67 protein-coding genes (1 of these 67 cut by a window edge) are annotated in these 53,598 nt (G+C 71.0%); 54 read left to right on the top strand and 13 right to left on the bottom strand.

Annotation, left to right across the window (positions count from 1 at the left end):
* Positions 1-455: 455 nt before the first annotated feature.
* Positions 456-2,621 (bottom strand): RNA repair domain-containing protein, encoded by a 2,166-nt coding sequence (locus EAO73_RS06245; protein ID WP_147970453.1) that lies wholly within the window; start codon positions 2,619-2,621, stop codon positions 456-458.
* On the bottom strand, positions 2,621-4,351 hold the full coding sequence (locus EAO73_RS06250) for an RNA ligase family protein (protein ID WP_147970454.1): 1,731 nt from the start codon (positions 4,349-4,351) through the stop codon (positions 2,621-2,623). The genes EAO73_RS06245 and EAO73_RS06250 overlap by 1 nt, the downstream gene beginning before the upstream one ends.
* A gap of 510 nt (positions 4,352-4,861) precedes the next feature.
* Here EAO73_RS06250 and rpsJ point away from each other — a divergent pair.
* From rpsJ to truA, 31 genes are all read left to right on the top strand, one after another.
* Positions 4,862-5,170, top strand: coding sequence for a 30S ribosomal protein S10 (rpsJ, locus tag EAO73_RS06255; protein WP_003948644.1), 309 nt, complete (start codon positions 4,862-4,864; stop codon positions 5,168-5,170).
* A gap of 14 nt (positions 5,171-5,184) precedes the next feature.
* On the top strand, positions 5,185-5,829 hold the full coding sequence (rplC, locus tag EAO73_RS06260) for a 50S ribosomal protein L3 (RefSeq protein ID WP_147970455.1): 645 nt from the start codon (positions 5,185-5,187) through the stop codon (positions 5,827-5,829).
* Between the two features lie 4 nt (positions 5,830-5,833).
* Positions 5,834-6,484, top strand: coding sequence for a 50S ribosomal protein L4 (rplD, locus tag EAO73_RS06265; RefSeq protein ID WP_147970456.1), 651 nt, complete (start codon positions 5,834-5,836; stop codon positions 6,482-6,484).
* Positions 6,484-6,807: a 50S ribosomal protein L23 gene (rplW, locus tag EAO73_RS06270; RefSeq protein ID WP_018101226.1), complete on the top strand. Its 324-nt coding sequence runs from the start codon at positions 6,484-6,486 to the stop codon at positions 6,805-6,807. The genes rplD and rplW overlap by 1 nt, the downstream gene beginning before the upstream one ends.
* A 38-nt stretch (positions 6,808-6,845) precedes the next feature.
* On the top strand, positions 6,846-7,682 hold the full coding sequence (gene rplB, locus EAO73_RS06275; RefSeq protein ID WP_018101225.1) for a 50S ribosomal protein L2: 837 nt from the start codon (positions 6,846-6,848) through the stop codon (positions 7,680-7,682).
* A 12-nt stretch (positions 7,683-7,694) separates the two neighbouring features.
* Complete coding sequence (gene rpsS, locus EAO73_RS06280; RefSeq protein ID WP_018101224.1) at positions 7,695-7,976, top strand: 30S ribosomal protein S19; 282 nt, start codon at positions 7,695-7,697, stop codon at positions 7,974-7,976.
* Between the two features lie 40 nt (positions 7,977-8,016).
* Positions 8,017-8,364, top strand: a complete 348-nt coding sequence (gene rplV, locus EAO73_RS06285; protein ID WP_004571827.1) for a 50S ribosomal protein L22 — start codon at positions 8,017-8,019, stop codon at positions 8,362-8,364.
* A complete protein-coding gene (gene rpsC / locus EAO73_RS06290; RefSeq protein WP_018519293.1) occupies positions 8,364-9,200 on the top strand; it encodes a 30S ribosomal protein S3 in 837 nt (278 codons plus the stop codon). Before rplV ends, rpsC begins: the two co-directional genes overlap by 1 nt.
* Before the next feature lie 5 nt (positions 9,201-9,205).
* The gene (rplP, locus tag EAO73_RS06295; protein WP_018101222.1) at positions 9,206-9,625 is read left to right on the top strand and encodes a 50S ribosomal protein L16; all 420 of its coding nucleotides are present in this window, start codon (positions 9,206-9,208) and stop codon (positions 9,623-9,625) included.
* Positions 9,625-9,849, top strand: coding sequence for a 50S ribosomal protein L29 (gene rpmC / locus EAO73_RS06300; protein WP_014047786.1), 225 nt, complete (start codon positions 9,625-9,627; stop codon positions 9,847-9,849). Before rplP ends, rpmC begins: the two co-directional genes overlap by 1 nt.
* The gene (gene rpsQ / locus EAO73_RS06305; RefSeq protein WP_018519292.1) at positions 9,849-10,133 is read left to right on the top strand and encodes a 30S ribosomal protein S17; all 285 of its coding nucleotides are present in this window, start codon (positions 9,849-9,851) and stop codon (positions 10,131-10,133) included. The genes rpmC and rpsQ overlap by 1 nt, the downstream gene beginning before the upstream one ends.
* A gap of 100 nt (positions 10,134-10,233) precedes the next feature.
* Positions 10,234-10,602: a 50S ribosomal protein L14 gene (gene rplN, locus EAO73_RS06310; protein WP_003966950.1), complete on the top strand. Its 369-nt coding sequence runs from the start codon at positions 10,234-10,236 to the stop codon at positions 10,600-10,602.
* A 2-nt stretch (positions 10,603-10,604) separates the two neighbouring features.
* Complete coding sequence (gene rplX, locus EAO73_RS06315) at positions 10,605-10,928, top strand: 50S ribosomal protein L24 (protein ID WP_003966949.1); 324 nt, start codon at positions 10,605-10,607, stop codon at positions 10,926-10,928.
* Positions 10,928-11,485, top strand: a complete 558-nt coding sequence (gene rplE, locus EAO73_RS06320; protein ID WP_018101220.1) for a 50S ribosomal protein L5 — start codon at positions 10,928-10,930, stop codon at positions 11,483-11,485. The genes rplX and rplE overlap by 1 nt, the downstream gene beginning before the upstream one ends.
* A gap of 2 nt (positions 11,486-11,487) precedes the next feature.
* Entirely contained in the window at positions 11,488-11,673 is a 186-nt protein-coding gene (locus tag EAO73_RS06325) for a type Z 30S ribosomal protein S14 (protein ID WP_003948630.1), read from the top strand.
* A gap of 224 nt (positions 11,674-11,897) precedes the next feature.
* Entirely contained in the window at positions 11,898-12,296 is a 399-nt protein-coding gene (gene rpsH, locus EAO73_RS06335; protein ID WP_018519291.1) for a 30S ribosomal protein S8, read from the top strand.
* A 21-nt stretch (positions 12,297-12,317) separates the two neighbouring features.
* Positions 12,318-12,857 (top strand): 50S ribosomal protein L6, encoded by a 540-nt coding sequence (rplF, locus tag EAO73_RS06340; protein ID WP_018101218.1) that lies wholly within the window; start codon positions 12,318-12,320, stop codon positions 12,855-12,857.
* Positions 12,858-12,859: 2 nt separating this feature from the next.
* The gene (gene rplR / locus EAO73_RS06345) at positions 12,860-13,243 is read left to right on the top strand and encodes a 50S ribosomal protein L18 (protein WP_018101217.1); all 384 of its coding nucleotides are present in this window, start codon (positions 12,860-12,862) and stop codon (positions 13,241-13,243) included.
* 46 nt (positions 13,244-13,289) lie between these two features.
* Positions 13,290-13,895, top strand: a complete 606-nt coding sequence (gene rpsE / locus EAO73_RS06350; RefSeq protein WP_018101216.1) for a 30S ribosomal protein S5 — start codon at positions 13,290-13,292, stop codon at positions 13,893-13,895.
* A complete protein-coding gene (rpmD, locus tag EAO73_RS06355) occupies positions 13,895-14,077 on the top strand; it encodes a 50S ribosomal protein L30 (RefSeq protein ID WP_003966943.1) in 183 nt (60 codons plus the stop codon). The genes rpsE and rpmD overlap by 1 nt, the downstream gene beginning before the upstream one ends.
* Position 14,078: 1 nt before the next feature.
* Positions 14,079-14,534, top strand: coding sequence for a 50S ribosomal protein L15 (gene rplO, locus EAO73_RS06360; protein ID WP_018519290.1), 456 nt, complete (start codon positions 14,079-14,081; stop codon positions 14,532-14,534).
* 224 nt (positions 14,535-14,758) lie between these two features.
* Entirely contained in the window at positions 14,759-16,078 is a 1,320-nt protein-coding gene (gene secY / locus EAO73_RS06365) for a preprotein translocase subunit SecY (protein WP_147970457.1), read from the top strand.
* Positions 16,078-16,737, top strand: a complete 660-nt coding sequence (locus EAO73_RS06370; RefSeq protein ID WP_147970458.1) for an adenylate kinase — start codon at positions 16,078-16,080, stop codon at positions 16,735-16,737. Before secY ends, EAO73_RS06370 begins: the two co-directional genes overlap by 1 nt.
* A gap of 145 nt (positions 16,738-16,882) precedes the next feature.
* On the top strand, positions 16,883-17,719 hold the full coding sequence (map, locus tag EAO73_RS06375) for a type I methionyl aminopeptidase (RefSeq protein ID WP_073862637.1): 837 nt from the start codon (positions 16,883-16,885) through the stop codon (positions 17,717-17,719).
* A 164-nt stretch (positions 17,720-17,883) separates the two neighbouring features.
* Entirely contained in the window at positions 17,884-18,105 is a 222-nt protein-coding gene (infA, locus tag EAO73_RS06380; RefSeq protein ID WP_003956442.1) for a translation initiation factor IF-1, read from the top strand.
* A gap of 57 nt (positions 18,106-18,162) precedes the next feature.
* Entirely contained in the window at positions 18,163-18,276 is a 114-nt protein-coding gene (gene rpmJ / locus EAO73_RS06385; RefSeq protein WP_003956441.1) for a 50S ribosomal protein L36, read from the top strand.
* A 194-nt stretch (positions 18,277-18,470) separates the two neighbouring features.
* On the top strand, positions 18,471-18,851 hold the full coding sequence (rpsM, locus tag EAO73_RS06390; protein WP_018519286.1) for a 30S ribosomal protein S13: 381 nt from the start codon (positions 18,471-18,473) through the stop codon (positions 18,849-18,851).
* Between the two features lie 105 nt (positions 18,852-18,956).
* The gene (gene rpsK, locus EAO73_RS06395) at positions 18,957-19,361 is read left to right on the top strand and encodes a 30S ribosomal protein S11 (protein WP_003956432.1); all 405 of its coding nucleotides are present in this window, start codon (positions 18,957-18,959) and stop codon (positions 19,359-19,361) included.
* 138 nt (positions 19,362-19,499) lie between these two features.
* Positions 19,500-20,522, top strand: coding sequence for a DNA-directed RNA polymerase subunit alpha (locus EAO73_RS06400; RefSeq protein ID WP_024755423.1), 1,023 nt, complete (start codon positions 19,500-19,502; stop codon positions 20,520-20,522).
* Positions 20,523-20,750: 228 nt separating this feature from the next.
* Positions 20,751-21,227 carry a 50S ribosomal protein L17 gene (rplQ, locus tag EAO73_RS06405; RefSeq protein ID WP_018101210.1) on the top strand — a complete coding sequence of 159 codons (477 nt, stop codon included), beginning with the start codon at positions 20,751-20,753 and terminating at the stop codon, positions 21,225-21,227.
* A gap of 88 nt (positions 21,228-21,315) precedes the next feature.
* Positions 21,316-22,170, top strand: coding sequence for a tRNA pseudouridine(38-40) synthase TruA (gene truA / locus EAO73_RS06410; protein ID WP_147970459.1), 855 nt, complete (start codon positions 21,316-21,318; stop codon positions 22,168-22,170).
* Positions 22,171-22,189: 19 nt separating this feature from the next.
* Here the strand turns inward: truA and EAO73_RS06415 are convergent, their stop codons facing one another.
* Positions 22,190-23,044: a hypothetical protein gene (locus EAO73_RS06415; protein WP_147970460.1), complete on the bottom strand. Its 855-nt coding sequence runs from the start codon at positions 23,042-23,044 to the stop codon at positions 22,190-22,192.
* Between the two features lie 59 nt (positions 23,045-23,103).
* On the opposite strand from EAO73_RS06415, the gene EAO73_RS06420 reads away from it, so the two are divergent.
* From EAO73_RS06420 to glmM, 4 genes are all read left to right on the top strand, one after another.
* Complete coding sequence (locus EAO73_RS06420; RefSeq protein WP_191134010.1) at positions 23,104-24,732, top strand: ABC-F family ATP-binding cassette domain-containing protein; 1,629 nt, start codon at positions 23,104-23,106, stop codon at positions 24,730-24,732.
* A 227-nt stretch (positions 24,733-24,959) separates the two neighbouring features.
* Positions 24,960-25,403, top strand: a complete 444-nt coding sequence (rplM, locus tag EAO73_RS06425; RefSeq protein WP_073964425.1) for a 50S ribosomal protein L13 — start codon at positions 24,960-24,962, stop codon at positions 25,401-25,403.
* Positions 25,404-25,448: 45 nt separating this feature from the next.
* Positions 25,449-25,973: a 30S ribosomal protein S9 gene (gene rpsI / locus EAO73_RS06430; protein ID WP_018519279.1), complete on the top strand. Its 525-nt coding sequence runs from the start codon at positions 25,449-25,451 to the stop codon at positions 25,971-25,973.
* A 164-nt stretch (positions 25,974-26,137) separates the two neighbouring features.
* The gene (glmM, locus tag EAO73_RS06435; RefSeq protein ID WP_147970462.1) at positions 26,138-27,496 is read left to right on the top strand and encodes a phosphoglucosamine mutase; all 1,359 of its coding nucleotides are present in this window, start codon (positions 26,138-26,140) and stop codon (positions 27,494-27,496) included.
* Positions 27,497-27,625: 129 nt separating this feature from the next.
* Here glmM and EAO73_RS06440 read toward each other — a convergent pair whose 3' ends face one another.
* Together EAO73_RS06440 and coaA are read right to left on the bottom strand one after the other, a co-directional pair.
* Positions 27,626-28,588, bottom strand: a complete 963-nt coding sequence (locus tag EAO73_RS06440; RefSeq protein WP_147970463.1) for a DUF389 domain-containing protein — start codon at positions 28,586-28,588, stop codon at positions 27,626-27,628.
* A gap of 18 nt (positions 28,589-28,606) precedes the next feature.
* Positions 28,607-29,599, bottom strand: a complete 993-nt coding sequence (gene coaA / locus EAO73_RS06445; RefSeq protein WP_147970464.1) for a type I pantothenate kinase — start codon at positions 29,597-29,599, stop codon at positions 28,607-28,609.
* Positions 29,600-29,775: 176 nt separating this feature from the next.
* On the opposite strand from coaA, the gene EAO73_RS06450 reads away from it, so the two are divergent.
* Positions 29,776-30,633, top strand: coding sequence for a hypothetical protein (locus EAO73_RS06450; protein ID WP_224756189.1), 858 nt, complete (start codon positions 29,776-29,778; stop codon positions 30,631-30,633).
* Positions 30,634-30,700: 67 nt separating this feature from the next.
* On the opposite strand, the gene argG is transcribed toward EAO73_RS06450, so the two are convergent.
* Positions 30,701-32,146 carry an argininosuccinate synthase gene (gene argG / locus EAO73_RS06455; protein WP_147970465.1) on the bottom strand — a complete coding sequence of 482 codons (1,446 nt, stop codon included), beginning with the start codon at positions 32,144-32,146 and terminating at the stop codon, positions 30,701-30,703.
* A 332-nt stretch (positions 32,147-32,478) separates the two neighbouring features.
* On the opposite strand from argG, the gene EAO73_RS06460 reads away from it, so the two are divergent.
* The gene (locus tag EAO73_RS06460) at positions 32,479-32,850 is read left to right on the top strand and encodes a DUF4396 domain-containing protein (RefSeq protein ID WP_147971416.1); all 372 of its coding nucleotides are present in this window, start codon (positions 32,479-32,481) and stop codon (positions 32,848-32,850) included.
* Positions 32,851-32,911: 61 nt separating this feature from the next.
* Here the strand turns inward: EAO73_RS06460 and EAO73_RS06465 are convergent, their stop codons facing one another.
* From EAO73_RS06465 to EAO73_RS06475, 3 genes are all read right to left on the bottom strand, one after another.
* A complete protein-coding gene (locus EAO73_RS06465) occupies positions 32,912-33,556 on the bottom strand; it encodes a dihydrofolate reductase family protein (RefSeq protein WP_147970466.1) in 645 nt (214 codons plus the stop codon).
* 86 nt (positions 33,557-33,642) lie between these two features.
* The gene (locus EAO73_RS06470; RefSeq protein ID WP_147970467.1) at positions 33,643-34,575 is read right to left on the bottom strand and encodes a zinc-binding dehydrogenase; all 933 of its coding nucleotides are present in this window, start codon (positions 34,573-34,575) and stop codon (positions 33,643-33,645) included.
* A gap of 10 nt (positions 34,576-34,585) precedes the next feature.
* Positions 34,586-34,984 carry a nuclear transport factor 2 family protein gene (locus EAO73_RS06475; protein WP_147970468.1) on the bottom strand — a complete coding sequence of 133 codons (399 nt, stop codon included), beginning with the start codon at positions 34,982-34,984 and terminating at the stop codon, positions 34,586-34,588.
* A 144-nt stretch (positions 34,985-35,128) separates the two neighbouring features.
* On the opposite strand from EAO73_RS06475, the gene EAO73_RS06480 reads away from it, so the two are divergent.
* Positions 35,129-36,046 carry a LysR family transcriptional regulator gene (locus EAO73_RS06480; protein WP_224756190.1) on the top strand — a complete coding sequence of 306 codons (918 nt, stop codon included), beginning with the start codon at positions 35,129-35,131 and terminating at the stop codon, positions 36,044-36,046.
* Positions 36,047-36,091: 45 nt separating this feature from the next.
* Here EAO73_RS06480 and EAO73_RS06485 read toward each other — a convergent pair whose 3' ends face one another.
* Both EAO73_RS06485 and EAO73_RS06490 read right to left on the bottom strand, forming a co-directional pair.
* Positions 36,092-36,481: a RidA family protein gene (locus EAO73_RS06485; RefSeq protein WP_147971417.1), complete on the bottom strand. Its 390-nt coding sequence runs from the start codon at positions 36,479-36,481 to the stop codon at positions 36,092-36,094.
* A gap of 122 nt (positions 36,482-36,603) precedes the next feature.
* Positions 36,604-37,587 (bottom strand): Lrp/AsnC family transcriptional regulator, encoded by a 984-nt coding sequence (locus tag EAO73_RS06490; protein WP_147970470.1) that lies wholly within the window; start codon positions 37,585-37,587, stop codon positions 36,604-36,606.
* A 134-nt stretch (positions 37,588-37,721) separates the two neighbouring features.
* Between EAO73_RS06490 and EAO73_RS06495 the strand changes: the two genes are divergently transcribed.
* The 8 genes from EAO73_RS06495 (at position 37,722) to tsaE (ending at position 46,760) form a co-directional block, all read left to right on the top strand.
* On the top strand, positions 37,722-39,218 hold the full coding sequence (locus EAO73_RS06495; RefSeq protein WP_147970471.1) for an MFS transporter: 1,497 nt from the start codon (positions 37,722-37,724) through the stop codon (positions 39,216-39,218).
* Between the two features lie 154 nt (positions 39,219-39,372).
* Entirely contained in the window at positions 39,373-41,220 is a 1,848-nt protein-coding gene (gene glmS / locus EAO73_RS06500) for a glutamine--fructose-6-phosphate transaminase (isomerizing) (RefSeq protein ID WP_147970472.1), read from the top strand.
* Between the two features lie 22 nt (positions 41,221-41,242).
* On the top strand, positions 41,243-41,611 hold the full coding sequence (locus EAO73_RS06505; RefSeq protein ID WP_147970473.1) for a holo-ACP synthase: 369 nt from the start codon (positions 41,243-41,245) through the stop codon (positions 41,609-41,611).
* A 176-nt stretch (positions 41,612-41,787) separates the two neighbouring features.
* Positions 41,788-43,254, top strand: a complete 1,467-nt coding sequence (locus EAO73_RS06510; protein WP_147970474.1) for an NAD(P)H-hydrate dehydratase — start codon at positions 41,788-41,790, stop codon at positions 43,252-43,254.
* Positions 43,255-43,305: 51 nt separating this feature from the next.
* A complete protein-coding gene (locus tag EAO73_RS06515) occupies positions 43,306-43,692 on the top strand; it encodes a DUF488 domain-containing protein (RefSeq protein WP_147970475.1) in 387 nt (128 codons plus the stop codon).
* Positions 43,693-43,744: 52 nt separating this feature from the next.
* Positions 43,745-44,911, top strand: a complete 1,167-nt coding sequence (gene alr / locus EAO73_RS06520) for an alanine racemase (RefSeq protein ID WP_147970476.1) — start codon at positions 43,745-43,747, stop codon at positions 44,909-44,911.
* A 90-nt stretch (positions 44,912-45,001) separates the two neighbouring features.
* A complete protein-coding gene (locus EAO73_RS06525; RefSeq protein ID WP_147970477.1) occupies positions 45,002-46,240 on the top strand; it encodes an alpha/beta fold hydrolase in 1,239 nt (412 codons plus the stop codon).
* Positions 46,209-46,760, top strand: coding sequence for a tRNA (adenosine(37)-N6)-threonylcarbamoyltransferase complex ATPase subunit type 1 TsaE (tsaE, locus tag EAO73_RS06530; RefSeq protein ID WP_147970478.1), 552 nt, complete (start codon positions 46,209-46,211; stop codon positions 46,758-46,760). The genes EAO73_RS06525 and tsaE overlap by 32 nt, the downstream gene beginning before the upstream one ends.
* Positions 46,761-47,242: 482 nt before the next feature.
* Here the strand turns inward: tsaE and EAO73_RS06540 are convergent, their stop codons facing one another.
* A complete protein-coding gene (locus EAO73_RS06540) occupies positions 47,243-47,782 on the bottom strand; it encodes a hypothetical protein (RefSeq protein WP_147971418.1) in 540 nt (179 codons plus the stop codon).
* A gap of 248 nt (positions 47,783-48,030) precedes the next feature.
* Here EAO73_RS06540 and tsaB point away from each other — a divergent pair, with 248 nt between their 5' ends.
* The 8 genes from tsaB to EAO73_RS06580 all read left to right on the top strand — a co-directional run bounded on the left by tsaB (position 48,031) and on the right by EAO73_RS06580 (position 53,378).
* Positions 48,031-48,678, top strand: a complete 648-nt coding sequence (gene tsaB, locus EAO73_RS06545; protein ID WP_147971419.1) for a tRNA (adenosine(37)-N6)-threonylcarbamoyltransferase complex dimerization subunit type 1 TsaB — start codon at positions 48,031-48,033, stop codon at positions 48,676-48,678.
* On the top strand, positions 48,675-49,178 hold the full coding sequence (rimI, locus tag EAO73_RS06550; protein WP_147970480.1) for a ribosomal protein S18-alanine N-acetyltransferase: 504 nt from the start codon (positions 48,675-48,677) through the stop codon (positions 49,176-49,178). The genes tsaB and rimI overlap by 4 nt, the downstream gene beginning before the upstream one ends.
* Positions 49,178-50,278, top strand: coding sequence for a tRNA (adenosine(37)-N6)-threonylcarbamoyltransferase complex transferase subunit TsaD (tsaD, locus tag EAO73_RS06555; RefSeq protein ID WP_147970481.1), 1,101 nt, complete (start codon positions 49,178-49,180; stop codon positions 50,276-50,278). The genes rimI and tsaD overlap by 1 nt, the downstream gene beginning before the upstream one ends.
* Entirely contained in the window at positions 50,275-50,562 is a 288-nt protein-coding gene (locus tag EAO73_RS06560; protein WP_147970482.1) for a hypothetical protein, read from the top strand. The genes tsaD and EAO73_RS06560 overlap by 4 nt, the downstream gene beginning before the upstream one ends.
* 80 nt (positions 50,563-50,642) lie before the next feature.
* Complete coding sequence (locus EAO73_RS06565; RefSeq protein ID WP_147970483.1) at positions 50,643-51,113, top strand: VOC family protein; 471 nt, start codon at positions 50,643-50,645, stop codon at positions 51,111-51,113.
* Between the two features lie 47 nt (positions 51,114-51,160).
* Entirely contained in the window at positions 51,161-51,826 is a 666-nt protein-coding gene (locus EAO73_RS06570) for a hypothetical protein (RefSeq protein ID WP_147970484.1), read from the top strand.
* A gap of 69 nt (positions 51,827-51,895) precedes the next feature.
* Positions 51,896-52,261 (top strand): hypothetical protein, encoded by a 366-nt coding sequence (locus EAO73_RS06575; RefSeq protein WP_147970485.1) that lies wholly within the window; start codon positions 51,896-51,898, stop codon positions 52,259-52,261.
* A gap of 100 nt (positions 52,262-52,361) precedes the next feature.
* On the top strand, positions 52,362-53,378 hold the full coding sequence (locus EAO73_RS06580; protein ID WP_412074564.1) for a polysaccharide deacetylase family protein: 1,017 nt from the start codon (positions 52,362-52,364) through the stop codon (positions 53,376-53,378).
* On the opposite strand, the gene EAO73_RS06585 is transcribed toward EAO73_RS06580, so the two are convergent.
* On the bottom strand, positions 53,369-53,598 hold the 3' portion of the coding sequence (locus EAO73_RS06585; protein WP_224756191.1) for a DUF6234 family protein. It continues 187 nt past the right edge of the window; only the last 230 of its 417 coding nucleotides appear in the window; the start codon falls outside the window, past its right edge; its stop codon occupies positions 53,369-53,371. The genes EAO73_RS06580 and EAO73_RS06585 overlap by 10 nt on opposite strands.

Here is a 53,598-nt window from a genome sequence, read left to right on the forward strand (position 1 = left end):
CCCGTGCGCCCCGCCCGGCTCCCCCGAAGTGACGCCCGGCTCCGGCGTGATCCACGTCAACGTGCGCCACCTCTCCGGCTTCACCGTCATCGGCAACCACCTCGCCCAGCACCGGGGCCTGTCACTCACTGCGATCGGCCTGGCCGCGCACATCCAGTCGCTGCCCGCAGGGGCCAGGGTCGGCATCAAGGCCCTCGCCGGACGCTTCCCGGAGAGCGAGGCCCGCATCGCCGCCGCGCTGAACGAGCTGGAGGCCACCGGCTACCTCCTGCGCAGCCGCCTGCGCCTCACGGACGGGCGGGTGGTCACGCGCACGGTGTCGTACAACCAACCGGTCACGACGACGCCCCAGCGGTCCGCCAGCGCCTCGACGATCAGCAGGCCGCGCCCGCTCTCCGCGTCCGGGGCGGGCGTGTCGGGTAATCGGCCCCCGCATCGCGCGGGGGCCCTTTCTTTCAAGCCCGTCCGGCGTTTGAGGACGGAACCCCGTGCCCCGGACCGGGGTGCAGCGGCGCCAGGGACGCCCCCGGGATCCCCCGCAGCACCTCGGCCCCGATCTCCGCCAGCCGATGCGCCCCCGGCGCCTCCGCGCCCAGGCCGATCGCGTACCCGGTGCGACTGCCCACCGTCCGTACGCGCGGCCAGACGCGGCAGTCCGGGGCGCCCGCCTCGGTGAGGGCGGCGGTCAGGGCCAGGAGGCGGCCGCGCAGGCGGCCCTCCTCGGCCGGGGCGGCTGCGGCCAGGGCCCACGCGGTGTGCTCGGTGAGCGCGGGCGGGGCGCAGAGCGTGTCCGCCTCCGCCTCCAGGATCTCCCACGCCCGGAACAGCTCCGCCGTGAGCAGGTCGCGGCCGGCGGGGGAGACCTGTGCCGTGCAGGAACGGACCGGCGCTGTCGGGGTGTACACCGTGACCGGGTCGCCGGTCGCCGGGCCCTCGCCCACCGGGGAACGCCAGTCCCACGCGGCCCAGGTCGCGAAGAAGTCCCGGAGGCCGCCGCCCTCGTGCGCCGTACGGGCCGCGAGGACCGCCCAGGCGATCCCCGGCAGACCGCCGCACGGCGCGGAGTCCAGGCCCCGGGCAGCCGCCCACTCCTTGACGTCCCGGGCCAGCGCGGCGAACGCCTCCCGGTGCGGTGAGGCCGCCGCGAGCACCGCTTCCGCGTCGCTCACCGCGCTGAGCGCGACCGCCGCTGCCTCGCCCAACTCCGCCCGGCGGGCCACCGCTTCGGCCGGATCCAGGGCGCCCGTCGCCACGGTGACCAGGTCCACCCGCAGGCCGTCCACGTACCAGCGCAGCCCCGGCACCCGGGCGCCCGCGACCTCGCTCAGGTCCCGGGCCTCCGGGAAGGCGTCGGCGAGCCGGTCCCGCACTCCCGAGACACCGGGGAGCGCCGCCACCAGGTCGAGGTCCGCGCCGGGGCGTGCGCAGCCCATGCGCCGGGAGCCCACGATCTCGACGCGCGCACCGGGGAGCGCCGCCGCGACCCGGCCCGCGACCTCGTCGGCCTGCGCGGAGGGCGCGCCCAGCTCCACCCGTACCCCGTAGTGGTCGGAGACGTACAGGCCGTCGGGGCTCGGGGTGTCCCCCGTCAGGGTCGCCGTGCGTGCCCGGAGCCGTTCCGTGCGCAGCAGCACCCGGTCCAGGCGGGAGACGCGGCCGGAGAGGGAGGAGATCGCGGCGAGGGGGTTCGTCGACGGGTCGAAGGTCGGCGTGTCGTCGGCGGGGCCGCGCACCTCGGTCCAGGCGTCGGTCATCGCGAGCCGGGTCTGCGGGTGGTCACCGCCGTCGTTGAAGTCCCCGACGAGGACGAGTTCGCCCGCCACCGCCGCCAGTCCCGTTGCCAGGTCGGTCAGTTCGGCGTCCCGGCGGACGGCACCGTCGGGGGAGTGGTCGCTGCTGAGGTGGGTGACGGCCACCGTGACGGGGCCGTCCGCCGTCTCGACGACGACCGCCGCGACCGCCTTGTGCGGGCCCAGCGTGTGCACGGCCGCCTCGCTCACCGGCAGGCGGCTGAGCAGCAGCAGCCCGTGGTCCGGCACGTCGTGGCCGGCCGGTTCGGTGGCGAGCGTGTAGCCCTCGCGCACCCAGTCGCGGGCCAGCAGCAGCGTCAGCAGCGCGGGCTCGACCTCCTGGAGCGCGATCACGTCCGCGTCCGCCGCGCGCAGGGCGTCGGCCAGGAGGGGTCTGCGCCGGGCCGTGTCGATGCGGTCGCTGTCGTAACGGTCCCAGAGGGTGTTCCAGGTGAGGACCGTCAGCGGACCCGCCGGACCCGCCGGACCCGGCCCGGAGGCGGGCGCCGGTTCCCAGGCGCCGGTCGCGGGGGAGTACGCGTGCGGCGTGCGGGCCGTGAAGTAGGGGGACGGCAGGCGGCGCGACTCCCGTATCCGGCCGGCGGCCGTCGCGTCGATGCGGTCGGTGCCCGTCGCCCGGTCCCAGACCACCTCGCCGTCCGCCTCGAAGAAGAGGACCCGGTGCCAGGGGATGTCCCCGCCCGGCGTGAACCGGTCCAGCGGCACCCGCTTCGGCTCCCGGCCGCGCTGCGCCACGCCCAGCACGAAGCGCGCCGGGTCGAAGCGGGCGTCCCAGCGGACGCGGTGGTAGATCTCCTCGCTCGTGCGCATCAGGCCCGGTCCTCCACGGTTCCGCTGGTGCCGATGTACCAGGTGCGGTGCGCCTGGCCGGGGTAGGGCGGGACGAAGCGGTGCAGCTGCGAGGCCAGCACCTGCGGCGGCACGGGGTGCTCCCGGCGCCCGTTGCGCGCGGCCAGCTCCGCCTCGCCGATCCAGGCCACGGCGTGCGTGACCAGGGCGTCGCGGCGGCGGGCGACCGCGTGGACCAGGGAGCGCTGGTGCGCGTTGAGGGAGGTGGCGTCCCAGACCACCGTCGCGCCGGGGACGAGGGCCGCGTCCAGCCGGTCCAGGCCCTCCCGCAGCACGTCCCCGTTGGCGCTCTGGTCGGCGCGCGAGCCCCGCGCCAGGCGCAGGTCGTCCAGCGAGATGTACGTGGCGACGCCCGGCAGGCCCCGGCCGAAGGTGCTCTTGCCGCTGCCCGAGGGGCCGGCCAGCTGGACCAGGCGCGGGAAGTCCCCGGACCGCCACCGCCAGGTCGCGGCGACGGCCTCCTCGGCGGTGGTGATGCGGCCGGCCGCGTACGCCTCGCGGGCCTGCGCCAGGCAGCGCGCGGCGGCCTCCGGCTCCAGACCGGCGAACGCCTCGGTGAGCCCCTCCGGTTCTCGTACGTCCTCTGCGTGCAGGGCCGACCACTCGACCTGCTCGCGCGCCTCGGCGGTGTCCGCCAGCACGCCGGACAGCGCGTGCAGGACGGGCAGGTCGGCGGCGAGCGCCATCCGGGCCAGCCCGGCGCGCCGCTCCTCGTCGGGGTAGGGGCGGTGCAGCCCGGGGTACAGCCCGACGAGGTCCGCGACGCGGCGGGCGAGCGGCATGCCCACGCTGCCCGCGAGGGCCGGGGCGAGGGCGGTGCGGCGGGTGCCGTGCAGCAGGGCGGCGAGGACCCCGGCGATCCGGTCGTCGCCGGTGCGGCCGAGCGCGTCGAGAGCGTCGGCGGCGGCGAGGGCAGCGGTGGCGTCGGCGGTGGCGAGGGCTGCGGGGGCGTCGTGGGGCGTGGCCGAGGGGTCCTCGTGAGCTGAGGCATCCGCCGACGGGCCCACGCCCACCGCCGCCGCCAGAGCCGCCGCGTCGACCGGCGCTCCGGATCGTACGGACCACAGGGCCGCCGTCGGGGCGAGGCCGTTCTCGACGACCTCCGCGTGCATCCAGTGCGTATCGGTCACCACATGGCCCGGCCGCACCCACTTGCCGACGACGCGGCCGAACTCGGCGGCCGGGAAGGCGGCGGCCGGCCGCACGACGTACCCCTCCTGCCGCCCCGTGTCCGGCTTCAGCGCGCGCAGCGCCTTCGCGTCGAACACCCCGCGCCACAGCACCGGCGGCGCCGGGATGCCCAGGGAGCGCAGGAACTCCACGGTCCGGTCCCAGCCCAGGCAGCGGTCGCCGTCCCAGACGGAGAACCCGTAGAAGTGGCTCTCCAGCGCGCCGTACGCCAGGGAGTGCCGGGCGAACATGTTCTCGCCGCAGATCCGCCACCCCGCAGGGACGCGGGGGCCGACGCGGGCCTGGAGGGCCTTGACCCAGGTGCGGGAGGGGTGGTGCGCCGAGTCCAGCGAGCGGGCGTGCAGCCCGTCGGCGTACAGCGTGGTGTTCTCGCCGTCCAGCTTCTCGGTGACCACGACCTCGGTGCCGGCCAGCGCGGCAAGGTCCGTCATCCGTACGTCGTCCGACGTGGCGCCGGGCGACCAGGGAAGATGAGGAGTCCGCGGATAGTGCGTACGCATGTTCTGTCCCCCGTGCCGTTGCCGTACCCGGCCGGAAACTGTAGGGGCGGGGAGGCGGGGCGTACGACCGAATATCGCGTGCGGGAGCGGGGCCGAGGGGTCCGCGGAGCGCGCCCGCGTTTGACCAGCCACTCGGTAGGGGTAAGATCCCGGGCCCGATTGGCCAGGCTCATCGCCCGTATGGCACACTAGCCAGGTTGCTCGGTTGAGTGTCAATGCTGCGCGCCTCCCGCCGGGAGGACCGGAAGCGAGTCCCACAGTACTCGTCGGCCCCATGCGGGCCGGACGTACGGGAATCTTCCGGGAAGCGTAAGTGGGGCACCGGCCAGGCACCCGGTGGGGTTTCACCCCCGGCAGCGTGGTCTTCGGCCCGCACCCCCTTGGTTGGGAAATCCTTCGGGACTTCTGCGTAGAGGGGATGCGACACGCCCGACCGCGTGGGTCGGAGGTGGGGGATACCAGAACCCCGGGTTCCAGAGCGTTAAACGAGAGACAGGACTACTAGTAGCCATGGCGGGACAGAAGATCCGCATCCGGCTCAAGGCCTACGACCACGAGGTCATCGACTCCTCGGCGAAGAAGATCGTCGAGACGGTGACCCGCACTGGTGCGTCGGTCGCGGGCCCGGTGCCGCTGCCCACTGAGAAGAACGTGTACTGCGTCATCAAGTCGCCGCACAAGTACAAGGACTCTCGCGAGCACTTCGAGATGCGCACGCACAAGCGCCTCATCGACATCCTCGACCCCACGCCGAAGACGGTTGACTCGCTGATGCGCCTCGACCTGCCGGCCGGCGTCGACATCGAGATCAAGCTCTGAGGGGACGGGCCGAGATGAGCAAGAACATCAAGGGCGTCCTGGGCGAGAAGCTCGGTATGACCCAGGTCTGGGACGAGAACAACCGGGTTGTCCCGGTGACCGTCGTCAAGGCCGGTCCGTGCGTCGTGACGCAGGTCCGCACGAACGACAGCGACGGCTACGAGTCGGTCCAGATCGCCTTCGGCGAGATCGACCCGCGCAAGGTGAACAAGCCCCTCAAGGGCCACTTCGCCAAGGCCGACGTGACCCCGCGCCGCCACCTGGTGGAGCTCCGCACCCCTGACGCCGGCGAGTACACGCTGGGCCAGGAGATCACCGCCCAGGTGTTCGAGTCCGGCGTCAAGGTCGACGTCACGGGCAAGAGCAAGGGCAAGGGCTTCGCCGGTGTCATGAAGCGTCACAACTTCAAGGGCCTCGGCGCCGGCCACGGCGTCCAGCGCAAGCACCGTTCCCCCGGTTCGATCGGTGGCTGCGCCACCCCTGGGCGTGTCTTCAAGGGCATGCGCATGGCCGGTCGCATGGGTAACGAGCGCGTCACCACCCAGAACCTGACCATCCACGCGGTTGACGCGGAGAAGGGTCTGCTCCTCATCAAGGGCGCGGTCCCCGGTCCGAACGGCGGCCTCGTCCTGGTCCGTACCGCGGCCAAGGGGGCTTGAGGTAATGAGCACCATTGACATCCTTTCGCCGGCAGGCGACAAGGCCGGTACCGTCGAGCTCCCCGCGGAGATCTTCGACGCGAAGACCAGCGTTCCGCTGATCCACCAGGTCGTCGTCGCACAGCTGGCAGCTGCCCGTCAGGGCACGCACAAGACCAAGACCCGTGGCGAGGTCCGCGGTGGTGGGCGCAAGCCTTACCGCCAGAAGGGCACCGGCCGCGCGCGCCAGGGTTCGACCCGTGCGCCGCAGTTCGTCGGCGGTGGCGTCGTCCACGGCCCGCAGCCGCGTGACTACTCCCAGCGCACCCCGAAGAAGATGAAGGCCGCCGCCCTCCGCGGTGCCCTCTCCGACCGGGCGCGTCACTCCCGCATCCACGTCGTCACCGGCGTGGTCGAGGGTGGGATCTCCACCAAGGCCGCCAAGACGCTGTTCGGCAAGATCTCGGAGCGCAAGAACCTGCTCCTGGTCGTCGACCGCGCCGACGAGGCCGCGTGGCTCTCCGCACGCAACCTGCCCCAGGTGCACATCCTGGAGCCGGGCCAGCTGAACACGTACGACGTGATCGTCTCTGACGACGTGGTCTTCACTCAGGCCGCCTTCGAGTCCTTCGTGTCTGGCCCCCAGACCGCTGAGACCGAAGGGAGCGACGCCTGATGAGCGAGGCGACCGTTACCAGCAAGACCTACGACGACCCGCGCGACGTTCTCGTCAAGCCGGTTGTCTCGGAGAAGAGCTACGCGCTGCTCGACGAGAACAAGTACACGTTCATCGTCGCGCCGGGCTCCAACAAGACCCAGATCAAGCAGGCCGTCGAGGCGGTCTTCTCGGTCAAGGTCACCGGGGTCAACACGATCAACCGCCAGGGCAAGCGCAAGCGCACCAAGAGCGGTTTCGGCAAGCGCGCTGACACCAAGCGCGCCATCGTGACCCTCGCTGAGGGCGACCGTATCGACATCTTCGGCGGCCCGACCTCCTAGTGAGGCCGAGTCGTCCGGAATCGGACGAGGACTGAGAAATGGGTATCCGCAAGTACAAGCCGACGACCCCGGGCCGTCGTGGCTCCAGCGTCGCCGACTTTGTCGAGATCACGCGGTCCACGCCGGAGAAGTCGCTGGTCCGCCCCCTGCACAACAAGGGCGGCCGTAACAACACCGGTCGTGTGACCGTTCGCCACCAGGGTGGTGGCCACAAGCGCGCCTACCGCGTGATCGACTTCCGTCGTCACGACAAGGACGGCGTGCCGGCCAAGGTCGCGCACATCGAGTACGACCCCAACCGCACCGCGCGCATCGCGCTCCTGCACTACGCGGACGGCGAGAAGCGCTACATCATCGCGCCGCGTGGCCTGGGCCAGGGCGACCGTGTCGAGAACGGCCCGGCCGCCGACATCAAGCCCGGCAACAACCTGGCGCTGCGCAACATCCCGGTCGGTACGACCATCCACGCCATCGAGCTGCGGCCCGGCGGCGGCGCGAAGTTCGCCCGTTCCGCGGGTGCCTCCGTGCAGCTGCTGGCGAAGGAGGGCACCATGGCCCACCTTCGTATGCCGTCGGGTGAGATCCGCCTGGTCGACGCCCGCTGCCGCGCCACCATCGGCGAGGTCGGCAACGCCGAGCAGTCGAACATCAACTGGGGCAAGGCCGGCCGCATGCGGTGGAAGGGCGTTCGCCCGACCGTCCGTGGTGTCGTCATGAACCCGGTCGACCACCCGCACGGTGGTGGTGAGGGTAAGACCTCCGGTGGCCGTCACCCGGTTTCGCCGTGGGGTAAGAAGGAAGGTCGTACTCGTTCGCCCAAGAAGGCGTCGAACAAGTACATCGTCCGCCGCCGCAAGACGAACAAGAAGCGCTAGGAGCGGGTTTAGATGCCGCGCAGTCTCAAGAAGGGGCCCTTCGTCGACGGACACCTCGCCAAGAAGGTGGACGTACAGAACGAGGCAGGCACCAAGAACGTCATCAAGACCTGGTCCCGTCGCTCGATGATCGTCCCGGCCATGCTGGGTCACACCATCGCGGTGCACAACGGCAAGATCCACGTCCCGGTGTTCGTCACCGAGTCGATGGTCGGCCACAAGCTCGGCGAGTTCTCGCCGACTCGCACCTTCCGCGGCCACGTCAAGGACGACCGGAAGTCGAAGCGCCGCTAACGCGGGGTGACTGACTATGACTTACACCGAAGGGACAACCATGGAAGCCAGGGCCCAGGCGCGGTACATCCGCGTCACGCCCATGAAGGCCCGCCGCGTGGTGGACCTCATCCGTGGCATGGATGCCACGGAGGCTCAGGCGGTCCTGCGTTTCGCCCCGCAGGCCGCGAGCGTGCCGGTTGGCAAGGTGCTGGACAGCGCCATCGCCAACGCTGCACACAACTACGACCACACCGACGCCTCTTCGCTGGTCATCAGCGAGGCGTACGTGGACGAGGGCCCGACCCTGAAGCGGTTCCGTCCGCGTGCCCAGGGCCGTGCCTACCGGATCCGTAAGCGGACCAGCCACATCACCGTGGTCGTCAGCAGCAAGGAAGGAACCCGGTAATGGGCCAGAAGGTAAACCCGCACGGGTTCCGGCTCGGCATCACCACGGACTTCAAGTCCCGCTGGTACGCCGACAAGCTGTACAAGGACTACGTCAAGGAAGACGTCGCCATTCGTCGCATGATGACGAAGGGCATGGAGCGCGCCGGCATCTCGAAGGTTGAGATCGAGCGCACCCGCGACCGCGTCCGCGTCGACATCCACACCGCTCGTCCGGGCATCGTCATCGGCCGCCGCGGCGCCGAGGCCGACCGCATCCGCGGCGAGCTGGAGAAGCTGACCGGCAAGCAGGTCCAGCTGAACATCCTCGAGGTCAAGAACCCCGAGGTGGACGCTCAGCTGGTGGCCCAGGCCGTCGCCGAGCAGCTCTCCTCCCGCGTCTCCTTCCGTCGTGCCATGCGCAAGAGCATGCAGAGCACGATGAAGGCCGGCGCCAAGGGCATCAAGGTCCAGTGCGGCGGTCGCCTCGGCGGCGCCGAGATGTCCCGCTCGGAGTTCTACCGCGAGGGCCGTGTGCCCCTGCACACGCTCCGCGCGAACGTCGACTACGGCTTCTTCGAGGCCAAGACGACCTTCGGCCGCATCGGCGTGAAGGTCTGGATCTACAAGGGCGACGTCAAGAACATCGCCGAGGTCCGCGCCGAGAACGCTGCTGCCCGTGCGGGCAACCGCCCGGCCCGTGGCGGCGCTGACCGTCCGGCCGGCCGCGGTGGCCGCGGTGGCGAGCGTGGCGGCCGCGGCCGCAAGCCGCAGCAGTCGGCTCCGGCCGCCGAGGCCCCCAAGGCCGAGGCGCCCGCCGCTGCTCCGGCTGCTGAGAGCACCGGAACGGAGGCCTGACCGAAATGCTGATCCCCCGTAGGGTCAAGCACCGCAAGCAGCACCACCCGAAGCGCAGCGGCATGTCCAAGGGTGGCACGCAGGTTGCGTTCGGCGAGTACGGCATCCAGGCGCTGACCCCGGCGTACGTGACGAACCGTCAGATCGAGTCCGCTCGTATCGCCATGACGCGTCACATCAAGCGTGGCGGCAAGGTCTGGATCAACATCTACCCGGACCGTCCCCTGACGAAGAAGCCTGCCGAGACCCGCATGGGTTCCGGTAAGGGTTCGCCGGAATGGTGGATCGCCAACGTCAAGCCCGGACGCGTCATGTTCGAGCTGTCGTACCCCAACGAGAAGATCGCCCGTGAGGCGCTTACTCGCGCGGCCCACAAGCTGCCGATGAAGTGCCGGATCGTCAAGCGCGAGGCAGGTGAAGCGTGATGTCGGCCGGTACCAAGGCGTCCGAGCTGCGCGAGCTGGGCAACGAGGAGCTCCTCAACAAGCTCCGCGAGGCCAAGGAAGAGCTGTTCAACCTCCGCTTCCAGGCGGCGACGGGCCAGCTCGAGAACCACGGTCGGCTCAAGTCCGTCCGTAAGGACATCGCCCGGATCTACACCCTGATGCGCGAGCGCGAGCTCGGTATCGAGACGGTGGAGAGCGTCTGATGAGCGAGAAGACTGTGACTGAGACCAAGACCGAGCGCGGTTTCCGCAAGACCCGCGAGGGCCTCGTCGTCAGCGACAAGATGGACAAGACCGTCGTCGTCGCCGTCGAGGACCGCGTGAAGCACGCGCTGTACGGCAAGGTCATCCGCCGTACGAACAAGCTCAAGGCCCACGACGAGCAGAACGCCGCCGGCGTCGGCGACCGCGTCCTCCTGATGGAGACCCGGCCGCTGTCCGCCACGAAGCGGTGGCGCATCGTCGAGATCCTCGAGAAGGCCAAGTAATTCCTGAGGGGACTTCCCCTCAGGTCAGTTCCGCCAGGCTCGGCAGGGGCTCCCGCAACGGAGCCCCTGCCGGGAACCGGCAGACGATCAGGAGATAGACGTGATCCAGCAGGAGTCGCGACTGCGTGTCGCCGACAACACGGGTGCGAAGGAAATTCTCACCATCCGTGTTCTCGGTGGCTCGGGTCGCCGCTACGCGGGCATCGGTGACGTCATCGTCGCCACCGTCAAGGACGCGATCCCCGGTGGCAACGTGAAGAAGGGTGACGTCGTCAAGGCGGTCATCGTTCGCACCGTCAAGGAGCGTCGTCGCCAGGATGGCTCGTACATCCGCTTCGACGAGAACGCCGCCGTCATTCTGAAGAACGACGGCGACCCCCGCGGCACCCGTATCTTCGGCCCGGTGGGCCGTGAGCTGCGCGAGAAGAAGTTCATGAAGATCATCTCGCTCGCGCCGGAGGTGCTGTAAGCATGAAGATCAAGAAGGGCGACCTGGTTCAGGTCATCACCGGTAAGGACAAGGGCAAGCAGGGCAAGGTCATCGTTGCCTACCCCGCTCAGGACCGCGTCCTCGTCGAGGGTGTCAACCGGGTCAAGAAGCACACCAAGGCCGGCCAGACCGCTCGCGGTTCGCAGACCGGTGGCATTGTGACGACCGAGGCCCCGATCCACGTCAGCAACGTGCAGCTGGTTGTTGAGAAGGACGGCAACAAGGTCGTTACTCGCGTCGGCTACCGCTTTGACGACGAGGGCAACAAGATCCGTGTTGCCAAGCGCACCGGTGAGGACATCTGATGACTACCACCACCGCGCCGCGTCTCAAGACGCGCTACCGCGAGGAAATCGCCGGCAAGCTGCGTGAGGAGTTCTCCTACGAGAACGTCATGCAGATTCCCGGCCTGGTCAAGATCGTGGTCAACATGGGTGTGGGCGACGCCGCCCGCGACTCCAAGCTGATCGACGGGGCCGTCAAGGACCTCACCACGATCACCGGTCAGAAGCCGGCCGTCACCAAGGCCCGCAAGTCGATCGCGCAGTTCAAGCTGCGCGAGGGGCAGCCGATCGGCTGCCACGTCACCCTCCGCGGTGACCGCATGTGGGAGTTCCTGGACCGTACGCTGTCGCTCGCGCTTCCGCGTATCCGTGACTTCCGCGGCCTGTCGCCCAAGCAGTTCGACGGCCGTGGCAACTACACCTTCGGTCTCACGGAGCAGGTCATGTTCCACGAGATCGACCAGGACAAGATCGACCGGGTCCGGGGCATGGACATCACCGTGGTCACCACGGCGACCAATGACGACGAGGGTCGTGCCCTCCTTCGTCACCTCGGCTTCCCGTTCAAGGAGAACTGACCGTGGCGAAGAAGGCTCTGATCGCTAAGGCCGCCCGCAAGCCGAAGTTCGGCGTCCGGGGTTACACCCGGTGCCAGCGCTGCGGCCGGCCCCACTCCGTCTACCGCAAGTTCGGCCTGTGCCGCGTGTGCCTTCGTGAGATGGCTCACCGTGGCGAGCTGCCGGGCGTGACCAAGAGCTCCTGGTAATTCTCCTTCGCCCTTTGGGCGTTGGGAATCACCGGAGACTCTCGGTAAGCATCTGGTCGGCAGGAGCCCGGCCCCGCATGCCGTAGGCTTGCAGGGTTGGGCGCCTGCCGCCCATGACCGACTTACTACGCCGTAGGTCCCCGCACCGCACCCGTCCCGCCTCTGAGCGGGGAGAGGGATGGCGCATACAGGAAACCCCGGCGAGAGAGGCCGAAGGCCAACTCATGACCATGACTGATCCCATCGCAGACATGCTCACGCGTCTGCGCAACGCGAACTCGGCGTATCACGACGACGTCACGATGCCGCACAGCAAGATCAAGTCGCACATCGCGGAGATCCTCCAGCAGGAGGGCTTCATCACCGGCTGGAAGGTCGAGGACGCCGAGGTCGGCAAGAACCTCGTCCTCGAGCTGAAGTTCGGCCCGAACCGCGAGCGCTCGATCGCCGGCATCAAGCGAATCTCGAAGCCGGGTCTGCGTGTCTACGCAAAGTCCACCAACCTGCCGAAGGTCCTCGGCGGCCTGGGCGTGGCGATCATCTCCACGTCCCACGGTCTCCTGACCGGCCAGCAGGCCAGCAAGAAGGGCGTAGGTGGGGAAGTCCTCGCCTACGTCTGGTAGTCGGGAACGGAGGAATAGCTCATGTCGCGAATCGGCAAGCTCCCCATCCAGGTTCCCGCCGGTGTGGACGTCACCATCGATGGCCGCACGGTCAACGTGAAGGGCCCCAAGGGCACCCTCACGCACACCGTCGCGTCGCCGATCGAGGTCACCAAGGGTGAGGACGGCGTCCTGAACGTCGTCCGCCCGAACGACGAGCGTCAGAACAAGGCCCTTCACGGCCTGTCCCGCACGCTGGTGGCGAACATGATCACCGGTGTGACCCAGGGATACATCAAGGCGCTCGAGATCAGTGGTGTCGGTTACCGCGTCCAGGCGAAGGGCTCCAACCTGGAGTTCGCCCTGGGCTACAGCCACCCGATCCTGATCGAGGCCCCGGAGGGCATCACCTTCAAGGTGGAGACCCCCACGAAGTTCACCGTCGAGGGCATCGACAAGCAGAAGGTCGGCGAGACCGCGGCCAAGATCCGCAAGCTGCGGAAGCCTGACCCGTACAAGGCCAAGGGCGTCAAGTACGCCGGCGAGGTCATCCGCCGCAAGGTCGGAAAGGCTGGTAAGTAGCCATGGCATACGGCGTGAAGATCGCCAAGGGCGACGCGTACAAGCGCGCGGCTCGCAAGCGGCGCCACATCCGCGTCCGCAAGCACATCTCCGGTTCGCCGGAGCGTCCGCGCCTGGTCGTGACCCGCTCCAACCGCCACATGGTCGCCCAGATCATCGACGACATCGCGGGCCACACGCTCGCGTCGGCGTCGACCCTGGACGTCTCCATCCGTGGTGGCGAGGGCGACAAGAGCAGCCAGGCCAAGCAGGTCGGCGCCCTGGTCGCCGAGCGTGCCAAGGCCGCAGGCGTCGAGGCCGTCGTGTTTGACCGCGGTGGTAACCAGTACGCCGGGCGGATTGCCGCTCTGGCTGACGCCGCCCGTGAAGCCGGGCTGAAGTTCTAGCCCCGGTTCCTACGCACAGCGGACGTAACAGAGAGAGGTAAATCCAATGGCTGGACCCCAGCGCCGCGGAAGCGGTGCCGGTGGCGGCGAGCGGCGGGACCGGAAGGGCCGTGACGGCGGCGCTGCCGCCGCCGAGAAGACCGCGTACGTCGAGCGCGTCGTCGCGATCAACCGAGTCGCCAAGGTTGTGAAGGGTGGTCGTCGCTTCAGCTTCACCGCGCTGGTCGTGGTGGGCGATGGTGACGGCACCGTCGGTGTCGGTTACGGCAAGGCCAAGGAAGTTCCCGCGGCCATCGCCAAGGGCGTGGAAGAGGCCAAGAAGAACTTCTTCAAGGTCCCGCGTATCCAGGGCACCATCCCTCACCCGATCCAGGGTGAGAAGGCTGCGGGCGTCGTCCTGCTCAAGCCGGCTTCCCCGGGTACCGGTGTGATCGCCGGTGGTCCGGTGCGCGCCGTGCTGGAGTGCGCCGGCGTCCACGACATCCTGTCGAAGTCGCTCGGGTCCTCGAACCCGATCAACATCGTGCACGCGACCGTGGCGGCCCTCCAGGGCCTGCAGCGTCCCGAGGAGATCGCGGCCCGCCGCGGTCTGCCCCTCGAGGACGTCGCCCCCGCGGCTCTGCTTCGTGCGCGTGCGGGAGCGGGTGCGTAATGGCTCGCCTCAAGATCACGCAGACGAAGTCGTACATCGGCAGCAAGCAGAACCACCGCGACACCCTGCGTTCGCTCGGGCTCAAGCGCCTGAACGACTCGGTTGTCAAGGAGGACCGCCCCGAGTTCCGCGGCATGGTGCACACCGTCCGCCACCTCGTGACGGTTGAGGAGGTCGACTGACATGGCGGAGAACAAGCCGCTGAAGGCGCATGACCTCCGGCCTGCCCCGGGTGCCAAGACCGCCAAGACCCGTGTGGGTCGTGGTGAGGCGTCCAAGGGTAAGACCGCTGGTCGTGGTACCAAGGGCACCAAGGCCCGTTACCAGGTTCCGGAGCGCTTCGAGGGTGGGCAGATGCCCCTCCACATGCGTCTCCCGAAGCTCAAGGGCTTCAAGAACCCGTTCCGCACGGAGTACCAGGTCGTGAACCTGGACAAGCTCGCGACGCTCTACCCCGAGGGTGGAGAGGTCACGGTGGCCGACCTGGTCGCCAAGGGTGCCGTGCGCAACAACCACCTCGTCAAGGTCCTCGGACAGGGCGAGATCTCCGTGGCGCTGCAGGTTTCGGTTGACGCCGTCTCCGGCTCCGCCAAGGAGAAGATCACCGCCGCCGGCGGTACCGTCACCGAGCTCGTCTGAGACAACTCGGACACTTAGGTGACCTGAACATCCGACCGGGGATGCCCTCTCAAATGGGGCATCCCCGGTTGGTCGTTCCTAGGGGGGCATGTACGCCGGTAAGGTGGCGTCCGTTGCTGTGGTAACCCCTGGGCGCATGCGTCCGGGGCCCTTTGACTGTTACGTATCCGTCGATCCTCAAGACCGTCACCTCTACGCTCTGCGCGGGGGTCGCAGGAGGCACCGTGCTCACCGGCTTCGCCCGGGCGTTCAAGACGCCCGACCTGCGCAAGAAGCTGCTCTTCACTCTCGGCATCATCGTGCTCTACCGGCTCGGGGCCCACATCCCGGTTCCGGGCGTGAGCTACGAGAACGTCCAGACCTGTGTTGATCAGGCAAGCAAGGGCAACAACAGCCTCTTCGGCCTGGTGAACATGTTCAGCGGTGGTGCGCTGCTGCAGATCACGATCTTCGCGCTCGGCATCATGCCGTACATCACGGCCAGCATCATTCTCCAGCTGCTGACCGTGGTCATCCCCCGACTCGAGGCGCTCAAGAAGGAGGGGTCGTCCGGGCAGACCAAGATCACGCAGTACACGCGTTATCTGACGGTCGCGCTCGCCATCCTCCAGGGCACCGGCCTGGTGGCCACCGCCCGCAGCGGCGCCCTGTTCAGCGGCTGCCCGGTCGCCGACCAGATCGTCCCGAACCAGTCGATGTTCACGACGATCGTGATGGTCATCACCATGACCGCCGGCACCGCCGCCGTCATGTGGCTCGGTGAGCTCATCACCGACCGCGGCATCGGCAACGGCATGTCGATCCTGATGTTCATCTCGATCGCCGCCAGCTTCCCGTCCGCCCTCTGGGCCATCAAGACCAGCGGCAAGCTCGCGGACGGCTGGATCGAGTTCTTCACCGTGATCCTGGTCGGCTTCGTGATGGTGGCGCTCGTCGTCTTCGTCGAGCAGGCCCAGCGCCGTATCCCGGTGCAGTACGCGAAGCGCATGATCGGCCGCCGTTCCTACGGCGGAACGTCCACGTACATCCCGCTCAAGGTGAACCAGGCGGGTGTGATTCCCGTCATCTTCGCTTCTTCGCTGCTCTACATCCCGGCCCTCATCGTCCAGTTCTCCAACTCCAAGGCGGACTGGGCGATCTGGATCCAGGACAACCTGACCAAGGGCACGCACCCGTACTACATGACCGCCTACTTCCTGTTGATCGTCTTCTTCGCCTTCTTCTATGTGGCGATTTCGTTCAACCCCGAGGAAGTCGCCGACAACATGAAGAAGTATGGTGGCTTCATCCCGGGTATCCGGGCTGGTCGACCTACTGCCGAGTACCTGAGCTACGTGCTCAACAGGATCACTTGGCCGGGCTCGCTGTACCTGGGTCTGATCGCTCTGGTGCCGACGATGGCGTTGGCAGGCTTCGGTGGCGCTAACCAGAACTTCCCGTTCGGCGGGACGAGCATCCTCATCATCGTGGGTGTGGGTCTGGAGACCGTGAAGCAGATCGAGAGTCAGCTCCAGCAGCGCAATTACGAAGGGTTCCTCCGCTGATGCGAATCGTCCTCGTCGGCCCGCCGGGTGCCGGCAAGGGAACGCAGGCCGCGTACCTTGCCAAGAACCTGTCGATTCCGCACATCTCCACGGGCGACCTCTTCCGCGCCAACATCAGCCAGGGCACCGACCTTGGCAAGCAGGCCCGCGCCTACATGGACGCGGGGCAGCTGGTGCCGGACGAGGTGACGAACGGAATGGCCAAGGACCGCATGTCCCAGCCGGACGCGGCCGACGGCTTCCTGCTCGACGGCTTCCCGCGCAACGTGGGCCAGGCCGAAGCCCTGGACGTGATGCTCAAGGACGAGGGCGTGAAGCTGGACGCCGTGCTCGACCTGGAGGTCCCCGAGGACGAGGTCGTGAAGCGGATCGCGGGTCGCCGCATCTGCCGCAACGACAGCGCGCACGTCTTCCACGTCACGTACAACGCGCCGAAGACCGAGGGTGTCTGCGACACCTGCGGCGGCGAGCTGTACCAGCGGGACGACGACACCGAGGAGACGGTGCGTACGCGGCTGGAGGTCTACCACACGCAGACCGAGCCGATCATCGATTACTACCGCGCGCAGGACCTGGTGGTCACCATCTCCGCGCTCGGCAAGGTCACCGACGTGACCGACCGGGCCATGGAGGCGCTGAAGAAGCCCGCGAAGGGCTGAGCGCTCCCCACCCCGCAGTACACGCAGTACAAGCCGGCCGCGGCGTCCTCGGACGCCGCGGCCGACTGCTTGCCGCCGCGTATCGTGGAATACCGCGTACTCGTCACCGTCCCTCCTCACCGTCCTACCGGAAAGGCGCCGCAGCATGGTGCAGATCAAGACCCCCGAGCAGATCGCGAAGATGCGCGAGGCGGGGCTGGTGGTCGCTGCCATCCACGCGGCCACCCGTGAGGCGGCGGTGCCCGGCGCCACCACCCGGGACCTGGACCAGGTCGCCCGCAAGGTGATCGCGGACCACGGGGCGAAGTCGAACTTCCTCGGGTACGGCGGCTTCCCCGCGACCATCTGCACCTCGGTCAACGAGGTCGTCGTCCACGGCATCCCGGACGACAGGACGGTCCTGAAGGACGGCGACATCATCTCCATCGACGCCGGCGCGATCGTCGACGGCTGGCACGGCGACGCCGCGTACACCGCCTTCGTCGGTACGGGACACGCTCCGGAGCTGGTCGAGCTGTCCCGGGTGACCGAGGAGTCGATGTGGGCCGGCATCGCGGCGATGAAGGTGAACAACCGCCTCGTCGACATCTCCAAGGCGATCGAGTCCTACATCCGCCGCCAGCCCCGCCCCGCCACCGGCAAGTACGGGATCATCGAGGACTACGGCGGGCACGGCATCGGCACCGAGATGCACATGGACCCGCACCTGCTGAACTACGTCTCCCGCAAGCGCGGCAAGGGCATCAAGCTGGTCCCGGGCGTCTGCCTCGCGATCGAGCCCATGGTCTCGCTGGGCACCCCGCACACCGAGGTGCTGGAGGACGAGTGGACCGTCATCACGACGGACGGCACCTGGTCCTCGCACTGGGAGCACTCCATCGCCCTCACGGAGCAGGGGCCGCTGGTCCTCACCGCCCCGGACTGCGGCCGCGAGAAGCTGGCGCAGTACGGCGTGGAGGCCGCCCCGGACCCGCTGGGCTGATTGGGTCCGCCCAGGAGGTCTAAGGATCTCCTGGGATGGGCAAACTTGACGGATTCGCCTTTGGGAGTCCGCTGACGTAGACTGACTCGTCGGCTCTCGTGCATCCGTGTGTCCGCATACGGCGAACGAAAGTCGATCAAGGTAGCCGATTCGAAGGGCGAAGCGTGGCCAAGAAGCAAGGTGCCATCGAAATTGAGGGCACCGTGATCGAGTCCCTCCCGAACGCCATGTTCAAGGTGGAGCTCCAGAACGGTCACAAGGTCCTCGCGCACATCAGCGGCAAGATGCGTATGCACTACATCCGCATCCTTCCGGATGACCGGGTCGTCGTGGAGCTGTCTCCGTACGACCTGACGCGTGGCCGGATCGTCTACCGCTACAAGTAGATCTTGCCCGCCCGCCTCGGCGCGGTGTTGGCACTGACCCGGAGAACCTGACATCCCATGAAGGTCAAGCCGAGCGTCAAGAAGATCTGCGACAAGTGCAAGGTGATCCGCCGTCACGGCCGGGTCATGGTCATCTGCGACAACCTGCGCCACAAGCAGCGCCAGGGCTGACGCACGACCCCCTGCATCTCGCAGTTCTTCGCGCGACGCACGTAACACGTACATACGCAGAGCCCGTCCAAGCCACGGCTGACGACACCTCCGGCGGGGGCCGGGGACCCGGACGTACCACCTCTCCCAGCGAGGGGTCGGCGGTCGGGAGTGGCACTGCGGAAGACCCCCGACTTAACAACTGGAGCCATTGAATGGCACGCGTTTCAGGTGTTGACATCCCGCGCGAAAAGCGCGTGGAGGTTGCCCTCACCTACGTCTTCGGTATCGGGCGCACCCGGTCCAAGGAGATCCTCGCCACCACCGGCGTGAACCCGAACACCCGCGTTCGTGACCTGGCCGAAGAGGACCTGGTCAAGATCCGCGAGTACGTGGACGCCAACCTCCGCACCGAGGGTGACCTCCGCCGCGAGATCCAGGCCGACATCCGCCGCAAGGTCGAGATCGGCTGCTACCAGGGTCTCCGTCACCGCCGCGGTCTTCCGGTCCACGGCCAGCGCACCAGCACCAACGCCCGTACCCGCAAGGGTCCGCGTCGCGCGATCGCCGGCAAGAAGAAGCCGGGCAAGAAGTAGTCCTCAGCGGACGCACTGCGAGCGACCGGAATCCCGGGGCTCCGCAGCAACCAGCGGTCTTCGCTGTAGGACCGATCACCTCCCCTCTCCATCTGGAGTCAAGACATGCCCCCCAAGGGTCGTCAGGGCGCAGCCAAGAAGGTGCGTCGCAAGGAAAAGAAGAACGTCGCTCACGGCCACGCGCACATCAAGAGCACGTTCAACAACACGATCGTCTCGATCACGGACCCCTCGGGCAACGTGATCTCCTGGGCCTCCGCCGGCCACGTCGGCTTCAAGGGCTCGCGCAAGTCCACCCCCTTCGCCGCGCAGATGGCCGCCGAGTCGGCCGCCCGCCGCGCGCAGGAGCACGGCATGCGCAAGGTCGACGTCTTCGTGAAGGGTCCGGGCTCCGGCCGCGAGACCGCGATCCGCTCCCTCCAGGCCACGGGTCTTGAGGTCGGTTCGATCCAGGACGTCACCCCGACGCCGCACAACGGCTGCCGTCCGCCGAAGCGTCGCCGCGTCTGATCCGTCACGGCCGGTGACGGCCGTGCGTCAGTAGCGCCGGGTCCGGGCGGTACATCTCTTCGGAGGCGTACCGCCCGTACCCTTGTTACATCTGTCGGGCATCAAATAGTGGGTGCCCACGACTGAAGGATTCACATCATGCTGATCGCTCAGCGTCCGTCGCTGACCGAAGAGGTCGTCGACGAGTTCCGCTCCCGGTTCGTCATCGAGCCGCTGGAGCCGGGCTTCGGTTACACCCTCGGCAACTCCCTGCGTCGCACGCTCCTCTCCTCGATCCCGGGTGCCGCTGTCACCAGCATCCGCATCGACGGTGTCCTGCACGAGTTCACCACCGTGCCGGGCGTCAAGGAGGACGTGACCGACCTCATCCTCAACATCAAGCAGCTGGTCGTCTCCTCGGAGCACGACGAGCCGGTCGTGATGTACCTGCGCAAGCAGGGCCCCGGCCTGGTCACCGCCGCGGACATCGCGCCGCCGGCCGGTGTCGAGGTGCACAACCCGGACCTGGTCCTGGCCACGCTGAACGGCAAGGGCAAGCTGGAGATGGAGCTGACCGTCGAGCGCGGTCGCGGCTACGTCTCCGCCGTCCAGAACAAGCAGGCGGGCCAGGAGATCGGCCGTATCCCGGTCGACTCCATCTACTCGCCGGTGCTCAAGGTCACGTACAAGGTCGAGGCGACCCGTGTCGAGCAGCGCACCGACTTCGACAAGCTGATCGTCGACGTCGAGACCAAGCAGGCCATGCGTCCGCGTGACGCCATGGCGTCGGCCGGTAAGACCCTGGTCGAGCTGTTCGGTCTGGCGCGCGAGCTCAACATCGACGCCGAGGGCATCGACATGGGCCCGTCGCCGACGGACGCCGCGCTCGCGGCGGACCTGGCGCTGCCGATCGAGGAGCTGGAGCTCACGGTCCGCTCGTACAACTGCCTCAAGCGCGAGGGCATCCACTCGGTGGGCGAGCTGGTGGCCCGCTCCGAGGCGGACCTGCTCGACATCCGCAACTTCGGTGCGAAGTCGATCGACGAGGTCAAGGCGAAGCTGGCCGGTATGGGCCTGGCGCTGAAGGACTCGCCTCCCGGGTTCGACCCGACCGCCGCCGCCGACGCCTTCGGCGCCGACGACGACGCGGACGCCGGTTTCGTGGAGACCGAGCAGTACTAGTACGCCTCCCGGCTGGGGTGCGCCTGCTTGAAGGGGTGCCCCGGTCCGGGCGAGGGCTTTGTCCTCAATCGCCGGACGGGCTTGGTCTGGTCCGGCTGAGGCGCTGTCCTCAATCGCCGGACGGGCTTGAATTGTCCGGCGCGATCACACACTTCCGCTCGGCGGCCGCCGGGTGGGAACTGACATCGGTACCTGATACGGCCGGTGCAGCACACAAGGAGAAAACCCATGCCGAAGCCCGCCAAGGGTGCCCGTCTGGGCGGCAGCGCCGCGCACGAGAAGCTTCTTCTCAACAACCTCGCGAAGTCGCTGTTCGAGCACGGCCGCATCACCACGACCGAGGCCAAGGCTCGCCGCCTGCGTCCGGTCGCGGAGCGTTTCATCACCAAGGCGAAGAAGGGCGACATCCACAACCGTCGCCTGGTGCTGCAGTCGATCACGGACAAGGGCGTCGTCCACACGCTCTTCACCGAGATCGCCCCGCGGTACGAGAACCGCCCCGGTGGTTACACCCGCATCACCAAGATCGGCAACCGTCGTGGCGACAACGCCCCGATGGCCGTCATCGAGCTGGTCGAGGCGCTGACCGTGGCGCAGCAGGCCACCGGTGAGGCCGAGGCCGCCACCAAGCGTGCGGTCAAGGAAGACGCGGCCAAGAAGGACGAGACCCCGGTCGAGTCCGTCGAGGACGCGCAGGACGCCTGAGCGTTCCGGAACCACTGAACGGGTCCGCATCTCCCTCCGGGGCGGTGCGGGCCCGTTCGGCTGTGCGGGATCTTGAGAGGATGCGCTGGTGAGTGACGAGGTGGAGCCCGGCTTCGTACGGGTACGGCTGGACCTGGCCTATGACGGCAAGGACTTCTCGGGCTGGGCGAAGCAGACCGCCCGGCGGACGGTCCAGGGGGAGATCGAGGACGCGCTGCGGACCGTGACCCGCTCCTCGCGCACGTACGACCTGACGGTGGCCGGCCGCACCGACGCCGGGGTGCACGCCCGGGGCCAGGTCGCCCATGTGGACCTGCCGGCCGAGGTGTGGGCCGAGCACGAGGAGAAGCTGCTGCGGCGGCTGGCCGGGCGGATGGCGCCCGATGTGCGGGTGTGGCGGATCGCGGAGGCGCCGACGGGGTTCAACGCCCGGTTCTCCGCGCTGTGGCGCCGGTACGCGTACCGCATCGCCGACCGCCCCGGCGGCGTCGACCCTCTGGTGCGGGGCCATGTGCTCTGGCACGACCGCCCGCTTGACGTGGCCGCGATGAACGCCGCCGCGGCCCGGATGACCGGGGAGCACGACTTCGCCGCGTACTGCAAGAAGCGCGAGGGCGCGACGACGATCCGGACGCTCCAGAAGCTGCACTGGGTGCGGGACGAGGAGACCGGGATCATCACCGGGACCGTGCAGGCAGACGCCTTCTGCCACAACATGGTGCGGGCCCTGGTCGGCGCGATGCTGTTCGTGGGCGACGGGCGGCGCCCCGACCCGTGGCCGGCCGAGGTGCTGGCGGCCGGGGTGCGCGACCCCGGGGTGCACGTGGTGCGCCCGCACGGGCTGACGCTGGAGGAGGTCGCGTACCCGGCGGACGAGCTGCTGGCGGCACGGGCGCTGGAGGCCCGCAACGTGCGGTCGCTGCCGGGGACCGGGTGCTGCTAGGCCGTACGTCGTGCGGGCCCTACGTCGTGGTGAGGTTCGCGGCGGCCGACGCCTGGACCTCGCCGCGGTGGCGGATCCGGCGGAACGTGTAGTCGGTGAGGTCGTCGCCGGTGGTGTAGACGTTCTTGTCGGCCTCGGTGACGTTCCCGCCGACGGTGAAGCCGCCGACCGTGAAGTACGCGTACCGGCCGTACGAGTTCGCCGTGCGGCGGCAGATCACGCCGTCGCGGCAGAAGACCGGAACGCCCGACCCGCTCAGCGAGGCCAGCCCGCCGGTCGCCAGCCGCGCGGTCCGCTTCGCCCGGTCCTCCGTGTCGAAGACCGCGATGCCCACGGTGACCGCCACACCGTCCCGGCTGTACGTGGCCCGGATGACCTGGTCGCAGCCGTTGGCGGTGAGGATCGCGCCCAGCGCGCCCTGGGTGGCCGCCGCGCACTGCTTCGTGCGGTGGGTCGCGCCCCTGGCGTACGTACGGCCTGCGGCGGTCAGCTTGTCGTCGGGGAAGAAGGCGTCGACGTCGACCGGCAGCCGGTCCTTCTTCACGTCGGCGATGTAGTCCCGGGGGTCCGGCGGGGGCGGGGGCGCCACCGAGGAGAAGGACGGCTCGGGAGCGGGCAGCTCGCTGGGCAGGTCGTCCGCCGTGGGCAGCTCGCTCGCGTGCTTCCCGGCGCCCTTGCCGGAGCCGTCGCCGTTCGCCGAGACGACCGCGGTCGCCACGAGCGCGGCGACCGCCGCGGTGGCGAGCGCGCCGCCGCCGATGAGCAGCCACTTCTTGCGCCTGGCACGGGCCGCCGACGCCTCGGCGAGCGCCTCCCAGTCGGGAGTCCCGCCGTTCCCGGGCCCCTCGGAGGGTCCCCCGTCCCCAAAGCTCATGCCGCGCATCCTAGAGCCTCCCGTAAACCGGTTGGGTGCACGCTCTGCGGCCCGTGACAATGCTCTGCATGGGACATCTCGAAGCAGGCCACCTGGAGTACTACCTACCGGACGGGCGGGTGCTGCTCGGCGACGCCTCGTTCCGGGTGGCCGACGGTGCCGTGGTCGCCCTCGTCGGGGCGAACGGCGCCGGCAAGACCACGCTGCTGCGGCTGCTCGCCGGGGAGCTCCAGCCGCACGGCGGCTCGGTGTCCGTGAGCGGCGGGCTCGGCGTGATGCGGCAGTTCGTGGGCTCGGTGCGCGACGAGCGCACGGTCCGCGACCTGCTGGTCTCCGTCGCTCAGCCGCGTATCCGGGAGGCCGCACTCGCCGTCGACCGGGCCGAGGAGCGCATCCTCACCGTCGACGACGAGGCCGCGCAGATGGCGTACGCGCAGGCGCTGAGCGACTGGGCGGAGGTGCGGGGCTACGAGGCCGAGACGCTCTGGGACATGTGCACCATGGCCGCGCTCGGCGTCCCGTACGAGAAGGCGCAGTGGCGCGAGGTGCGCACGCTGTCCGGCGGTGAGCAGAAGCGGCTGGTCCTGGAGGCGCTGCTGCGCGGGCCCGACGAGGTGCTGCTGCTCGACGAGCCGGACAACTATCTGGACGTCCCCGGCAAGCGGTGGCTGGAGGAGCGGCTGAAGGAGACCCGTAAGACGGTCCTCTTCGTCTCCCACGACCGGGAGCTGCTGTCCCGGGCCGCGCAGAAGATCGTCAGCGTGGAGCCGGGCCCGGCCGGCAGCGACGTCTGGGTCCACGGCGGCGGCTTCGACACGTACCACCAGGCCCGCAAGGAGCGCTTCGCCCGCTTCGAGGAGCTGCTGCGGCGCTGGGAGGAGGAGCACAAGCGGCTGAGGGCGCTCGTGCTGCGGCTGCGCCAGCAGGCGGCGATCAGCCCCGACATGGCGAGCCGCTACCACGCGATGCAGACCCGCTTCCGGAAGTTCGAGGAGGCGGGCCCGCCGCCGGAGCCGCCGCGCGAGCAGGACATCCGGATGCGGCTGCGCGGCGGCCGGACCGGGGTGCGCGCGGTGACCTGCGCGCAGCTGGAGCTGACCGGCCTGATGAAGCCCTTCGACCTGGAGATCTTCTACGGGGAACGGGTCGCGGTCCTCGGCTCCAACGGCTCAGGCAAGTCCCACTTCCTGCGTCTCCTCGCGGGCGAGCCCGTCGCGCACACGGGGGAGTGGAAGCTGGGCGCCCGGGTCGTCCCCGGCCACTTCGCGCAGACCCACGCACACCCGGAGCTGCTGGGCCGCACGCTCGTCGACATCCTGTGGACGGAGCACGCCAGGGACCGGGGCGCGGCGATGTCCGTGCTGCGCCGCTACGAGCTGGAGCGGCAGGGGGACCAGCCGTTCGAGAAGCTGTCCGGTGGCCAGCAGGCCCGGTTCCAGATCCTGCTCCTGGAGCTGTCCGGCACGACCGCGCTGCTGCTCGACGAGCCGACGGACAACCTGGACCTGGAGTCGGCGGAGGCGCTGCAGGACGGTCTGGAGGCGTACGAGGGCACGGTGGTCGCGGTGACCCACGACCGGTGGTTCGCGAAGAGCTTCGACCGGTACCTGGTCTTCGGTTCGGACGGGGTCGTACGGGAGACGCCGGAGCCGGTGTGGGACGAGCGGCGGGTCGAGCGGGCGCGGTAGCCGGGGACGCGTTTTGACCCGTCCGCGACCGGGCGGGTAGTCTCGATGTTTGTTATGCGTTCGGGCTGCGCCGTCATGGCGCGCGGAGCCCTTGCGCAGGTTCTCTGGAGCAGTTACCAGTGGCTCGCATACGGGCATCGTCCCGGCATTGTGCGCCCCAGCTGCATGATCGCTTCAGAGGTGTCGTGTGTCTGGACCCCATCCACTGAAGAAGCGAAGGCTACGAAGTGCGTACGTACAGCCCCAAGCCCGGCGATGTGACTCGCCAGTGGCACATCATTGACGCTCAGGACATCGTCCTGGGCCGTCTCGCCACCACGGCTGCGAACCTCCTCCGAGGCAAGCACAAGGCGATCTACGCCCCCCACATGGACATGGGCGACTTCGTCATCATCATCAACGCCGACAAGGTTCACCTGTCCGGCAACAAGCGGACCCAGAAGATGGCCTACCGCCACTCCGGGTTCCCGGGCGGTCTGCGCTCCGTGCGCTACGACGACCTCCTCGCGAACAACCCCGAGAAGGCCGTCGAGAAGGCCATCAAGGGCATGATCCCCAAGAACTCCCTGGGCCGCCAGATGATCTCGAAGCTGAAGGTCTACGCGGGCGACCAGCACCCGCACGCTGCGCAGCAGCCGGTCCCGTACGAGATCACCCAGGTCGCGCAGTAGTTCCGGCCTCCCCCCAAAGACATAAAGAAAGATCTGAGGAGAATCGTGGCCGAGACCACTGTTGAGACCGCCGAGGGCACCGAGGGCGAGGAGACCTACGCCGAGGTGACCACCTTCGAGTCGGAGGTCCCCGTCGAGGGTGAGTACACCTCCGAGTCGCTCGCCGGCCGCTTCGGCGACCCGCAGCCCGCCGCCGGCCTTGGCCGTCGCAAGAACGCCATCGCCCGCGTCCGGATCGTTCCGGGCACCGGCAAGTGGAAGATCAACGGGCGCACCCTCGAGAGCTACTTCCCGAACAAGGTGCACCAGCAGGAAGTCAACGAGCCCTTCAAGGTGCTCGAGCTCGACGGCCGTTACGACGTCATCGCCCGCATCGCGGGTGGCGGCGTCTCGGGTCAGGCCGGCGCCCTGCGCCTCGGCGTGGCCCGCGCGCTGAACGAGGCGGACGTGGACAACAACCGCGCGACGCTGAAGAAGGCCGGCTTCCTCTCCCGCGACGACCGTGCGGTCGAGCGCAAGAAGGCCGGTCTCAAGAAGGCCCGCAAGGCCCCGCAGTACAGCAAGCGCTAAACCGCCTGCTCATCCGCGTTACACGTTCGCCCCGGCGGCACACCTCGTGCTGCCGGGGCGTTCGTTTATCGACATCCTCGGGCATATAACGACATAAGGCGTTCATAGGCTTCTTGGTTGCATGATCTGACTTTTGCGTTTCGGAGCACTTTCGGAGGACACCAGTGGGACGACTCTTCGGCACGGACGGCGTGCGCGGCGTCGCCAATGCGGACCTGACGGCCGAGCTCGCGCTCGGCCTCTCGGTGGCCGCGGCGCACGTACTGGCCGAGGCGGGCACCTTCGAGGGCCATCGGCCGACGGCCGTGGTGGGCCGCGACCCACGCGCCTCCGGAGAGTTCCTGGAGGCCGCCGTCGTGGCCGGCCTCGCGAGCGCGGGCGTCGACGTCCTGCGGGTCGGCGTGCTGCCGACCCCGGCCGTCGCCTACCTCACCGGCGCCCTGGGCGCCGACATCGGGGTCATGCTCTCCGCCAGCCACAACGCCATGCCGGACAACGGTGTCAAGTTCTTCGCGCGCGGCGGCCACAAGCTCGCCGACGAGCTGGAGGACCGCATCGAGACGGTGTACGAGCAGCACCGCACCGGCGAGCCGTGGTCCCGCCCCACCGGCGCCGGCGTCGGCCGCGTCACCGACTACACCGAGGGCTTCGACCGCTACGTCGCCCACCTCATCGGCGTCCTGCCGAACCGGCTCGACGGTCTGAAGGTCGTCCTCGACGAGGCCCACGGCGCCGCCGCCCGCGTCTCGCCCGAGGCGTTCGCCCGCGCCGGGGCCGAGGTCGTCACGATCGGCGCCGAGCCGGACGGGCTGAACATCAACGACGGCTGCGGCTCCACGCACCTGGGGCTGCTGCGCGCCGCCGTCGTCGAGCACGGCGCGCACCTGGGCATCGCGCACGACGGCGACGCCGACCGCTGCCTGGCCGTGGACGCGGCGGGCGAGGAGGTCGACGGCGACCAGATCCTCGCCGTGCTGGCCCTCGCCATGCGCGAGGCCGGCCAGCTGCGCGGCGACACCGTCGTCGGCACCGTGATGTCGAACCTCGGCTTCAAGATCGCCATGGAGCGGGAGGGCATCCAGCTCGTCCAGACCGCCGTCGGCGACCGCTACGTCCTGGAGTCGATGAAGGCCGAGGGCTACGCGCTGGGCGGCGAGCAGTCCGGCCACGTCATCGTCCTGGACCACGCCACGACCGGCGACGGCACGCTGACCGGCCTGATGCTGGCGGCCCGGGTCGCCGCGACGGGCCGCTCGCTCGCGGAGCTGGCCGGGGTCATGGAGCGCCTGCCGCAGGTCCTCGTCAACGTCCCGGACGTCGACAAGTCCCGCGTGAACACCTCGCAGGAGCTGGCCGCCGCCGTCACGGAGGCCGAACGCGAGCTGGGCGCCACCGGCCGCGTCCTGCTGCGCCCGTCGGGCACGGAGCCGCTGGTGCGGGTCATGGTCGAGGCGGCGGACATCGAGCAGGCGCGCGCGGTGGCCGGACAGCTGGCGGACGTGGTGAAGTCGGCGCTGGGCTAGTCCGGTTGCTGGGCTGGTCCGGTTGCGTAGAGGGGCGGGTGCGCGTGGGGCGCGCCCGCCCCTTCGCGCGTCCGGGGCGTGGGCCCGCGCCTCTCGCGCGGCCGGGTGGCCGGTGTGCCGCGCCCGCCCTCAGCGCGTCGGGGCCGTCGGCTTCGTGTGGGCCCGCTGGTGGTGGCGGGTCTTGCGCCACAGGGCCTTCTGGGCCAGCAGCGTCAGCGTGCCCGCGAGGACGATCCCGCCGAGGTTCGCCAGAAGCTGCTGCACGGACCCCGTCATCTGGCCGTAGTCGCGGTAGCTGAAGGCCACCGCCGCGTTGGCCGCCGCCGGCACGGTCGTCACCGAGATCGCGACGCCGATCAGCGCCCCGGACTTGGCCGAGGTCAGGGAGAGCGTCCCCGCGACGCCCGCGAGGAACGCCACGACGAACGACATCCAGTCGGGCTGCCAGACGAACGCCGTATTGGGCCGCTTCCCCTCGATCATCGACATGTCGAACAGCCCGAAGGCGTCCATCAGCCAGGCGAAGCCGACCGTCAGCAGCATGGCCGCGGCGAACCCGCCGATCAGCGCCCACAGCGAGCGCCACACCAGGCGCGGAGCACGCTGCACCAGCGCCGTCGACACCCCGGCGAGCGGCCCGAACTCGGGGCCCACCGCCATCGCGCCCACGATCAGGATCGCGTTGTCCAGCATCACCCCGCAGGCGGCCAGCATCGTCGCGACCGCGAGGAACGCCACATAGGTGGCGCTGAACGTCGAGTCGTCGTGCGTGGCCTCGACCAGCTCCTCCCACAGCACCGCGTCCGAGCCCTCGCCCGGTGCGTCCTCCTCGGCCCGGTCGGCGCGCGCCGAGAGCGTCAGGTCCATGTTCTCGACGGTGATCGCCCCGAACTCGTCGAGCCCCATCCGGCGCAGCGCCGCGATCAGCTCGTCGCCCGCCTCGCGCGCCACGTCGCACAGCACGATGTCCCCCACCGGGTCACGCGCGACCCCCGGCAGCACCGCGAGATGGGCGGTGCCGACGGTCCGCTCCAGCAGGTCCGTCACCCCGTCCGTGCGGTCTTCGGGCACGAGCAGGCGCAGATGCAGCACGGTGCATCCTTTCCGGGATCAGAGCTTGCGCAGCGACAGCCGCTGGACCTTGTGGTCGGGCCCCTTGCGCAGCACCAGTGTGGCGCGGCCCCGGGTCGGCGCCACGTTCTCGACGAGATTCGGCCGGTTGATGGTGCGCCACATGGTGGCCGCGTACTCCATCGCCTCGGCCTCGGAGACCTGCGTGTACTTGCGGAAGTACGAGGACGGGTCCTGGAACGCCGTCTCGCGCAGCTTCCGGAAGCGGTTGAGGTACCAGGTCTCGATGTCCTCCGGCTTGGCGTCCACGTACACGCTGAAGTCGAAGTAGTCGGCGAGCCCCACCCGGGTGCGGCCGTCCTTGCCGGGAAGCGCGGGCTGGAGCACGTTCAGCCCCTCGACGATCAGGATGTCGGGGCGCCGGACGGTGAGCCGCTCGCCGGGCACGATGTCGTAGATCAGGTGCGAGTAGACCGGCGCGGTCACCTCGTCCTTGCCCGCCTTGATGTCGGCGACGAAACGGGTGAGGGCGCGGCGGTCGTACGACTCCGGGAACCCCTTGCGCGACATCAGGCCGCGCGCGTGGAGCTCCTTCATCGGCAGCAGGAAGCCGTCCGTGGTCACCAGCTCCACCCGGGGGTGCTCCGGCCAGCGGGCCAGCAGTGCCCGGAGGATACGGGCGCTGGTGGACTTGCCGACGGCGACACTGCCCGCGACGCCTATGACGAACGGCGTCCCGCGCTGTGCGCCCTGCCCGTTGCCCGCGTCCCCGAGGAAGGTGTTCAGCGCGCCGCGCAGCCCGGAGGTGGCCTGCACATACAGGTTCAGCAACCGCGAGAGCGGCAGATAGACGTCCCGCACCTCGTCGAGGTCGATGACGTCCCCGAGCCCGCGCAGCCGCTCCACCTCCTCGGCGGTCAGCGGCAGCGGCGTCTTGTCGCGCAGCGCGCTCCACTCCGCCCGGGAGAGGTCGACGTACGGCGTCGCCGCGTGCTCGGCGCGTCGGGGGCTCCGTGCGGGTGAGGTGATCACGTCTTCATTGTTGCGGGAGTTTTAAGCGAGCGGGGGGTGGGCTCGGTCACGTGGGGGAGGGCGTACCGGTTCGAGTCCGGTTCCGGCGCGCTGGTAATCTGCCGCCCCGCCGTCCTGCTGATCTTGGTCGCGTGCGGCGGGGTACGCCTTTTCCCTTACGCAGCAACGAGGTGCGCATGAAATCAGGCAGAACCGGGGCCGTGGCCGCGCTCGCGGGGGCGCTGGCCCTCTCGGCGCTCACGGCTCCGACGGCGGAGGCCGCCGATACCGGGATCACGGTGTCGCAGGTCGTCGTCAACGGGGGCAGGCCCATCGTGGTGGGCACCACGCAGGTGACGGAGCCCTCGGTCACGTTCCGGGTCACCCTTCCCCCGGGCTACAGCACGGCCGACCCCTCCCGTTACGACGCGGAACCGTTTCTGTACCACGGGACCACGCCGGCCAAGGGGATCGATGCCGGCGGGCTCCAGATGGGGATCTACACCTGTTACGAGAAGAGCGACCGGATCGCGGACTGCGAGGGGTCCCTCTACATCGACCCGTACTACCGGCTGGACTCCAACAACGACGCGACCACCTGGAAGGTCGGCTTCGTGGGGCGGCTGTTCGAGGGGGACTACCACCTCGTGGCCGAGGAGTACCGGGCCACCTCCAGCACGGCGCAGCTCCGGCGCTACGCCAAGGCCACCGTCGACGCCGCGCCCGAGCCGGTCGCGAAGGGCAAACCGGTCACGGTGACCGGCAGCCTCAAGCGGGCGGACTGGGGGAAGCACACCTACACCGGTGTGGCGGACGCGTCCGTCCAGTTGCAGTTCCGGCCCAGGGGCACCACCTCGTACAACACCGTGAAGACCGTGCGCTCCAGCTCCACGGGCGCGCTGAAGGCGACGGTCACCGCGTCGCTCGACGGCGACTGGCGGTGGAACTTCGGAGGCTGGTCGACCACGGGCAGCGCGGTGTCGTCCGGTGACTACGTCGACGTCAGCGGGGCCGACGGAGTCGTCCGGAAGATGAGCGCCGCCAAGGGGCGGTGAACGGAGTACGACGACGGGCCGGGCGCCCCCTCGGGGTGCCCGGCCCGTCGCGCTTCCGCCGTGGCGACTAGTCCGTGCCGGACTCCATCGCCGCGCGGTCCAGCATCTCGTCCTGGTCCGAGACCTCGCCGCGCGAGGCGATGGCCTCGGCGCCGCCCTCGGGGAGCTGGCCGATCAGGCCCGTGGCGGCGGCCTGGGCCGCGCCGATGGCCGGGTTGGCGGTGCCGATCATGCCGAGGCCCGCGTACTGCTCCAGCTTGGCGCGGGAGTCCGCGATGTCCAGGTTCCGCATGGTGAGCTGGCCGATGCGGTCCACCGGGCCGAACGCGGAGTCCTCGGTGCGCTCCATGGACAGCTTGTCCGGGTGGTAGCTGAACGCCGGGCCCGTGGTGTCGAGGATCGAGTAGTCCTCGCCGCGCCGCAGCCGCAGGGTGACCTCGCCGGTGACGGCCGTACCGACCCAGCGCTGGATCGACTCGCGGACCATCAGCGCCTGCGGGTCCAGCCAGCGGCCCTCGTACATCAGCCGGCCGAGGCGGCGGCCCTCGTTGTGGTACTGCGCGAGGGTGTCCTCGTTGTGGATCGCGTTGACCAGGCGCTCGTACGCGGCGTGCAGCAGGGCCATGCCGGGGGCCTCGTAGATGCCCCGGCTCTTGGCCTCGATGATCCGGTTCTCGATCTGGTCGGACATGCCCATGCCGTGGCGGCCGCCGATGGCGTTCGCCTTCATGACCAGGTCGACGGCCGTCTCGAACTTCTCGCCGTTGATCGTGACCGGGCGGCCCTGGTCGAAGCCGATCGTGACGTCCTCGGTCTCGATCTCGACCGTCGGGTCCCAGAACCGCACGCCCATGATCGGCTCGACGGTCTCCACCCCGGTGTTCAGGTGCTCCAGCGTCTTCGCCTCGTGGGTGGCGCCCCAGATGTTGGCGTCCGTGGAGTACGCCTTCTCCGTGCTGTCCCGGTAGGGCAGGCCGTGGGCGACCAGCCACTCCGACATCTCCTTGCGGCCGCCGAGCTCCGTCACGAACTCGGCGTCCAGCCAGGGCTTGTAGATGCGCAGGTGCGGGTTGGCCAGCAGGCCGTAGCGGTAGAACCGCTCGATGTCGTTGCCCTTGAACGTGGAGCCGTCGCCCCAGATCTGGACGTCGTCCTCCAGCATCGCCCGGACCAGGAGCGTGCCGGTGACCGCGCGGCCCAGCGGCGTGGTGTTGAAGTACGCCCGGCCGCCCGAGCGGATGTGGAACGCCCCGCAGGTCAGCGCGGCCAGGCCCTCCTCGACGAGCGCGGCGCGGCAGTCGACCAGGCGGGCCAGCTCGGCGCCGTACGCCTTGGCACGGCCCGGCACCGAGGCGATGTCGGGCTCGTCGTACTGGCCGATGTCGGCGGTGTAGGTGCACGGGACGGCGCCCTTGTCGCGCATCCACGCGACCGCGACCGAGGTGTCGAGGCCGCCCGAGAAGGCGATGCCGACGCGTTCGCCGGCGGGCAGGGAGGTGAGGACCTTGGACATAGGAAGATTATGCATCATCTCGCATGATCATGCAACGTGGGTTTTTCCCTGGAGGGAATACCCCTGGGGGGTATATGGTTCGGATCGTGCGGGCGGGACATCCGTCCCCGCACCGCCTTACGGAGGGAAGCGCGATGGACCACGCACACGGGCCCCACGACCACACCGGGCACGGCGACCACAGCGCACACGCGGGTCACGGCGGCGCGGCGCACGAGGGCCACGACACACATGCGGGTCACGGCGGTGCGGCGCACGAGGGCCACGCCGGCCACGGCGACCACACGGGCCACGGCCACCACGGCGGTCACGCCGCGCCCGCCACTTGGCGCATGGCCGCGCTGGCCACCCTGCACTGCCTCACCGGCTGCGCCATCGGCGAGATCCTCGGCATGGTGATCGGCACGGCGGCCGGGCTGCACAACGGCGCCACCGTGGCCCTCTCCATCGCGCTGGCCTTCGTCTTCGGCTACGCGCTGACCATGCGCGGGGTCCTGCGGGCGGGCGTGCCCCTGCGGCAGGCGCTGAAGGTGGCCCTGGCCGCCGACACGCTGTCGATCGCCGTCATGGAGATCATCGACAACACCGTCATGGTGACGATCCCCGGCGCCATGGACGCGGGCCTGGCCGATCTCCTCTTCTGGGGCGCGCTCGCCGGCTCGCTGGCCCTCGCCTTCGTCATCACGACACCGGTCAACCGGTGAATGATCGGACGCGGCAAGGGCCATGCCGTGGTCCACGCCTACCACTGAGGGGCGTGCGCGCTCACTTCCGCCAGAACAGGTGGTGCGTCATCCCGCTGGGGCTCGGTACGACGTCCAGGTGGAAGCGGTCGCGCAGGTCGTCCGGCGAGTCCCAGAGCCGCATACCCGACCCCAGCTCCACCGGCGCCACCGCCACGTGCAGGGTGTCGACCAGGTCCGCTTCCAGGAACTCCCTGATGGTCGACACCCCGCCGCCGAGGCGCACGTCCTTGCCCTGCGCCGCCTCCCGGGCCTGCGCCAGCACCTCGGCCGGCTCGCCGTCCACGAAGTGGAACGTGGTGTCGGAGAGCGTGAACGAGGGCCGCTTGTGGTGGGTCAGGACGAACACCGGGGTGTGGAACGGCGGTTCGCCGCCCCACCAGCCCTGCCACTCGTGGTCCTCCCAGGGCCCGCGCTGCGGGCCGAACTTGTTCCGGCCCATGATCTCGGCGCCGATGTTGTGCGAGAAGTCCCGCGTCATGTAGTCGTCCAGACCCCGGCTCCCGCCCGGGTCCGTCCGGTTGGGCCAGCTCGCCGTCGCCCCGGCCCAGGAGAACAGCTGCCCCGGGTCGACATGGCCGAAGGGCTTCTCCAGCGTCTGGTTCTCCCCGCAGGCGACGCCGTCGGCGGAGACGGTGAAGTTCTGGACCTTCAGCAGTTGAGTCATGGTGCTCTTCTCCCGGTGATGGGTGACAACGCAAGGGGTGACTCCTCGGGAGGCCCGGACTCATCGCCGTACACCGTCCCGCTTTCTCATCCCACCGTAAGCACCGCGTTCCCCCGTACCCGGCGCGCCCGGATGTCCGCGACGACGTCGTCCGTGCGGGACCAGTCGCGGACCGAGCCGATCTCCGGGTGCAGGCGTCCGCTCGCCACCAGCCTTACCAGCGTGGCGAGTTCGTCGGCATACGTGGTGTCCGCGCGGGTGTAGTCGAAGTGGGCGATACGGGCCTCGGCCGGGCCCTTGAAGAAGTCGAAGAAGTCCAGTGCGACCGGGGTGCGGCTGGCCTGGCCGAACCAGACCAGCAGGCCGCCCGGGGCCAGCCGGGCCAGGGCCGCCGGCAGCGAGTCGCCGCCCACCGACTCCAGGACCACGTCGTACGGGCCCTCGGCGTCCGCCGGTGACGTCACCACCGCGTGCGCCCCCAGCTCCAGCAGCCGCGCCCCGCGCTCCCGGGTCGCGCTGACCGCCGTCACCGCCGCGCCCGAGGACGCCGCCAGCTCGGTGACGTAGTGGCCGACGCCGCCGCTCGCACCGGTGATCAGCACGCGCCGCCCCGCGACCGGGCCCGCCGCGCGCAGCAGGCGCAGCGCGGTGATGCCGGCCAGCGGGAGGGCCGCCGCCGTCACCGCGTCGACGCTGTCGGGGAGCGCGGCGATGCTGTGCACCGGGACGGCGACGCGCTCGGCCCAGCCGTACGCGGGCGGGTGCGCGACGACGCGGGTGCCGGCGGCGGGGCCGGTGCCGTCGGCCGCCGCCCGTACGACCGTGCCGGCGACGTCCTTGCCGGGCCGCCAGCCGGCCCACCGGCGGTCGAGCTGCCCGTCGAGCTGGAAGGTCTCGCCCCGGTTGACGGAGTACGCCTCCACCGCGACCAGGGCCTCGTCGGCTGCGGGGACGGGCTCGGGGGCCTCGTCGATGTGGACCGTGCCGCCCGGTCCGGCGGCGGGAAGCTGTGCGCGCATCGCGGGCTCCTCAGGCGAAGACGACGTTGTGGGCGTGGAGGGTGTCGAAGTGCTCGCGCACCGAGGCGATACGGCCGTCGCGCACGGTGAACACAGCCAGGCAGTGCTGGTCGTACCGGCCGCCCTTGCGGGTCAGCCCGCGCGTCCGCCACTCGGCGAGGACCCGCTCGCCCTCCGCGAGCACGTCCAGGAACTCGATCTCCACCGTCTCCGGCACCAGCCGGGCGGTCATCGTGGCGACGAACTCGTCGAAGATCTCGTCCGGCCCGGTCCAGGTGCCCGAGACGGGAAGGTCCCCGGCGAGCGTCCAGGTGACATCGGCGTCGAAGAACGCCCGCAGCCGGTCCATGTCGCCCTCGGCCAGGGTCTTCATGTAGTCGAGGACGACGTCCTTGGGGGTGCTGTTCATGATCGTGAGGCCTTTCGTCGAGTGGTTCCCTCCGATGCCTGAACGCTAGGGAGTGCGGGGCCGCCCAGGGAAAGACCTGTTTCCGATCGCTCCAGAACCGTCCGGCATCACCGCTGGTCAGAGCCGCCTCGTATGCTCCTTGCCATGATGGATCTGCGGCGCCTGCGCTACTTCCTGGCCGTGGCCGGGGAACGCAACTTCACCCGCGCCGCCGAGCGGCTGCACATCGCGCAGCCCGCGCTCAGCCGCCAGATACGCGAACTGGAGAAGGAGTTGGGCGTCCAGCTCCTCGACCGCACCACGCACTCCGTCGAACCCACCGAGGCCGGGCGGCTGTTGATGGAGCGCGGCGCGGCCCTCTGCGAGGAGGCCGACCGCCTCTGGCGCGATGTACGCGGCTTCGCCGGCGGCGAGAGCGGCACGCTGGCCTTCGGGTACAGCATGAGCACGAGCTACGAGACGGCCCCCGCGCTGCTCGCCGCCCTGGCGGACCGGCTGCCCGGCATCACCGCCGACACGCGGCTGCTGTCCACCGCCGAGATCCTGTCCGGCGTCGCCGACGGAACGCTGGACGCGGGCCTGGTCCGCTGCCCGCCGCCGACACCGGAGCTGGTGCGGACGCTCGTACGGCTGGAGCCCCAGGGCATCCTCATGGCGGCCGGTCACCGGCTCGCCGCGCTGCCCGCCGTCGACCCGGCCGAGCTGTCCCGGGAAACGCTGCTCATCCACCCGCGCGAGGCGAACCCGGGCCACTACGACGCGATCACGGCCATCCTGGCCGAGGCGGGCGCCGCCCCCGAACTCCTCCTGCGCCCCCTGGCGTTCGATGCCGGCCACACTCCGGTCGCCCGGGGCGACGCGGTCTCGGTCGTCGGCGACTCGGCCGCCCCGAGCCTCCCGGCGGGCCTGGTCTGGCGCCCCCTGACCGGCGTCGCCGCCATCGAACTCCACCTGCTCACCCGGGGCCGGGGCGCCCGCCCGGTGGTCGCCCAGCTCCTGCGTACGGCGACGGAGACGGCCCGTGCCGGAGGGTGGCTGCGGTCACCGGACGCGGCGGGGTGACGCCGGGGGCCTCAGGGGCTCGGCGGACCCGGGTGCCCCGCCCGGTCACCAGGGGAGGACGGCGAGGGCTTCCACTTCCAGGAGCAGGTCCGGCCGGAAGAGCGCGGCCACCTGTACGGCCGTGCCGGCCGGGGGGCGCGCCACGTCGACATGGGCGTCCCGCGCGACGCGGATCGCGGGCAGGAACGCCACGTCGGTGACGTAGAAGGTGAGCTTCGCGACGTCGGCGAACGTCGCCCCGCCCGCCTCCAGGCAGCGCTTCAGGTTCTCGAAGACCTGACGGGCCTGGGCGGCGGGATCGCCCTCCCCGACCAGGTTCCCCTTCTCGTCCAGCGCGATCTGCCCCGAGATCACGACGAGCCTGCCCTCGCCCACGACGGCATGGCTGTAGCCCTGGGCGGGGGCGACCCCGTCCGGCGATATGTGGGTGAGCATGGTCTCGTCGGAATCCTGTGCTTCGTCCTGCACGGTGCCCTCTCTCCTCCGGCCGTTCCAGCGGGCCAACGATAAGCGGCGGGGGCGGTGTTGGGACGAGCGGGCCCGTCGCGGAGGGAGCCCTACCCCCGGAACGGCCGGTACGTCAGTTGCTTCACGCGGCGCAGCAGCGGCATCGACTCCACGTGCTCGACGCCGGCCAGGCCGCCCAGGCGGTCGCTGAGGTAGCGGTAGAAGTGGGTGGAGTCGCGGGTGATCACGACCGCGACGATGTTGGACGGGCCCGTGGTGGCCGACGCGTACGCCACCTCGCGGTCCGTCGCCAGGGCCGTGCCCACCGTGTGCAGGGCCCCGGGCGCGGCGGTGATGTACAGCATGCTCGGGTTCCGGTAGCCGAGGTGGCCGGAGTCGAACTCCACGTCCACGTACAGCGCGCCCGAGGCCACCAGCCGGGCCAGGTGGCGCCGGACCGCCGACTCGGAGAGGCCGGTCGCGCGCTGGAGTTCGGGGTAGGTCGCCCGGCCGTCCCGTTCCAGCGCGGCGACCAGGGGCTCGTCCTCGGCGGTGATGACGGCCGGGCCGGGCGGGGCCGGGGCGGGCGGCGGGGTGAGGGCGGCGGTCTCCTCCGGGGTGAGCGCGCCGCTCTTGTGGAGCCAGCCCGCGGGGCCGCCGTAGAAGCGGTGCAGCAGCTGGTGCGCGCGGATGTCGACGATGTGCGGGGTGCGCGGCAGCTTCCCGATGAGCAGGTCGTCCGCGTCGTCCCGGCTGCGGAGGTTGACCGTGCACGTCACCTCCGTACCGCCCGACGTCAGCCCGATCCACGAGGTGTCGGGCCGCTTGGCCAGCGCCTCCGCGATGGCCGTCGCGCCCTCGGGCGCGCACCGCACCCGCAGCAGCCAGTGCTCGAACGAATCCTCCGACGCCGCGCACCGCACCCCCACCACCCGCAGCCCCGCCTCGGCCCGCAGCCTGCGGAAACGGCGCGCCACCGTCTGGTCGGAGACGCCGAGCACCGACGCGATCCGGCTGAAGGGCGCGCGGGCGTCCAGCTCCAGCGCGTGCAGGACGCGCAGGTCCAGGGCGTCGCCCCGGATGGGTGATTCCACTGTCGAAGGCCCTCTCGGTGTCGGATTCCGGCGCCGGGGTGTCACTGGCTGGGGATTTGGGACGCGGCCGTCCGATCGTACGTACGGGGTGGCCGCCGGTCACGCCGAAGGCTTACGGGAGAAGGACCAAGGACATGCGTAAGTGGGGGCCGCTCACCGCGGTCTGTCTGGGGACGTTCATGCTGCTGCTGGACGTCACGATCGTCATCGTGGCACTGCCCGACATGGCGCGGGCGCTCGACGCCTCGCTCTCCGATCTGCAATGGGTCATCGACGGCTACGCCCTCGCGCTCGCCGCGCTGCTGCTCGGCATAGGCGCGGCGGCCGACCGGCTCGGCCGGCGCCGGGTCCACGTCGTGGGCGTCGTGCTCTTCGCCGCCGCCTCGCTGGCCTGCGGGCTCGCCTCCTCGCCGGGTCTGCTGGTGGCCGCGCGCGGGGTGCAGGGCGTGGGGGCCGCCGCGATGTTCGCGACGACGCTGCCGCTGCTGGCCTCGGTGTACCAGGGCAAGGACCGGTCCGTCGCGCTCGGGCTCTGGGGCGCGGTGGCCGGGGGCGCCGCCGCGATCGGGCCCGTGGTCGGCGGGCTGCTGACCGAGGGGCCCGGCTGGCGCTGGATCTTCTACGTGAACCTGCCGGTCAGCGTGGCCGCCGTCTGGCTGACCGGCCGGACCGTGCCCGAGTCGCACGGGGCGCGGGACCGGCGCACCGACTGGGCGGGGACCGCCGCCTTCGCGGTGTTCGCGGGGGCCGCGACGTACGCCGTCGTCCGGGCGGGCAGCGTCGGCTGGGCGTCCGGGCAGACGCTCGCCACGTTCGGGATCGCCGCCCTCGCCCTCGTCTGCTTCGTCCTGGTGGAGCTGCGCGTCGCGCACCCGCTGCTGGACCTGTCGCTGTTCCGCACCTCCGCGTTCACCGGGGTGATGGCCGGGGCGCTCGCCTTCAACATGGCGGCCTTCGGCGTCCTGCCGTACACCTCGATCTGGCTGCAGACGGTGCTCGGGCTCAGCCCCGTCCAGGGCGGCCTGGCGGTCCTGCCGCTGGCCGCGACCTCGTTCGTGGTGGCCGCCGTCGGCGGCCGGCTGCTGCACGGGGCGCCGCCGCGCCTCACCATCGGCGTCGGGCTCGTCCTCATCGGCGCCGGCACCCTCGGCCAGGCGGTGCTCGGCGCGGGCTCCTCGTGGCCGGTGCTGGTCCCGGGCCTGGTGGTCGCGGGCATCGGTACGGGCCTGGTCTCCCCGGCCATCGCGGGCGCGGCGCTCGCCGCGGTGCCGCCGGAGCGGGCCGGTATGGCGGGCGGCGCGGTCAACACCTTCCGCCAGCTCGGGTACGCCTTCGGGGTCGCCGTGCTCGGGACCGTACTGACCTCCCGGATGGGGGAGAGCCTGGGCGACGGACCCTCCCACGCGCTGGCGGGCGGCGGCGCGGCGGGGCTGCGGGCCGCCGGGATGCCGGAGCACGCGCTGCGGGCGGCGTTCGCCTCGGGGCTGAACACGGCGGCCGTGGTGGCCGGTGCGGTGGGGATCGTGGCGGGGGTGGCGGTGCTGCTGCTGGTCAAGGGCCGGAAGGCGGTGCCGGAGGCGCCGGGGGCTGTGGGGGGCGGTGCGGTGGCGGAGGCCGTGCGGGCCGGGTGAGGGGCGCGCCACCTTCGGCGGCGCCTTGTCCTCAATCGCCGGACGGGCTTGAAGTGGTGGCCGGACGGGGCCTACGGGCTCCGTTGCGCTTGAAATAGGGGTCACTTCTGCGACTATGCGAAGAACGCGGGCTTGTGATCAGGAAAGGGCCACTATGTGCGGGATCGTGGGTTACGTCGGTGGGCAGTCGGCGCAGGACGTCGTCGTCGCGGGCCTCAAGCGGCTGGAGTACCGGGGGTACGACTCCGCCGGGATCGCCGTCCTCGCCGACGGCGGGCTCGCCGCCGCCAAGAAGGCCGGGAAGCTCGTCAACCTGGAGAAGGCGCTGAGCGAGCAGCCGCTGCCCGCCGGTACCGCCGGGATCGGGCACACCCGCTGGGCCACCCACGGCGGACCCACCGACGTCAACGCCCACCCGCACCTCGACAACGCCGGCCGCGTCGCCGTCGTCCACAACGGGATCATCGAGAACTTCGCGGCCCTGCGCGCCGAACTCGGCGAGCGGGGCCACGACCTGCTCTCCGAGACCGACACCGAGACCGTCGCCCACCTCCTCGCCGAGGCGTACAGCCAGAGCGGGGAGCCGGCCGAGGCCATGCGCCAGGTGTGCCGGCGCCTCGAAGGGGCGTTCACGCTCGTCGCGGTCTTCGCGGACGCGCCCGACGTCGTGGTCGGGGCCCGGCGCAACTCGCCGCTCGTCGTCGGGATCGGTGACGGCGAGTCCTTCCTCGCCTCCGACGTCGCCGCGTTCATCGAGCACACCCGGGACGCGATCGAACTCGGCCAGGACCAGGTGGTGGAGCTGCGCCGGGACGGCGTCCTGGTCACCGGGTTCGACGGGGAGCCCGCCGAGGTGCGCGAGTACCACGTCGACTGGGACGCCTCGGCCGCCGAGAAGTGCGGCTACGCCTCCTTCATGCTCAAGGAGATCGCCGAGCAGCCGAAGGCCGTCACCGACACCCTCCTCGGCCGCATCGACCCCGAGGGCACCCTCCACCTCGACGAGGTCCGCATCACCCGGGGCGAACTGCGCGAGGTCGACAAGGTGGTGATCGTCGCCTGCGGGACCGCGTTCCACGCCGGGATGATCGCCAAGTACGCCATCGAGCACTGGACGCGCATCCCCTGCGAGACCGAGCTGGCCAGCGAGTTCCGCTACCGCGACCCGATCATGGACCCGCACACCCTGGTCATCGCCATCTCCCAGTCCGGCGAGACGATGGACACCCTGATGGCCCTGCGGCACGCCCGCGAACAGGGCGCGAAGGTCCTCGCCATCTGCAACACCAATGGCTCCACCATCCCGCGCGAGTCCGACGCCGTGCTCTACACGCACGCCGGGCCCGAGGTCGCCGTCGCCTCCACCAAGGCGTTCCTCACCCAGCTCGTCGCCTGCTACCTCGTCGCCCTCTACCTGGGCCAGGTGCGCGGCACCAAGTGGGGCGACGAGATCCGGACCGTCATCCGGCAGCTCTCCGAGATCTCCGGCTCGGTGGACCGGGTCCTGGAGACCATGGAACCCGTCCGCGAGCTGGCCCGGTCGCTGGCGTCCCACGACACCGTGCTCTTCCTCGGCCGGCACGTCGGCTACCCGGTCGCCCTGGAGGGCGCGCTGAAGCTCAAGGAACTCGCGTACATGCACGCCGAGGGGTTCGCCGCCGGCGAGCTGAAGCACGGGCCGATCGCGCTCATCGAGGACGGGCTGCCCGTCGTCGTCGTGGTGCCGTCCCCGGCCGGACGCTCGGTGCTGCACGGCAAGATCGTGTCGAACATCCAGGAGATCCGGGCCCGCGGCGCCCTCACCGTCGTCATCGCCGAGGAGGGCGACGAGGAGGTCGTTCCTTACGCCGACCACCTCATCCGCATCCCCGCAACGCCTACGCTGCTTCAGCCGCTGGTCGCCACCGTGCCGTTGCAGGTCTTCGCCTGCGAACTCGCGACGGCCCGCGGCAACGAGGTGGACCAGCCGCGCAACCTGGCGAAGTCCGTCACCGTGGAGTGAGCCGAGCAGTGAGGGTGGGAACGTGATCATCGGGGTCGGGATCGACGTGGCGGAGATCGAGCGGTTCGACGCGGCGCTGGAGCGTACGCCGCAACTCGCTTCGCGGCTGTTCGTGGAGGCGGAGCTGCTGCTGCCGAGCGGTGAGCGGCGCGGGATCGCCTCGCTCGCCGCCCGGTTCGCGGCGAAGGAGGCCCTGGCGAAGGCGCTCGGCGCGCCCGCCGGGCTGCTGTGGACGGACGCCGAGGTGTACGTGGAGGACAGCGGGCAGCCGCGGCTGCGGGTGAGCGGCACGGTGGCGGCTCGCGCCGCCGCGTTGGGGGTGCGGAGCTGGCATGTGTCGCTCAGCCACGATGCGGGGGTCGCTTCCGCGGTGGTCATCGCGGAGGGGTGACGGGGGCTCCGCCCCTGTGGCCTCGGGTGCTCCGGTGTGCCGGTTCCGTCCTCAATCGCCGGACGGGCTGGAATGCGCGGCCCGTTCTCGGTTCCGTTACCGATGTCCTCAATCGCCGGACGGGCTTGATGTGGCTGAGGTCTGCGCGCGCTTCTGAACATGCGTACGTTGAAGGCATGCGTACCGCCTACAGCGTCGATTCCGTACGGGCCGCCGAAGCGGCCCTCATGGCACGGCTTCCCGAAGGTGCGCTGATGCAGCGCGCCGCCGCCGGGCTCGCCGCCGCCTGTGCCGATCTGCTGCGCCGGGCCGGGCGGGTCTACGGCTCCCGCGTCGTCCTCCTCGTCGGCACCGGCGCCAACGGCGGCGACGCCCTGTACGCCGGTGCCCGGCTCGCCAGGCGCGGCGCGGGCGTGGTCGCCGTACGGGTCACCCCAGGCAGGTCCCACGAGGGTGGCACCGCCGCCCTGCGCGCCGCCGGCGGACACGTGGTGGACGGCGAGGAGAGCACCACCCACGAGGACTGGGCCGGGCGCATCGACCTCGTCGTGGACGCCATCACCGGCATCGGCGGACGCGGCGGACTGCGGCCGGCGGCGGCCGAACTGGTCGCGCGGTACACCGCACACGGCGCGCCCGTCGTCGCCGTCGACCTGCCCAGCGGCGTCGAGGCGGACACCGGTGAGGTGACCGGCGACGCGGTGCGCGCGGACGCCACCGTCACCTTCGGCGCGTACAAGGCCGCGCTGCTCGTCGACCCGGCCGCCGAACGGGCCGGGGCGCTGCGTCTCGTCGACATCGGGCTCGACGCCGAACTCCCGGCCGTGCCCGACCTGGAGGCGCTCCAGTACGCGGACGTCGCCGCGCTGCTGCCCGTACCGGATGCCGAGAGCGACAAGTACCGGCGCGGGGTCGTCGGCATCGCCGCCGGGTCGGCCCGCTACCCGGGCGCCGCCGTGCTCGCCGTCTCCGGGGCGCTGCGCGGCGGGGCGGGGGCCGTGCGCTACGCGGGCCCCGGCGGCGAGGCGGTCATCGCGCGGCACCCGGAGACCCTGGTCCACGCGGGCCGCCCCTCCAGGGCCGGGCGGGTGCAGGCGTGGGTCGTCGGACCCGGGCTCGGCGACGGCACCGAGGCCGTGGAGGCCGTCTCCGACGTGCTGGCCACCGAGGTGCCGGTGCTGGTCGACGCGGACGGGCTGCGGCTCCTGGACGCCGACGTGGTCCGCGCCCGTACCGCGCCCACCGTCCTCACCCCGCACGCCGGGGAGGCCGCCGCGCTGCTCGGCGTGGCGCGCGAGGAGGTCGAGGCCGGGCGGCTCGCCGCCGTACGGGAACTCGCCCGGCGGTTCGGCGCCACGGTCCTGCTGAAGGGCTCGACGACCCTCATCGCCACCGACACCCCGCACACCCCGGTCCGGGTCAACCCGACCGGGACCTCCTGGCTGGCCACCGCAGGCAGCGGAGACGTGCTCTCCGGCCTGACCGGCTCCCTGCTCGCCGCCGGACTCGCCCCGCTCGACGCCGCGTCCGCAGGGGCGTATCTGCACGGACTCGCGGCCCGGCGCGCGGCGGACGGCTCCCCGCTCGCCGCGATGGACGTCGCCGAGGCGATCCCCGAGGCGTGGCGGGACGTCCGGGCCTGAGCGAAGCTGAGGGCGAGCGTCCGCGGAGGAGCCGAGGAGAGGTGACCGGCCGTGAGCAGCAGCGGTGACGTGCGCGTCCGCCGGGTCTACGACGGGGTGGAGGAGGGCGACGGCACCCGCGTCCTCGTCGACCGGCTGTGGCCGCGCGGGGTCTCCAAGGAGAAGGCCGCGATCGACCGCTGGCTCAAGGACCTCACCCCCTCGGACGAGCTGCGCTCCTGGTACCACGAGGACCGCTCCGCCACCCGCTACGACACCTTCGTCGAGCGCTACCGCGCCGAACTGGCCGGACCGGCCCAGACGGCGGCCGTCGACGAGCTGGTGGGGCTGGTCCGCGCGGGCGGCCCGGTCACGCTCGTCACCGCCGTCAAGGACGTCGAGCACAGCCACGTACCCGTCCTCGCCGACCATCTGGAACACGAGCTGCGCCACCGCTGACGCGCCCCGCCGGACCGGCCCGCGCACCGGGCTCTGAGAGACTGGGCGCGATATGAACGAGACAGCGTCCTTGCGAGCCCGTGCCGAGATCGACCTCGCCGCACTCCGCGCCAACGTGCGCGTCCTGCGTACCCGGGCGGCCGGGGCGCAGCTCATGGCCGTGGTGAAGGCCGACGCCTACGGGCACGGCGCGGTCCCCTGCGCCCGCGCCGCGCGCGAGGCGGGCGCCGCCTGGCTCGGCACCGCGACCCCCCAGGAGGCCCTGGCCCTGCGCGCGGCCGGGCTCGACGGCCGGATGCTGTGCTGGCTCTGGACGCCGGGCGGGCCCTGGCGCGAGGCGATCGAGGCCGACATCGACGTGTCGGTCAGCGGCATGTGGGCGCTGCGCGAGGTCACCGATGCGGCGACGGCGGCCGGCCGGACCGCGCGTATCCACCTCAAGGCCGACACCGGACTCGGCCGGGCCGGCTGCCAGCCCGCCGACTGGCCCGAACTGGTCGCCGCCGCCCGCACCGCCGAGCGCGCGGGCACCGTCCGCGTCACCGGACTGTGGTCCCACTTCGCCTGCGCCGACGAGCCGGGCCACCCCTCGATCACCGCCCAGCTGGACACCTTCCGCGACATGGTGGCGTACGCGGAGAAGGCCGGCGTCGAGCCCGAGGTGCGGCACATCGCCAACTCCCCGGCGACCCTGACCGTCCCCGAGTCCCACTTCGACCTCGTGCGCACGGGGATCGCCATGTACGGCATCTCGCCGAGCCCGGAGGTGGGCACCTCCGCCGACTTCGGACTGCGGCCCGTGATGACGCTCGCCGCGTCCGTCGCCCTGGTCAAGCAGGTCCCGGCCGGCCACGGCATCAGCTACGGCCACCACTACACGACGCCTCGCGAGACCACGCTCGGCCTGGTGCCCCTCGGGTACGCCGACGGCATCCCGCGCCACGCGTCCGGCCGGGGCCCCGTCCTCGTCGGCGGGGTGCGGCGGACGATCGCGGGCCGGGTCGCCATGGACCAGTTCGTCGTCGACCTCGACGGCGACGAGCCGGCGGCCGGCAGCGAGGCGGTGCTCTTCGGTCCCGGCGACCGGGGCGAGCCGAGCGCCGAGGACTGGGCACAGGCCGCCGGCACGATCGCGTACGAGATCGTCACCCGGATCGGCGGCCGGGTGCCGCGCGTCCATCTGGGTGCGACGGCCGAGGGGGCCCCGGCCGGGTCCTGACCGGGGAAGCGGCCCTGACCAGGCACGATCTGAAGACGGCCCAGGCTCGGGCCGGGAGCGACCGACACGATCCACGAGGAGCGCGGCACGGTGAGCGACATCAGCACGGGGGACGTGGTGGCGACGGCGGCCGCCTCGGGAGCCGGCTGGCGCCGGGCGGGAATCGCCGGCGCCGCCATAGGTGTGATCGCCGCGGGCGCGGCGGCCGGGGTCGCCGTGGAGCGGCTGACGGTCGGCCGGGGTATGCGCAAGCGCGCCCGGCTCGCCCTGGACGCCACCGGCCCGTACGGCTCGCTGCGCGGGACGCCCGGCCGGGCCACCGCCGACGACGGCACCGAGCTGTACTACGAGGTCGACGAGGTCGATCCCCCCGACGGCGCCGCCCCCTCGGGCTCCCGCAGGCGCCGCCTCTTCGGGCGCAAGGCGCCCGCCCCGGTGACCGTCGTCTTCAGTCACGGCTACTGCCTCGGCCAGGACTCCTGGCACTTCCAGCGCGCCGCCCTGCGCGGGATCGTGCGCACCGTCCACTGGGACCAGCGCAGCCACGGGCGCTCCGAGCGGGGCCGCGCCCAGGCCCGCGCCGGGGGAGGGGTGCCCGTCGGCATCGACCAGCTCGGCCGCGACCTCAAGGCCGTCATCGACGCCGCCGCCCCCGAGGGCCCGCTCGTCCTCGTCGGCCACTCGATGGGCGGCATGACGATCATGGCGCTGGCCGACCAGTACCCGGAGCTGATCCGCGACCGGGTCGCCGCCGTCGCCCTCGTCGGCACGTCGAGCGGCCGGCTGAACGAGGTCAGCTTCGGGCTGCCCGTCATGGGCGTCAACGCGGTGCGGCGGGTGCTGCCCGGGGTGCTGCGGGCGCTCGGTTCGCAGGCGGAGCTGGTGGAGCGGGGGCGGCGGGCGACCGCGGACCTGTTCGCCGGGCTGATCAAGCGGTACTCGTTCGGTTCGCGGGACGTGGACCCGGCCGTCGCGCGGTTCGCGGAACGGCTCATCGAGTCCACCCCGATCGACGTGGTCGCCGAGTTCTACCCGGCCTTCGCGGAACACGACAAGAGCGCGGCCCTGCCCCTCTTCCGCGATCTCCCGGTCCTCGTCCTGGCCGGTGACAAGGACCTCGTGACGCCCAGTTCGCACAGCGAGGCCATCGCGGACCTGCTGCCGGACGCGGAGCTGGTGATCGTCCCGGACGCCGGGCACCTGGTGATGCTGGAGCACCCGGAGACGGTGACCGACCGGCTCGCCGACCTGCTGGTGCGGGCCGGGGCCGTACCGGAGTCCTCTAACGTTGGCGGGCATGGAACCGCAGAACAGCCCGGCGGCCGCTGAGGCCACCGCGTACGAGAACGTCCCCGGCGCCGTCACCGTCAAGCTGGCCGTCGACTCCCCCGAACAGATGCGGGCCCTGGGCCGCAGGCTCGCCTCCGCGCTGCGCCCCGGTGACCTCGTCATGCTCACCGGCGAGCTGGGCGCCGGCAAGACGACCCTGACCCGGGGCCTCGGCGAGGGTCTGGGCGTACGCGGCGCGGTGACGTCCCCCACCTTCGTGATCGCCCGCGTCCACCCCCCGCTCTCCGGCGGTCCCGCGCTGGTCCACGTCGACGCCTACCGGCTGGGCGGCGGGCTCGACGAGATGGAGGACCTGGACCTCGACGTCTCGCTGCCGGAGTCCGTGGTGGTCGTGGAGTGGGGCGACGGCAAGGTCGAGGAACTGTCGGACGACCGCCTCCAGGTGTTCATCGACCGCGCGGTCGGGGACACCGACGACGAGCGGCGCGCGGTGACGCTGGTGGGTGTCGGGGCGCGCTGGGCGGGGCTGCGGAACGAGTCCTGGGCGCCCTGGGGCTGAGACCGGCAGGTGTTTCCGACGCGGTGTCGGCAAAATGTTGCGCGGAACGGGGCAAGCGTGGTGACATGGAGGACGAGAGCGGGTTAGGTCTACCTAACCATGCCTTCCACCGGAGCCCCAGGAGGCGTCCATGCCGACACCCGAGCGCGAGCCGTCGCCGCGGCCGACGGTATCGATGACGGCCCTACTGGCCGCGAACGCGGCGGCGAACGCGGTGTCGACACCCCCGCGAACCCAGTCGCCCCCGCCGAAGCCCGAAAACGCGAAAAAATCCGGACGGGCAGCACACTCAAGCCCGTCCGGCGATTGAGGCCATCCGTGCCGAGGGCCCAGCGACGGCCCGCACGAAATCCAGGACAGCCCGCACAAGATCCAGCCCGTCCGGCGATTGAGGACATCCGTGGCGCGAGGCCGACACCGGCCCGCAGCGAAATCGAGCCCGTCCGGCGCCTGAGGACACCCGTCGGCGGGCCCGGGGCGCGCTACGCGACCACGACCACCTTCACGCCCACCGTGGCGAACCGCCACACCGCATCCCCGTCGGCCCGAGACATCCGTACGCCCCCCGCCTTCACCGTCGGGTCCGGCTCCTCCATCGACCCGTCCTGCGCGGCGCTGAAGCCGATCGTCACGTCGTTCACCGCGGCGAACCGCACCACGTGCTCGATCGGCACCCCGTCCGACCCCTTCACGCTGCCCGACCGCGAGGACACCGCGTAGCTGCCCGGCACCGCGCTCACCGAACCCGGCATCACCTTGAACGTCCGGGACGCCTTGCCCTTCGCGTCGACCAGCCACACCCGGCGGTCCTTCAGTGCGTACACGACCCGCATCCCGGTGCCCGAACCGGCGGGGACCGTGAGCGGGTCCTTCTTCGGCCTGGCCTTCCCGTGCCCGCCGGCCGGCGCCGACGCGCTGCTGGACGCCTTCGGCTTCGCCGCCAGGTCGTCCGGCACGTTGGCGGAGGCCTGGTAGGCCAGGAAGCCGACCGCCACGACGGCCGCCGCGGTGAGCGCGGCCACGATTCCCGAGCTGCCCCTTGCCACCGTGCGTGCCTCTTTCGCTGTCGTGTGCCGTCGGTGCGCGGGCCCGTGCCGTGCGGCGCGAGCGGCGACCCGTACGGCGCGAACCGTAAGTCGTACAAGCGTTTACACGTACTCCGCGTATACCCGGTGACGGTAGCAGCCGGGACCGCCCGTACCGGGACGCCGTACGGGGCGCGGGGCGGGCCGCGCCGGAGCCGTAGGCTGTTTGCGTGCTCTTGCTCGCAATGGATACCGCCACCCCCGCCGTCACCGTCGCCCTCCACGACGGGACCCGCGTCGTCGCCGAGTACGCCCAGGTCGACGCCCGCAGGCACGGGGAGCTGCTGCTGCCCGCCGTCGACCGGGTCCTCGCCGAGGCCGGGCTGAAACTCGACGCCGTGACGGACGTCGTCGTGGGCGTCGGCCCCGGCCCGTACACCGGACTGCGCGTCGGCATGGTGACGGCCGCCACGTTCGGTTCGGCGCTCTCCGTGCCCGTGCACGGCCTCTGCACCCTGGACGGCCTCGCGTACGCCGCCGGGACGGCCGGGATCGAGGGCCCCTTCGCCGTCGCCACGGACGCCCGCCGCAAGGAGGTCTACTGGGCGCGGTACGAGGACGCCCGCACCCGGACCGAGGGACCCTCCGTCGACCGGCCCGCCGACATCGCGGAACAGCTCGCCGGCCTGCCCGTCGTCGGCGCGGGCGCGGTGCTCTACCCCGAGGCGTTCCCGGACGCGCGCGGCCCCGAACACCTCGCGGCGGGCGCCCTCGCCGGCCTCGCCGCCGAGCGCCTGGCCGCCGGTGGGGAGCTGCTGCCGCCGCAGCCGCTCTACCTCCGCAGGCCCGACGCGCAGGTCCCGAAGAACTACAAGGTGGTCACCCCGAAGTGACCGTCACGACCGCGGTGCTGCGCGAGATGCGCTGGTGGGACATCGATCCGGTGCTCGCCCTGGAGCACGAGCTGTTCCCGGAGGACGCCTGGTCGGCCGGCATGTTCTGGTCCGAGCTGGCCCACGCGCGCGGCCCGGCGGCCACCCGCCGCTACGTCGTCGCCGAGGAGCCGGGCACCGGCCGGATCGTCGGGTACGCGGGCCTCGCCGCCGCCGGTGACCTCGCCGACGTACAGACGATCGCCGTCGCCCGCGACCACTGGGGCGGCGGGCTCGGCTCCGAGCTGCTGACCGACCTGCTCAGGCACGCCACGGCCTTCGAGTGCGCCGAGGTGCTCCTTGAGGTCCGCGTCGACAACACACGCGCCCAGAAGCTCTACGAACGCTTCGGCTTCGAACCGATCGGCTTCCGCCGCGGCTACTACCAGCCGGGCAACATCGACGCGCTCGTCATGCGCCTCCACGTACACGAAGACGTACAGGAAAACGGGACTGACTGATGGCTGACGAACCCCTCGTACTCGGTATCGAGACCTCCTGCGACGAAACCGGGGTCGGCATCGTCCGGGGGACCACGCTCCTCGCGGACGCCGTCGCGTCCAGCGTCGACACGCACGCCCGCTTCGGCGGCGTCGTCCCCGAGATCGCCTCCCGCGCGCATCTGGAGGCGATGGTCCCCACCATCGAGCGCGCCCTGAAGGACGCCGGCGTCAGCGGCCGGGACCTCGACGGCATCGCCGTCACCGCCGGACCCGGCCTCGCGGGCGCCCTGCTCGTCGGCGTCTCCGCCGCCAAGGCGTACGCGTACGCGCTGAACAAGCCGCTGTACGGGGTCAACCACCTGGCGTCCCACATCTGCGTCGACCAGCTGGAGCACGGGCCGCTGCCCGAGCCCACCATGGCGCTCCTGGTCAGCGGCGGGCACTCCTCGCTGCTCCTCGCGCCCGACATCACCAACGACGTCCGGCCGCTGGGCGCGACCATCGACGACGCGGCCGGCGAGGCGTTCGACAAGATCGCCCGGGTGCTGGACCTCGGCTTCCCCGGCGGCCCGGTCATCGACCGGCTCGCCCGCGAGGGCGACCCGGCCGCCATCGCCTTCCCGCGCGGCCTGACCGGCTCGCGCGACCCCGCGTACGACTTCTCGTTCTCCGGCCTGAAGACGTCCGTCGCCCGCTGGATCGAGGCCAAGCGCGCGTCCGGCGAGGAGGTGCCGGTACGGGACGTGGCCGCGTCCTTCCAGGAGGCCGTCGTCGACGTGCTCACCCGCAAGGCCGTCCGCGCCTGCAAGGACGAGGGCGTCGACCACCTGATGATCGGCGGCGGCGTCGCGGCCAACTCCCGGCTGCGCGCGCTCGCCCAGGAGCGGTGCGAGCGGGCCGGTATCCGGCTGCGCGTGCCCCGCCCCAAGCTGTGCACCGACAACGGGGCGATGGTCGCCGCGCTCGGCGCCGAGATGGTCGCCCGCAACCGGCCCGCCTCCGACCTGGAGCTGTCCGCCGACTCCTCGCTGCCCGTCACCGAGACCCACGTCCCGGGCGCCCACACGCACGACCACGACCATGTGCACGAGGTCAGCAAGGACAACCTCTACTCATGAGCGCCCCCGTCACCGCCCTGATGTGGGAGGCCCGCGCCGCCGAGGGGCGCGGCGACGACCTCCTGGACTGGGCCCGCGCCCGCGCCGCCGAGCTGCCGCGGATCCCGCTGCGCAGCGAGCTGCTTCGCGCCCCGCAGGACCGGGTCCTGGTCATCACCTGGTGGCGGGGCGGGTACGCCGACGAGCTGCCGGAGCTGCCCGAGCCCGATCAGGACCTCGTCACCCGGCCGGTCCACCGCTGGCGCTTCGAATCGCTGGGAGCGGAGTTTGACGACAGGCCCTAGCCCCGGCACGTCGATGAGTTCCGGGCGCCCGCGCGGTCTACCCTTCACGGCACTTTGCCCCTGTACGTGAGGAGAGGACCATGCAGAAAGTCACCACGTTCCTTTGGTATCCGAAGGGCGTGATCGAGGAAGCGGCCGACTACTACGTCTCCGTCGTCGGCGGCGACTCGCGCGTCCTGGAGACCACCCGCTGGACCGCCGCGAGCCCCGGCGAGGAGGGCACGGCGATGACCGTACGGTTCCAGCTGGACGGCGCGGAGTACGTCGCGTTCGACGGCGGGCCCGAGATCACCTTCAACGAGGCCGCCTCGCTCTCCGTCGAGTGCGACTCGCAGGAGGAGGTGGACCGCCTGTGGAACGAGCTCACCTCCGGCGGCGGGCAGGAGATCCAGTGCGGCTGGCTCAAGGACAAGTACGGCCTGTTCTGGCAGATCGTCCCGCCGGGCCTCGGTGACGCCCTGACCGACCCGGACCCGGAGAAGGCCGCCCGTGCGATGAAGGCCATGCTCGGCATGAAGCGCCTGGACATCGAGGCCATCCGCAACGCCTGATCCCCGTGCGGTAATGGGGGCCAGGGGTGCTCGATAGGGTCTGCCCCATGTCCCCTCGCTCCGTGCTGCCGCCGCCCCCGCCGCCCGTGGAGATACGCGCCTGGCCCGACCGGGACGCGCTGCTCGCCGACCGGTCCTTCCTGCTCGGTGTGCTGGTGAAGGCGCACCTCGGCCCCGGCCGGCTCGGGCTGCTGTGGCTGTGGGGGGCGGTCGGCGCGCTCGGCTGGTCGCTGACCGGGACGGCGTTCATCAGCTTCGAGCAGTCGTACGACCCCCTCGGTGCGATCTTCGGCGTGGTGATGCTCGCCCTGGGCGCCGCCGTCCTGCTGCCCGCGCTGATCCTGCTCGTCGTCGGGGTGCGCCGGGACGTGGCGGTGCGGCGGCTGCTCACGCAGTGGGGCGAGCTGGACCGCGACCCGGCCCGCGACGCCGGTCTCCGGCTGCCCGGCCTCAGCCTGGTGTGGCTGCTGGCGTCCTTCGCGCTGGGCGCGTTCGGGCTGTACGCCTGCGTCGCCGTGCCCGCGGGCGCGGTGCGGGGCCAGGACACGTACGGGCTGATGGCGCTGATCATGGGGATCGGGTTCCTGGCCTGGATCGTCGGCCTCATCGGCGTCTTCAAGGCGTTCTGGCACCGCCGCTGGATCGTCCGCACGCTGACCGGGACGGCCGCGCCCGAGCCGCTGCCTGCGTGGGGCGGCGGCGCCCACCGCTGACCCCGGCGCCCTACCCTTGGCGTGTACACGCGCGGCGTGGTGGCACGCCGGCACAGGGGGAGGACGTTCATGGAGTGGTACTGGTGGGTGCTCATCATCTTCTGGACCGGGGGCTTCGGCTGGCTCGCCGACAACGTCCGTACGGCGCTGCGCAACCGGCACAGCCGCAAGCTCGAACTGCTGGAGGCCGGCCGGCAGGAACGCCTCGCGGTCGAGGCGGCGAACCGGCCGCCCGAGCCCGTCTGCGGCTGCACGCACCACCTCGCCAAGCACGACAAGCGGGGCAAGTGCCATGAGCGGGTCGAGGTGCCGACCGCCTGGGACGAGCAGAAGAAGCCCGTCCGCTTCGAGGCCGGTCAGTGCAACTGCCAGCAGTACGTAGGCCCTCAGCCGCTCTCGCAGGTGTACGCGGAGGACCTCACCGACCTCGCGTGACGCGTTCGGCCGCCTCCGTGTGAGCCACCCGGGGGACCCCGCGTGCCCGGCGGCGGTGTCGAGCCCCCCGCCCTCGGTCGTACTGGCAGGATCCGGCGCCATGCAGCCAGTACGACAAAAGGACAAATTGGCCATGAATGGGCGTGAACCGGGTGCGGTGACGGGCGTGCGGCAGCGGGGGCGGCAAGGACGGGGCCACCTGCGGCGCCGGCCGGGTTACGCGGTCCTGGCCGCGCTCCTGGTCGCCGCCGCCGCGTCCGGCTGCGCGGCCGGGGACGGCGACCGGGCCGCCGTCCGGAGCGCGAAGCTCCAGGCCGGCCAGGCGGGCGCGCCGGCGGAACCGGCGGCCGGGGCGCTGGGCACCCGGGCGGCACAGGCGGAGCGGGCGAAGCTGGCCCAGGCCGCACGCGCGGTCGCTGCCAAGAAGTGGGGCCTGGCGGGCACCCCGCTCGCGGCGCCCGTACCGCCCGTGAAGAAGCCGCACCTCACGACCCGCAAGGGCTTCGAGGTGGAGGGTCAGGACGACTCGCTGCCGCCGGTCTTCACCCGGGTCCCCACCACGGACAAGGTCGTCTTCCTGACCATGGACGACGGGGACGACAAGGACCCCGAGCTGCTGAAGATGATGTCGGAGCTGAACATCCCGTACAGCGCCTTCCTCACCGACTACCTGGTGCGCGACGACTACGCGTACTTCAAGGACGCCCAGTCCCGCGGGCTCACGCTCAGCAACCACACGCTCAACCACCGCTACATGCCGGGCCTGTCCCACGAGGAGCAGAAGCGCGAGATCTGCGACCAGCAGGACATCATGGAGCAGCAGTTCGGCAAGCGGCCCCGGCTCTTCCGGCCGCCGTACGGCAACTACAACACCGACACACTGAGGATCGCCAAGTCCTGCGGCATCACCGCCGTGCCGCTGTGGGAGGCCGAGGCGTTCCCCGACCACATGGAGTGGCGCGAGGAGGACCGGAAGCTGCACCCCGGCGACATCATCCTCACCCACTTCCGCGGCACGAAGGACTGGAAGGGCAGCATGCCCGACCTGATCCGGTCCGTCATGAAGGTCGTCACGGACCAGGGCTACGCCGTGGCCCGCCTGGAGGACTACGTGTAGGGAGGGGCGGTGTGCGCGCGAGCCGCCCCGGGCGCGTGCGCGTCCTCGTAGGCGCTGTGCCAGGCCGTCACCGTGAGGACGAGCAGCACGCACACGCCGATCAGCTGAACGACGCCCGCGATCGGCAGCCCGTGGCGCAGCAGCACCACCCCGATCAGGCAGGCCACCGCCGTGACGGCGGCGAGGACGAGAGTGCCGGACCAGTCCATCCCGGGCGGTC

It is taken from the genome of Streptomyces sp. col6 (assembly GCF_008042035.1).
Lineage (GTDB): Bacteria > Actinomycetota > Actinomycetes > Streptomycetales > Streptomycetaceae > Streptomyces.

Excerpts from the sequence above, each read along its gene's own strand:
- EAO73_RS06245 (WP_147970453.1), bottom strand. The coding sequence starts at position 2,621 with ATGCGCACGAGCGAGGAGATCTACCACCGCGTCCGCTGGGACGCCCGC.
- EAO73_RS06250 (WP_147970454.1), bottom strand. The coding sequence starts at position 4,351 with ATGCGTACGCACTATCCGCGGACTCCTCATCTTCCCTGGTCGCCCGGC.
- rpsJ (WP_003948644.1), top strand. The coding sequence starts at position 4,862 with ATGGCGGGACAGAAGATCCGCATCCGGCTCAAGGCCTACGACCACGAG.
- rplC (WP_147970455.1), top strand. The coding sequence starts at position 5,185 with ATGAGCAAGAACATCAAGGGCGTCCTGGGCGAGAAGCTCGGTATGACC.
- rplD (WP_147970456.1), top strand. The coding sequence starts at position 5,834 with ATGAGCACCATTGACATCCTTTCGCCGGCAGGCGACAAGGCCGGTACC.
- rplW (WP_018101226.1), top strand. The coding sequence starts at position 6,484 with ATGAGCGAGGCGACCGTTACCAGCAAGACCTACGACGACCCGCGCGAC.
- rplB (WP_018101225.1), top strand. The coding sequence starts at position 6,846 with ATGGGTATCCGCAAGTACAAGCCGACGACCCCGGGCCGTCGTGGCTCC.
- rpsS (WP_018101224.1), top strand. The coding sequence starts at position 7,695 with ATGCCGCGCAGTCTCAAGAAGGGGCCCTTCGTCGACGGACACCTCGCC.
- rplV (WP_004571827.1), top strand. The coding sequence starts at position 8,017 with ATGGAAGCCAGGGCCCAGGCGCGGTACATCCGCGTCACGCCCATGAAG.
- rpsC (WP_018519293.1), top strand. The coding sequence starts at position 8,364 with ATGGGCCAGAAGGTAAACCCGCACGGGTTCCGGCTCGGCATCACCACG.
- rplP (WP_018101222.1), top strand. The coding sequence starts at position 9,206 with ATGCTGATCCCCCGTAGGGTCAAGCACCGCAAGCAGCACCACCCGAAG.
- rpmC (WP_014047786.1), top strand. The coding sequence starts at position 9,625 with ATGTCGGCCGGTACCAAGGCGTCCGAGCTGCGCGAGCTGGGCAACGAG.
- rpsQ (WP_018519292.1), top strand. The coding sequence starts at position 9,849 with ATGAGCGAGAAGACTGTGACTGAGACCAAGACCGAGCGCGGTTTCCGC.
- rplX (WP_003966949.1), top strand. The coding sequence starts at position 10,605 with ATGAAGATCAAGAAGGGCGACCTGGTTCAGGTCATCACCGGTAAGGAC.
- rplE (WP_018101220.1), top strand. The coding sequence starts at position 10,928 with ATGACTACCACCACCGCGCCGCGTCTCAAGACGCGCTACCGCGAGGAA.
- rpsH (WP_018519291.1), top strand. The coding sequence starts at position 11,898 with ATGACCATGACTGATCCCATCGCAGACATGCTCACGCGTCTGCGCAAC.
- rplF (WP_018101218.1), top strand. The coding sequence starts at position 12,318 with ATGTCGCGAATCGGCAAGCTCCCCATCCAGGTTCCCGCCGGTGTGGAC.
- rplR (WP_018101217.1), top strand. The coding sequence starts at position 12,860 with ATGGCATACGGCGTGAAGATCGCCAAGGGCGACGCGTACAAGCGCGCG.
- rpsE (WP_018101216.1), top strand. The coding sequence starts at position 13,290 with ATGGCTGGACCCCAGCGCCGCGGAAGCGGTGCCGGTGGCGGCGAGCGG.
- rpmD (WP_003966943.1), top strand. The coding sequence starts at position 13,895 with ATGGCTCGCCTCAAGATCACGCAGACGAAGTCGTACATCGGCAGCAAG.
- rplO (WP_018519290.1), top strand. The coding sequence starts at position 14,079 with ATGGCGGAGAACAAGCCGCTGAAGGCGCATGACCTCCGGCCTGCCCCG.
- EAO73_RS06370 (WP_147970458.1), top strand. The coding sequence starts at position 16,078 with ATGCGAATCGTCCTCGTCGGCCCGCCGGGTGCCGGCAAGGGAACGCAG.
- map (WP_073862637.1), top strand. The coding sequence starts at position 16,883 with ATGGTGCAGATCAAGACCCCCGAGCAGATCGCGAAGATGCGCGAGGCG.
- rpmJ (WP_003956441.1), top strand. The coding sequence starts at position 18,163 with ATGAAGGTCAAGCCGAGCGTCAAGAAGATCTGCGACAAGTGCAAGGTG.
- rpsM (WP_018519286.1), top strand. The coding sequence starts at position 18,471 with ATGGCACGCGTTTCAGGTGTTGACATCCCGCGCGAAAAGCGCGTGGAG.
- rpsK (WP_003956432.1), top strand. The coding sequence starts at position 18,957 with ATGCCCCCCAAGGGTCGTCAGGGCGCAGCCAAGAAGGTGCGTCGCAAG.
- EAO73_RS06400 (WP_024755423.1), top strand. The coding sequence starts at position 19,500 with ATGCTGATCGCTCAGCGTCCGTCGCTGACCGAAGAGGTCGTCGACGAG.
- rplQ (WP_018101210.1), top strand. The coding sequence starts at position 20,751 with ATGCCGAAGCCCGCCAAGGGTGCCCGTCTGGGCGGCAGCGCCGCGCAC.
- EAO73_RS06415 (WP_147970460.1), bottom strand. The coding sequence starts at position 23,044 with ATGAGCTTTGGGGACGGGGGACCCTCCGAGGGGCCCGGGAACGGCGGG.
- EAO73_RS06420 (WP_191134010.1), top strand. The coding sequence starts at position 23,104 with ATGCTCTGCATGGGACATCTCGAAGCAGGCCACCTGGAGTACTACCTA.
- EAO73_RS06450 (WP_224756189.1), top strand. The coding sequence starts at position 29,776 with ATGAAATCAGGCAGAACCGGGGCCGTGGCCGCGCTCGCGGGGGCGCTG.
- argG (WP_147970465.1), bottom strand. The coding sequence starts at position 32,146 with ATGTCCAAGGTCCTCACCTCCCTGCCCGCCGGCGAACGCGTCGGCATC.
- EAO73_RS06460 (WP_147971416.1), top strand. The coding sequence starts at position 32,479 with ATGGCCGCGCTGGCCACCCTGCACTGCCTCACCGGCTGCGCCATCGGC.
- EAO73_RS06465 (WP_147970466.1), bottom strand. The coding sequence starts at position 33,556 with ATGACTCAACTGCTGAAGGTCCAGAACTTCACCGTCTCCGCCGACGGC.
- EAO73_RS06470 (WP_147970467.1), bottom strand. The coding sequence starts at position 34,575 with ATGCGCGCACAGCTTCCCGCCGCCGGACCGGGCGGCACGGTCCACATC.
- EAO73_RS06475 (WP_147970468.1), bottom strand. The coding sequence starts at position 34,984 with ATGAACAGCACCCCCAAGGACGTCGTCCTCGACTACATGAAGACCCTG.
- EAO73_RS06480 (WP_224756190.1), top strand. The coding sequence starts at position 35,129 with ATGATGGATCTGCGGCGCCTGCGCTACTTCCTGGCCGTGGCCGGGGAA.
- EAO73_RS06485 (WP_147971417.1), bottom strand. The coding sequence starts at position 36,481 with ATGCTCACCCACATATCGCCGGACGGGGTCGCCCCCGCCCAGGGCTAC.
- EAO73_RS06495 (WP_147970471.1), top strand. The coding sequence starts at position 37,722 with ATGCGTAAGTGGGGGCCGCTCACCGCGGTCTGTCTGGGGACGTTCATG.
- glmS (WP_147970472.1), top strand. The coding sequence starts at position 39,373 with ATGTGCGGGATCGTGGGTTACGTCGGTGGGCAGTCGGCGCAGGACGTC.
- EAO73_RS06510 (WP_147970474.1), top strand. The coding sequence starts at position 41,788 with ATGCGTACCGCCTACAGCGTCGATTCCGTACGGGCCGCCGAAGCGGCC.
- alr (WP_147970476.1), top strand. The coding sequence starts at position 43,745 with ATGAACGAGACAGCGTCCTTGCGAGCCCGTGCCGAGATCGACCTCGCC.
- tsaE (WP_147970478.1), top strand. The coding sequence starts at position 46,209 with ATGGAACCGCAGAACAGCCCGGCGGCCGCTGAGGCCACCGCGTACGAG.
- tsaB (WP_147971419.1), top strand. The coding sequence starts at position 48,031 with ATGGATACCGCCACCCCCGCCGTCACCGTCGCCCTCCACGACGGGACC.
- tsaD (WP_147970481.1), top strand. The coding sequence starts at position 49,178 with ATGGCTGACGAACCCCTCGTACTCGGTATCGAGACCTCCTGCGACGAA.
- EAO73_RS06560 (WP_147970482.1), top strand. The coding sequence starts at position 50,275 with ATGAGCGCCCCCGTCACCGCCCTGATGTGGGAGGCCCGCGCCGCCGAG.
- EAO73_RS06565 (WP_147970483.1), top strand. The coding sequence starts at position 50,643 with ATGCAGAAAGTCACCACGTTCCTTTGGTATCCGAAGGGCGTGATCGAG.
- EAO73_RS06570 (WP_147970484.1), top strand. The coding sequence starts at position 51,161 with ATGTCCCCTCGCTCCGTGCTGCCGCCGCCCCCGCCGCCCGTGGAGATA.
- EAO73_RS06575 (WP_147970485.1), top strand. The coding sequence starts at position 51,896 with ATGGAGTGGTACTGGTGGGTGCTCATCATCTTCTGGACCGGGGGCTTC.
- EAO73_RS06580 (WP_412074564.1), top strand. The coding sequence starts at position 52,362 with ATGCAGCCAGTACGACAAAAGGACAAATTGGCCATGAATGGGCGTGAA.